This is a genomic window from Paenibacillus sp. CMAA1364 (assembly GCF_054373195.1).
Genome location: NZ_JBITNB010000030.1, coordinates 1 through 41495 on the forward strand (window position 1 = coordinate 1; position 41495 = coordinate 41495).

Below are 41495 nucleotides of genomic sequence, written 5' to 3' on the forward strand. Positions count from 1 at the left end.
AGAAAAGGTCTTCCTTTTTCTATTTATCTATTTACACATAATATTTTACGCTCTCCATCATGTATGATGATTATCATCATCAGTGTTTGTTGAAGTTAATTTATAGTGTGTTAGTTAGCCTTTGCATACATAGTTGATTAGTAGAATAGATCATCTGCACTATGTATTAAAATTCAGAATAATCTATTATTAATACATGAATTACAATTAATTTTATAGAAATGTAAGGTTTTTAATCGGCTTTTATTGTATGATGTTATGAAGGATTAAATTAGAATTCAATTGAAACGGTAGACGATAGGAGGAGTACCATGACTGAACTTATGGATAACGCCAACAAAAGCAATTCGAGTAACTTGCTTCGGCGTGACGTACGGTTTCTTGGAAACATTCTGGGCGAGGTATTAGTCCATCAAGGTGGAAATGAACTTCTAGAGATAGTAGAGAAGATTCGTGAAACAAGCAAGTCTTTAAGATCAGAATATGTCTCAGAAGTATATACAGAATTCAAACAAACGATTAGTGAGCTAAAGCCAGAAACAAGACATCAAGTTATTCGTGCTTTTGCAATCTATTTCGAACTTGTTAATATTGCGGAACAGAATCATCGCATTCGTAGAAAACGTGATTATGAGCGTTCGGCGGGTGAGACCATTCAACCGGGATCTATTGAGAGTGCTGTCCAGGAATTGAAGAAACTTGATTATTCATATGAAGAAGTGAAAGAAGTAATTGAAGGTCTTTCACTTGAACTTGTTATGACAGCACATCCAACAGAAGCTATGCGTAGAGCTATTCTAGATATTCATAAGCGCATCTCAGAAGATGTCATGCTTCTAGATAATCCTACACTTACTTTCCGTGAACGTGAGCAACTTCGTGAGAAGCTGTTGAATGAGGTTATTACACTTTGGCAAACGGATGAGTTGAGAGATCGTAAACCAACCGTCATTGATGAAGTTAGAAATGGAATGTATTACTTCCATGAGACACTTTTTCATGTGCTTCCAGATGTGTATCAAGAGCTAGAGCGCTGTCTAAGTAAATACTATCCAGGTCAACTGTGGCATGTACCAACATATCTTAAGTTCGGCTCATGGATTGGTGGAGATCGTGATGGTAATCCTTCGGTTAAATCCAACATTACATGGAAGACACTTACAATGCAACGCAAATTAGCTATTCGTGAGTATGAACGTATTATGACTGAGTTAATGAGGAATTTGAGCTTCAGTACAACGATTGTGTCTGTATCTGATGAACTAGAGGAATCAATACGTCTGGATCAATCTACTATTTCTTTGAGTAAAAAGGCAGTATGGCATAATCAGTATGAACCGTATCGCATTAAGCTTGTCTACATGATGAAGAAAATTAATAATATCATTGATGAGAATAGTGAAGATAAGGATGAATGTTATGCAACACCTGCAGATTTTATTGAAGATCTAAATGTAATTGACCGTAGTCTGCGTCATCATTATGCAGATTATATTGCCGATACGCATATCAAAAAACTGATTAGACAAGTTGAATTATTCGGATTCCATACAGCATCGCTTGATATCCGCCAACATAGTCAAGAACATGAGAATGCAATGTCTGAAGTATTGGCTAATATGAATATTGTCAGTAATTATGCCGAGTTATCTGAAGAGGAGAAGATTACTCTTCTTAACAATATATTAAATGATCCAAGACCAATTACTTCTGATTATCACACGTACAGCGAGAATACGAAGGAATGTTTGGATGTATATCGCGTAGTGTATAAGGCACAACAGGAATTTGGTAAGGATTGTATTTCGAAATATTTGATCAGTATGGCTGAAGGAGCTAGTGATATCTTAGAGGTCATGGTCTTCGCTAAAGAAGTTGGATTATTCCGTCGAAATGAAGATCAATCCATTACCTGTACGCTACAAGCGGTTCCTTTATTTGAGACCATCGACGATCTATTTGCAGCACCAGAGATTATGAAGCAAATGTTTACATTACCTATTTATCGTGAAGCTGTCTCAGCGATGGGTGATCTACAAGAGATTATGTTAGGATACTCAGACAGTAACAAAGATGGTGGAGCGGTTACTGCCAACTGGGAGTTGCGCGTAGCCATGAAGAAGATCACGGCGACAGCGGATGACTTTAATGTGAAGCTGAAGTTCTTCCATGGACGTGGTGGAGCACTAGGACGTGGTGGAATGTCACTCAATCGGAGTATTCTAGCACAACCGGCCTCTACTGTGGGTGGTGGAATCAAAATTACGGAGCAAGGTGAGGTTATTTCCTCAAGATATTCCCTGCAAGGTATTGCTTATCGTAGCTTAGAGCAGGCGACATCGGCTTTAATTACAGTTGCAATTCATGCTCGTTGTCCGCAGGCTGATCTAATTGAACAACAAGAAGATGAGTGGGACTTGATTGCTAAAGGTATTTCTGAAGTATCCCTTAAGAAATATCAAGATCTGATCTTCCGTGACCCAGACTTCTTAACCTTCTTCAAAGAATCAACACCGCTCTCTGAAGTGGGTGAGTTGAATATCGGTTCTCGACCTGCTAAACGTAAGAACAGTGACCGTTTCGAAGACTTGCGCGCCATTCCTTGGGTGTTTGCATGGACACAGAGTCGTTACTTACTACCAGCTTGGTACGCAGCAGGTACAGGTTTGCAAAGCTATTATCAGAACAAAGAAGAGAATCTTCAAGTTCTACAAGAGATGTATTCTAAATTCCCATTCTTCACATCTCTCATTGATACGTTACAGATGGCTATGTCCAAAGCAGATCTGTTGATCGCTAAAGAATATGCGGATATGACGAAAGAAGTCTCCTACCGTGAGCGTATCTTCGGTCTCATTGAAGAAGAATATAAGTTAACGACAGATCTTATTCTGAAGATTACTGGGCAAAAGGAATTGCTGGATAATGTGCCTGTAATTCAAGAATCAATCCGACTGCGTAATCCATACGTGGATCCACTAAGCTATCTACAAGTTCAACTTATTAGTGAACTACGTCAATGTCGTGAGAATGATGAAGATAATCCTGAGTTACTTCGTGAAGTTCTCCTAACCATTAACGGAATTGCGGCAGGTCTTCGAAATACGGGTTGATCGTATACGAGCAAAAAAAATTAAATAACCAATAAAAGTCGAGTATCCTTTCGGAGAGCTCGGCTTTTATTTATGGCATTATAGTAAATATATTTATGCGGAACTTCCGTATCTTCTAGCTGAATATGGTATTGTTAATGGAAGCGGTATTGCTTTTTGAACAAACATGAATTAAAATTCTAGTGTTGTTCTGGGAACCTATTAATACCCATCAGCAAGTCTGGGGGAATCAAGTTGGATCAATTAGAGAATAGATTAACGAAGCTTGCCATTAAAGGTGATCAGCAGGCTTTTGCCGAAATTGTTGAGTTATATAAAGATAAAATATATTTTTTAGGCTATAGAATGTTGAACAATCGTCAAGAGGCAGAGGACGTCGTTCAGGAGACCTTTTTGCGTGTTTTTAAAAGTCTAGATCGATATGATCCTAATCAGAAGTTCTCTACATGGATTTATCGCATTGCTACGAACCTATCTATTGACCGTTTGAGGAAAAGAAAACCTACATATTCGCTAGACGCTGATATGAATGACCAAGAAGGGCTAGATGGTTACTCTATACTCCCTGGAGATGATCGTACACCAGAAAGTGAAGTGTTGCTCTCGGAGACGAAACAGATTGTTTATAAGGCTATTGAAAGCCTACCTGTAAAGTATAAGTCTGTTATGATTCTAAGATATCTTCAAGAGATGTCTCTTCAAGAAATCAGTGATGTATTAGATATGCCGGTTACGACGATCAAGACTCGTGTCCATCGGGGAAGAGAATTTTTGCGAAAGAGCTTAGAACATAAATTATGATTTCGTGTATTTATGAAACATCTTAGGAATTGATACGTATGTAAGTTATCAAGCTTAGAAAACACAAGTTGTGATCATAAATAAGATACTAAATGATGGATTGAAAGGACTGGCTCATATGGAATGCAAGATAGCCGTCTCCTTAATACACGATTACCTAGATGACGACTTGGCCAAGGAGCAGGGTAAGATGTTGAAATCACACTTACTCTCTTGTGATCATTGTCGCATGCGCTTTAATGAACTTGAACAGACAGATATGATGTTGTATTCTCTTCCACACCATATTCCTGCTGCATCGAATGAACTAACGGAGCGCATTCTGAATACTCTTCCTAGAACTAAGGAACCGCAGATATGGGTTAAATGGATGAAGAGACATCCAGCAGTAACAGCTGCTGCATTATTTTTCGTTGTAATGTTACTTAGCGTGATTAATGTCTTTAACCAGAATAGTCAATTGGTGGTACAAGGAAATAACTTAGATCAGGTTATTATTGAAGGTAATACGGTTATTGTACCCGAAGGGAAAGTAATTGCAGGGGACTTAACGATAGAGAATGGGCAAGCTGAGGTGTTTGGTAAGGTCGATGGTAATTTAACGGTAATTGATGGATCGTTATATACAGCCTCTACAGCTCAAATATCAGGCCAGGTGAAGAGTGTTGATCGCGCACTAGACTGGATTTGGTACAAAATCTCCAACGCCTTCTCAGATGTGTCTTATCGATAAATTTCTTTGTAGAAGTTGATTCAAAATTGTGAACACCAAGAAGGTCATATGAAGGATATAAGGATAAAGTATAAGATTAATTATATACTTTATCCTTATATTTTTGCCCAAATGTTATAAATTGAATTGAAACATGGCATAGTTAGCAATACTAGGAGTAGGTTGTTAGTAGGATGGAGTTGCTCCAACGTATATAAATGAGTTAATCTAGAGTAAACTGGATATTTTAGTCGAATTTTGCAACCTTTACTTGCAAGAAGAGGTAGTTCGTTATAACCTTAGGTTTAGGGACAATATATAGATATAGAAACGTCTTATTGAAGGAATAAACGGGGGCCTTAGAATGAGTTATTTCACTGACATCACTTGGAAAGATTCTGTGAAGGATATTATTGATATCGCTATCGTATCATACGTTATTTATCATGCTATTTTACTAGTTAGAGGAACAAGAGCGATTCAATTATTAAAAGGAATTCTTGTATTAGTCATTATTTGGGCGCTTAGTACTTGGTTCGATCTTTATACATTGAAATGGCTCATGAATCAGATGTTTACATTTGGTGTTCTGGCTATATTTATTATCTTCCAACCAGAATTGCGACGAGGTCTTGAGCAATTAGGGAGAGGTAAATTTATAGGAAGATCGGCCGATGAAGATGAAGAATTCACGAAGTTAATAGGTGAAATTATTAAAGCTGTTAATTATTTATCACGTAGAAAAATTGGCGCATTAATTGTTTTTGAACGTGAGACAGGTCTTAATGAATATACTGAATCAGGGATACCCATGAATTCTAAAATCAGTTCAGAACTGATTATTAATGTGTTCACACCCAACACGCCATTACATGATGGTGCAGTTATTATACAATCTAACCAGATCGCTGCAGCTGCATGTTACTTGCCGCTTTCGGAGAATCCATTTATTAGTAAGGAATTAGGAACACGTCATCGTGCTGCCATAGGCATTAGTGAAGTGGGAGATGCGATGTCTGTAATTGTGTCAGAGGAGACAGGACAGATCTCGTTAGCTATGGATGGTCAAGTCGTGAGAGATATTAAAGAGGAATCTTTGATATCCAAGTTATACGAAGAATTACGTCCGAACTCGAATCATAAAGAGAAACGCCCTGCATTCTGGAAACGGAAAGGGGATGATTTGAATGGATAGGTGGATTAAGAATAATACAGTTGTAAAAATTTTAGCCATTGCAGTTAGCATTTTATTATGGGGGATGGTACATACCGATGATGTCACTCCTACACCCACCTCAACGATAGATACGACGTTTATTGAGAATGTTAAAGTGCAACCTTTTGGATTAGATGACTCCCTATATGTATTAAATACCTTGGATACAGATCGTGTCAGAATCGAAGTGAAGGGGAAACGCTCTGCGATTACGTCTATATTTAATGATGATTATAAAGTAACTTTGGATCTTAGTGATATTATTGAAGGCACGTTCACTGTACCGTTATCCTATGAGCTGCCATCTGGAGTAGAACTTGTTTCCATGAGCCCCAATAAGGTTACCGTTACGATTGAGAAAAAATCAGAAGTTTCTTTTCCAGTGAGTATCGTGACGAGTGGTAGCTTATTGGAAGGATATGTTGTCGGTGCAATTCTAAGTGATCCTAATAAAGTAAAAGTGACTTTGCCGAATAGTGATATGCAAAGAGTATCTAAAGTACAGGGTATCGTTAAACTTGATGCTAATAAAGAAACAATCAAAGTGAAAAAGGTGAAGTTAGTCGCAATAGATAGTGATGGTCAGGAAATCAAAGACGCTGTTATAGTACCTGCAGAAGTAGCGGTTGAAATTCCACTTATTTCACCATCCAAGTCTGTCTCTTTGAAGGTTCAGTACACAGGTAATCTTCCTGATGGGTTAGAATTAACCAATACGAATTCGAATGTGAGTGAAGTGACTTTATTCGGTTCGAGAGAAGTGTTATCACAGATAGAATTATTGAATTCTCCTGCAGTCGATCTCAGTAAGATTACTACAGAGGGTAAGTCTACGTTGAATGTGACCTTAATACCACCGGAAGGGGTAGACAAAATCGAGCCTAGTGTCATTCAGGTTCAGGTTGAAACACAAGCAGTAGTTAATATAGAGTCGCTTGGCGAGATAACGATCAATGATATTCCTATCATTATTGAAGGCATCAGTACGGATACTCAGGTGGCCTTCGTGAAGCCAGAGGGAAAGTCATTAAGTCTAACTTTAACGGGCACGAATACAGCACTTAATAATCTGAAAAAGACAGATATTAAGATAACGGCAAATGTCAGCCAACTTAAGTTAGGCACTCATGAAATACCAGTCGAAGTCAATCTCCCGACGTCTATTTCACTTAACAGTGATAAGTCTCTTGTGGTGATAGTAGAAGTGAAGGATAAAGATAAAGTAGTACCACCAGTTACAAACGATAAAGATAAGCCGGTTATTGAAGAGCCGACGGATAAGAATGGTACAACAGAACCGGTGGTTAGTAAGCCTAACGATAAGATAAAGCCCGAATTTAATACAGCAGTTGATGTAGACCGTAAGGAGCCTTCGACATAGATCGTTCTACAAATGATTCTATGACATATTGTTGGGTTAATAGGAATAAGCAACTTAGAATTAGAAGAGTTGATATACAAAGGAGAAAATTATGGGGAAATATTTCGGAACAGATGGTGTGCGTGGTATAGCGAACATAGAATTAACAGCTGAATTAGCTTACAGTATAGGTCGTTGTGGAGGATATGTACTTACGAATGATATAGATAAGCCCACTGTCGTTATCGGGATGGATACACGTGTATCCGGCCATATGTTAGAGTCCGCACTAGTAGCAGGTCTACTGTCTATTGGAGCACATGTTATTCGTATTGGTATTGTGAGTACTCCAGCGGTTGCATATATCACTAGACTATTAGAAGCCGATGCAGGTGTCATGATCTCTGCTTCGCATAATCCTGTTGAAGATAACGGTATAAAGTTCTTTGGTCGTGATGGATTTAAATTATCCGATGAAACAGAACTCAAAATTGAAACGCTGATGGATACGAAAGTAGACAGTTTACCACGTCCTATTGGTATAGAACTAGGAAATGTCATTGTGGATAACGAAGCGAAATTTAAGTATTTAGAGTTCTTGAAGACGACAGTAACACATTCTTTTGCAGGGTTAAAAATTGTACTGGATTGTGCTAACGGTTCTGCATACGAACTAGCTCCACAGTTATTCCGTGATCTTGGAGCACAAGTGATAACAATTGGTGCCGAGCCGAATGGACTGAACATTAATGATCATTGTGGTTCGACACATCCTGAATTATTAAAGAAGATTGTGTTGGAGCATCAAGCAGATATAGGATTAGCCTTTGATGGTGATGCTGACCGATTAATTGCTATTGATGAGACAGGTGCAGAAGTAGATGGAGACTTTATCCTCTGCATATGTGCTGAAGCAATGAACCGCAATGGTAAATTAAATAATAACACGGTGGTTTCAACGGTTATGAGTAATATCGGTTTCTATAAAGCATGTGAGAAGCTTCAATTAAATACATTCAAGACTGCTGTTGGAGATCGTTATGTTATGGAGGAAATGAGAAGAGGGGGATATAACCTCGGCGGAGAACAATCCGGTCATGTCATCTTCTTGGATTATAACACGACGGGTGATGGCATACTTACAGGAATTCAATTGGTAGACATATTGCAACAAAGCGGCAAGAAACTTAGTGAAGCCAAATCGATGATGAAACAATATCCTCAGGTTCTAGTGAATGTCCGTGTAGAAGACAAAACGAATTATGAAGGTAACGTAGCTATACAAGAAGCCATCACAAACGTAGAGGAATTGTTAGGCGATAATGGTCGCGTTCTTGTCCGCGCATCTGGTACAGAATCATTAATACGTGTAATGGCTGAAGGGCCAGATAAAGATACTCTTGATACTTATGTAAATGGAATTGTCGAGGTAGTTAAGCGAGAATTAGTATAAGTGAGCGTATGCAAGATCTATTGTGGAAGATCACTGAAACCATTTGCAATGGTTCCAGTGGTCTTCTTTGTCCATCATAATGATTTGGACATTGCCAAATGAATCCAACGTGCATATAATAAAAAAGTAATATTCCAATAAAGAGAGTGAGGATAGAGCATATAGTAATAAAAGCGCCAGAACTTGACTAGCGCGGGATGTGTGATATTTGAATCATACATGAACGGCAGATCAAGTTGACGAGGTGGAGGTGTTCGAAATGTTCGGCGGGGGCCTCCCGGTGATGCACCAGAGCCGTGAATCATTAACGGAAAATGAGTGGGCGACTGTTCATACAACGTTGTGATGGGTGCAATGTAGTACATTAAATGTATAAGTGTGCGAGAATGTAAGAGCGGTATTGAACTGGAATGCACATTTATGGTTGCACTTTGTATAATTGAATACATGGATAATGATGTTTGTGCATTCTTGAACATGCCGCACAGAAGACTCGTACACTTTTATTCTAATATTAATAGAAGTGAACGGGGGATTTAGAGATGTGTGGTATTGTCGGATATATTGGTAACAAGAATACGCAGTCGGTTCTAGTCGAAGGGTTAAAGAAGTTAGAATATCGAGGTTATGACTCGGCAGGTATTGCTGTGTTTACAGATAAAGGTCTTGAAGTTGTGAAAGCCCAAGGACGACTAATGAATTTAGAAGCTAAACTTGCGAATGAGCCACTAGTTGGAGGAGCGGGAATTGGTCATACACGTTGGGCAACGCATGGTAAACCATCTGATGCTAATTCACATCCCCATACAGACGGATCGTCGAAGTTCTCAGTTGTTCATAATGGTATTGTAGAGAACTATTTGGATTTAAAAGATGAGTTGATGGTACAAGGACATCATTTCGTCTCAGAGACAGATACGGAGATTATTGCACATCTTATTGCCCGTGAATATGCTGGAGATATTGTAAAGGCAGTTCAACAAGCAATCACCCATATGCGTGGTGCATTCGCATTAGGGGTATTAACGGAGTACGAGCCTAATAAAATCGTTGCGGTTCGACAAGCCAGCCCTCTCATTATAGGTATTGGAGAAGGTGAGAACTTTATCGGGTCAGATATTCCCGCGATTCTTCAATATACACGTCAAGTATATATCCTTAATGATGGGGAAATGGCTGTATTGACTCCAGATTTCGTCGAATTAATGACAATCGAAGGGAATTATATTTCTCGGGAAATGATTCATGTCGATTGGGATGCGGTAACTGCAGAAAAGGGTGGATACGAGCACTTCATGTTAAAAGAGATCCACGAGCAACCTAGAGCTTATCGGGATACCATGCGTGGTCGGTTTGATGAACTAGGTGAGAAGGTTGTCTTTCCGGAATTGAAACTAACGTATGAACAAATAATCAATATTCGTAATATTCAGATTATTGCTTGTGGAACGGCATATCATGCGGGTCTAGTAGGGCGCAATGTCATTGAGCAACTGGTACGAATTCCTGTGGAGACAGATGTGGCCTCGGAATATCGCTATCGTTCACCTATCGTATCATCCGATACGTTAGTCATTGTGGTTAGTCAATCTGGGGAAACGGCAGATACGTTAGCAGCATTACGTGAAGCAAAAGCGAACGGAGCCCATGTCTTAGCGATCACGAACGTTGTTGGCAGCTCCATTGCTCGTGATGCAGATGATGTTATCGTCACACTAGCGGGTCCAGAGATTGCTGTTGCTTCGACCAAAGCATACACTTCCCAATTGATAGCATTTTATTTATTTGGATTGTATCTGGCCCAAATGAGAGGTACACAAACACTCGAAGCTAGGATAGAAATGATCCAAGCTATGCAAGCCCTACCGGAACAGTTGGAAAGCATGTTAGAAGATACAGATGCTATCAAATCGTATGCGGAACAAATAGCTGCACATGAGCATTTATTCTTCATCGGTAGAGGAATAGATTATGCCGTGGCACAAGAAGGTTCTCTAAAGTTGAAAGAGATCTCCTACATCCATTCTGAAGCTTACCCAGCAGGTGAATTGAAACATGGAACATTGGCATTGATCGAAGAGGGAATACCCGTAATTGCTTTGGTAACCCAAGACAATGTTCTAGAAAAGACAGTCAGTAATATCAAAGAAGTCAGTGCGCGTGGTGCAGACATTATGGCGATTACGTTCGAGGAACACGCTCAGACGCTGCTTAAATCCGCAGATCAAGTCTTCGCAATCCCGAAGACATTACCGCTACTAACCCCAGCGCTATCGGTACTACCGCTACAATTACTTGCGTACTATGCTTCACTTGCGCGGGGTAACGATGTGGATAAACCACGGAATTTGGCGAAGAGTGTGACGGTGGAGTAGAGGGCTTTGTAAGCTAACAACTAAGGTGATCGGGGATTAATCATCCGATTACCTTAGTGTTTTTTATTTGTAGATATATAAGGCAGGGGGATGCGAGATAATTATCAGAGGTATAGCAGAAATATAGCAAGAGATTAGCAAGAGAAGAAGCGGCAGAATACTGAAGAAAGGGCCGTTCTGTTTATGTTACAATCTAAAAGGAATACTGATCATAATATACTTTAAAAAGTGAGGAAATACGATGATTGCAAAAACAGAAGAAGATTTTAATGGTTTGAAGGAAATTGGCAAAATTGTTGCCTTCATTAGAGATGAATTGGTACAAAGATCAATTCCTGGTATAACGACTAAAGAACTTGATGATATAGCAGGAGTATTTTTTGAGAAAGCTGGTGCAGTTTCAGCCCCAAAAGGTGAATATGATTTTCCTGGCTATACTTGCATTAGTGTTAATGAAGAAGTGGCACATGGTATTCCCGGTCAACGGGTTATTCATGAGGGGGATTTAGTGAATATAGATGTTTCTGGTTCCAAAAATGGGTATTTTGCAGATACAGGAATATCCTTTGTAGTAGGCGAAGGAGAAGAAGTATTAACGAAAATATGCGACGTTGCTAAAAAGGCCTTTGAAGCAGGGCTTAAGAATGCAAAACCTGGTTCAAAGAAAAGTAGAATTGGAAAGATAGTATTCCAAACAGCCAGAGCGAATGGATTTACGGTTATTAAAAATCTTACAGGACATGGTATTGGACGTACGATACACGAAGAACCTAACCATATTTATAATTATAATGATACATGGGATGATGAATTATTAAAGGAGGGGATGGTTATTGCATTCGAACCATTTATCTCGACTTTAGAAGAAGAAGTATTCCAAAAGGAAGACGGCTGGACCTATGTGACAGAGAAAAGTTTTGTAGCCCAATACGAACATACCATTATTCTTACGAAGGATGGACCGATTATTACTACATTATAAGGGCACAAATAATGATGAAATCACCTTAATAGGGTATGCAGAAAGGGAATTGTATCTTGATCAAACATAAGATTTTTACCACGAGTTTCGCAAGTGTATATCCTCACTATGTTACCAAGGCAGAGAGAAAAGGACGTACAAAGTCGGAAGTAGATCAAATTATCCGTTGGCAAACAGGGTACAGTCCAGAAGAGTTAGAAGCACAATTGGAAAAAAAGAGCGATTTTGAGACTTTCTTTGCAGAAGCTCCCCAACTGAATCCTTTACGGAATTTGATCAAAGGTGTCGTCTGTGGCGTCCGAGTGGAAAATGTCGAAGAACCAACGATGCGGGAAATTCGCTTTTTGGATAAATTGATTGATGAATTAGCAAAGGGTAGAGCCATGGAGAAGATCTTGCGGTCTGATCCAGATAGAAAATGAAATCAATCTAAACCTAGCACGAAGGTGAGATGGACTAAACATCCAACGTCCTTCGTGCTTTTGTGTTCACCAAATAAGACTAGAGTTTACGCCCTCGCTCAAACCTTACAACAACTGTAAGTGTTAATTGTTATGGTTCTTTTGTAAGGTATATGTATAGAAAAAATGCGAGGGAGAATTGGATATGAAAATTTCAGACAAGCTGCTTCAAGTTCAGAATGTGTAAAAGACATATGGTAAGGGTCAAAGTGAAACCACTGCATTGAAGGGGATTACTTTTGATGTTCTTCCAGGAGAGTTCCTTGGTATTATGGGCGCAAGTGGATCGGGCAAGACCACAATGCTTAATTGTATTGCAACAATGTTGAAGCCGACCGCTGGACAAATCCTTTTAGAGGGTAACAATATATCTTCATTTAAAGGATCCCAATTAGCTAAATATAGAGGAAGTAGAATGGGGTACTTATTTCAACAATTTGAGTTGATAGATAACTTAACGGCTAGAGAAAATATTGTTCTTCCGTTATTGATACATGGAGACAATCCAAATGGACAAGAAGATCGAGTTCACAAGTTAGCGAAACAATTTGATATTGAGGAGGTATTGCATAAGTTCCCTTCTCAAATGTCAGGGGGGCAGAAGCAGAGAGTTGCCGCGGCAAGAGCATTGATATCTAGTCCAAGTATTGTATTAGCAGATGAGCCCACGGGTGCCCTTGATACAAAGAACGCAAAAACCTTAATGGAAAAACTATATTCCAACATACAGACCGATGGTGCCACTATCCTAATGGTCACTCATGATGCGAATGCAGCAAGCTTTTGCTCAAGAATCTTATTTATTCAAGATGGTGTGATTTTTCATGAACTTCGAAGAAAGGTACCTGCCGAAACACAGCATGCATTTTACGAACGTATATTGACTGTTTTGGCACAATTGGGAGGGGGAAGTAGTCATGTTCTTTGACTTTCTCAAGCGAAATAGTCGTAAGACCCGTAAGGAAAATGGGGTATATTTCGCTTCACTTATCATTTCGATTGTTGCCTTCTATGTTATTCTTTCACTTGGTGAACAAGATATTATGGTGTATCTAAGAACAGTTGAGAGTGACGCGGTAGAGAGGCTTTTGTTAATGATTCCGATGCTTTATGCGGTTTCGCTGTTCTTCGTATTTTTCTTAGTCTATTTTGCCAATCGATACCAATTACAACAACGTAGTCATGAATTCGGTATGTATTTAATGATGGGGATGAGGCAAAGGAAGTTGTTTGCTATGATCATGGGAGAGACATTATGGAATGGTGTAGTGGCTGTGTGAATTGGCGTTCCTGTGTCATTATTCTTAACGGAGTTAATTAGTCTAGCAACTTCAAGGTTTGTTGGCATGGGCGTGATTGGTCATGAATTTCGTATCTCCTGGGTTGGATTGGGATTAACGGTATTAGGTTTTATTGCGGTTCAACTACTGGCGGTATTTATTCTTAGCTTGAGAATGAGCAGGAAGGAACCTGTGGATCTGCTAAATGATCAGAAGGAAAAATCGCAACGGAACCTTTCACCTCTGTGGAGCATGGTTAGCTTACTGACTGGCGTAGTATTAATCATTGGATCAATCTTTCTATGTATCGCTTATGTATTAGCCGTATTATATTTGCGCACGCTTAATTATAGGATATTTGGATTGATAATGATTGTAGGAATCAGTGGGACGTTCATACTGTTTCGAGGATTGGGAAGTTTATAGGGGCATGGGTACAACGGAAAGGTAGTTCTTCTAAAGGGTTGTTCGTATTTACCGGAAGACAACTTCAAGAGAATGTGCTTCATCAATGGAGTTCTCTTGCTATATCCTCGATGCTAATTCTAATGGCTATGGTTTGTTTTGCCTTTGGAACTTCAAATGCTCTGAATAATAATGTCGTCTCTAGCAAAACGGTTGACTTTACTTTTAGAGGGGCGGAAAAGGATGTTGTTTCTGTGTTGTCCTCTGATTTATTGGCACCTTACGTACAAGATTATTATGCAATGAGACTAGGACATATTCAACCTTCCGAGACAGAAGATACCGCTTCAGCAACTTTCTCATGGGCAGGATTAGTAGATTCCATTTCCAAAGAAAAAGAATCAGACGAGAAAGATAACTTAGTAAGGTATTTATCTTCAAATACGCCATACTTCATTGCTCTTTCTAGTTATAATACATTGCTTCAATCCGTTAATAAAGCTCCTATTGTATTGGGACAGGATCAAGTTGCACTGTATTCTGATGAAGAGTTCTCATTCGCTCATGATATATTAAGGATGATACTACCGTCTAATCCGACGGTGAGTATGGGGGAACAGAAATATAAATTGGTTTCAAAATTATTTACAAGTAACCTCGTTGCAGATCGAGCTATCACGCTATCCTATGCATTGATTGTACCTGATGATATGTATGATACCTTCGCTGGAAGCTCATCGGATTCATCTCTGTGGAATATGGTTCTAGATTCTGATTTTGTTGAGGAAAAAGGTCTAATGCAAGCGATGTATGAAATAGACAAGTTGCTGGAACCATCTCATGTGAACTATGAGAGTTATCTTTCTAGCATGGGAAGAAAGTTGTTTTTTACAGTGGCAGGTAGCTATACCACCTTTTATCTAGGTATAATGTTTCTAATCATAGCAAATACAGTATTAGGCTTGAAGTTCCTTATGCAGCAAAGAAGTACGAGGAATAGATATTCCACATTAGCTATGCTAGGAGCAAGTGTTGAATCGCTTTGTTCATCAGCAAGGATACAAATTTGGTTATATTTCGGTTTAGTTATTGTGGTCGCATTCGTCAGCTCTATATTTGGGATTTGGTCTATGTTGAATTCTTTCCCATCCATGACAATAAGCTTTAAAAATAGTATGGTGGTAGCAAGTGTACTTATTGCATTTATCGCTTTCGAATGGTGTTATATATGGGTGATTCAGCGAAAGAGTGATCAAGAAATAAGGAAATTAATAGAGATAGAGTAGGTGCTGAAGTCATGGAAAAGATCGTCATTGTGGAAGATGACTACTTGGATTCCAAATTTGCCGTGGACTAAAAGCTAGAGGGATCGGGCCTATATTAGTATTGACTTCGCGCAATCAACTTCGTGATGAGTTACATGCATTGGAGTTAGGTGCGGATGATTATTTAACGAAGCCTTGTCATCCTAAACGGCTTATCGCTAGAATCCAAAAGTTGCATCAACTCTATGCTAATATGCATGTTCTTCTTGATGCTGGTGATTTTCAATTAGATGAGCATGCCAATATATTGTATATTGGTAAGAATTCCATTTCATTGTCGGAGAATGAAGGAATGATTATGAAGACTCTGGTAAAGGCTTATCCCTCCGTAGTAACCAAAGAAGAGTTGTTCGACTTGTTATGGGGAAGCAATTATGTGGATGAGAACATACTACAAGTGAATATGACTAGATTACGTAAGACCCTTGATGAAGTTGGATTGTCCAATCAGATCAAGACGGTCAGAGGGACGGGATATCAATTAATAAGGGTTGACTACCCATGAGACTAAGGGACTGGATAAATACGTTAAAGATATCAGATCATTGGATATTACTATTATGTATGAATGCTGCCTTTTTTACTTTTCTAGCTTGGGTGGCGGATTCTGAAATATTTAAGCTATTAGTTGGTGTTATGATTGTTTTTTCTGTAGCAAGTATTATGATGGGCATATTATTAGATGGGAAAGGAAAAAAGAAGAAAGACAAAGCATTTTATGACTTTCTAAGAGAACCATCACGAGAACATGAATATGTATGGATAAATATGATTGGTGAAATACATACAGGAAAGGTGAATGAACTAGCTAATAAATTAAGGATGCTGAATGATCAGTTGGATGAGGTTAAATTACAGACACGAGATTATACAGAATTTATTGATCGTTGGGTTCATGAGATAAAGACACCGATCTCTTTATTAACCTTAGTTGTGCAGAATCGTAGAGAAGAAATGTCAGAATTAGTGTATCAAAGACTTGAGCATGCCAGAATTAATATTAATGATAATGTAGAACAGATATTATTCTATGCACGATTGCAGGCCGCACATATTGATTATTGTCTGGAGAGAATATCGCTCGATATTTGCTGTGAAGATGTCTTGCTAGAACTCCAAGCTTTATTGGATGAACAAGAAGTTCAAATGGTTGATCAGATGGAAGATATTCCGATAGTGTCAGATACAAGGGCACTCCAATTTATTTTATCGCAAGTATTGGTTAATGCAGTTAAATACAAGAATGAAGAAGTGCAGAGTTTTATTTGGTTAAAATCAGGTTTGGACAGTTTAAAGAATCGTTATTATCTAACGATAGCTGATAATGGCATTGGCGTGTTGGATTGTGATCTGCCTTTTATATTTGATAAGGGATTTACAGGGGATAACTCGAATAGAAAGCAGTCTACTGGCATGGGATTGTATCTTGTAAAGAAATTATGCGAAGAATTGTAGATCGACATTGAAGTGGAGTCTGAATATGAGAAGGGGTTCTCCATTCAGATGTCGTTTCCGATAATTGGGGAGTGAAGAAGTACTTTAATTTAGACATTATAAACTTAGGAATCTTTTTAAATTGTTAAAATTGAAAATTGGATTGGGGGGGATAAATTTATTGCATTACAACCTATGAACCAAGACGAGTTCAAACAATATATCAGTTATGCAATTGAAGACTATGCAAAAGACAAGATCGCTTCCGGAAATTGGAGTGAAGGTGAAGCGATTGACTTATCGAGGGAATCATTTGAACGACTACTGCCAAAGGATGAGAAGACTGAGAATAATCATTTATTCTCTATTTTTCACAACGATATTTTAGTTGGATGATCTGGATCTCACAAAATACGCCTACAAATCGTAATGAAGGTTTTATATATGATTTTGTGATTTTTGAACACTTTCAAGGCCAGGGATATGGCAAGAAGGCAATGAAAGAAGCTGAAATTATTGCTAAAGAGTTAGGTATGAATAAAATGGGTCTAAACGTTTTTGGTCATAACAAAATTGCACGTGGATTATATGAAAAAATGGGTTATGAAATTACGAATATAACAATGGCTAAAACAATTTGATAATGTAATAACAAAGTGCAAGTGCTCAATTAGTTTTGAGCCTGGGCTTATTTACTAGAAGAGAATATAAACGTATTTGCTGTTGATGTGGAGGATACTTATTCAACTAATGGACCAGATTGTGGAGTAACTTCGTTATTAGCAGTCAGATATGCTCTCTTCGATGTTCTAATGGAAATGAGAGCCCTTATATCGTGATATTAGTGTTGTTTAAGTTTGTAACGGAAGTGGGAGCGCTTATTTCTACTATTTAGGGTGACGATCATTAGTTTCAGCCCAATAGTGTCACCCAGTTCCGTTAGAACTCTACCTGCCTCAATGTCAAGTAAATAGGGTCTTTTGCTTCCGTTAGAATAGGGATCACCACAACGGGCGCGATTATTGAAGGTTAAAGCTAGATAATGATCGATCCTTTTTATAAAACTAAAACTTGACTCTTCTTATTTACCGCCAAACAAAGTTGTTCCCCAAGGCAAATTACTTGTTCCCTTGGTAAAATAGTTATACCCTAACACGAAGATAATATGGACTAATTGTCCGTTTACCTTCGTGTTTTTCTGTTTACTTAGATAGAACTGACTATTTCTTCTCAGTTTTTTGTCGTTGATGACGGGTGACTTTGCTTCTATTACCGCATATTTTCATCGAACACCATTTTCGTCTTCCGTGTGTATCTATAAATAATAAGACGCAGTCTGGATTGGCACATCGCTGAATATTTCTTAATTGATTAGAAGATAAAAGTTTTAGAGCATCTAATGCAATGATTGAACCGAGGGCATGTACAGCGTCCCCAACTGGAATAGGAATTAATTTATCTTCTTGTAACTGATAAGTAAAAGGAGCTTGCGTTATTAATAATTCCAAACGAGATATCCAATCTGAAGGCACTGCCCCTCCATCTGCCATTTTTTTATAACCTTCTCGTAGGAATGAACGCATTTCATGTAAAAGCGGTAATACATCATGAGCCCATTGTTCTATATCTTTATTAAATTGTTTCTCAACTATAATGCTATCTTTAGCTAAAGTATGAAACCATGCTATAACATGCTCTGGTTTTGTTAATAAATCATGTCGGGAACCGTGTCGTACAACTTCAGTGTTAACTAGATCTATTGAAATATTGCCTGATATGAGTGGGAACTTTATTTCATTTGTCACGTAAATCATCCGCCTTCCTGATTAACCTATTGTATCATGTTTGACAGGTTAATAATAATTGAGTATATTATTAACCATTAGATATAGCATATAGGGGTTAATTTGAAAGGGGTTATGTTATGACAAGATCTTTTCTAGGTCCAAAGGTAGTGATGGTAACATTTTTAACGTTAATGGGCGCATTTGGATTAAATTTAACAGCTGGGCAATTTTTTGCTCCATTAAATGAAGCCTATGGATGGGATTTAACCATTCTGAGCTTAGCAGTATCTCTTAATATGATTACTTGGGGGATTTTCCAGCCGGTTATGGGAAAACTGATTGATCGGTTTGGACCAAAAACAGTAATAGCGAGTAGTGCTGCTTTAATGGGGGGCGCATTTATTCTTTCAGCAACGATAACGCAATTATGGCAGTTTTTTCTTTACTATGGAGTACTCACTGCTATTGGTTTTGCTGGTTGTGGTTCCATGGCAAACTCCGTTCTAGTATCCAGATGGTATGTGAAGCAACGGGCTAAAATGTTATCTAGAAGTTCTATGGGGATGAACATCGGTCAGCTTATATTACTTCCATTAACCGGTGCTTTAATTGCTAGTTCAAGCTTTCGAACTGCATTTGTAACGCTAGGATTAATCATGCTCGTAGTTGTGGTTCCATTCGTGTTAATTGTAGTGAAGAATAATCCGACAGATATCGATCAAATGCCAGACGGGGATTCTTTGTCTTCATTTGCAGTAGCAAAGAGTGTATCATTGTCAGAAGCATTAAAATGTCATGAGTTTTGGGTGGCTACTCTAGGATTTGCTACATGTGGTTTTACTTTATACTTAGTAACTATGCATCTTCCGAATTTTGCAGTTGATTTAGATGGTGGGAAATCACTTGGTGGTCAATTGTTGGGTATTGCAGCTTTGGCAAGTGCTTGTTCGATGTGGATTACTGGACAATTAACACGGGCCATGGGAAAAAAAAATCTGCTTGTTATATTGTACATAGTTAGGTTACTTGCTTTTATATGGATTGCGGTGTCACCAGGTATTTGGCAATTATATATATTTGCTGTCGTGTATGGGATCTCTTCGATGCCGATCATTCCACTTGTAACGGGTATTATTGGTGATAAATTTGGAAAAAACGCCATGGGGAGTATTCTTGGATTTAGTTGGTTCATCCATCAAGTATTTGCAGCGTTAGGTGTATTTCTTGGTGGTTATCTTCGGACAATGACGGGCAACTATGGACTTGCATTTTGGTTGGGAGCAGCATTATTAGTATTTGGAGTAGTTCTTACAACATTAATTAAGGAGTGAAGAAGTGAATACCTTTTATGCATTGTTAACTCATGTGAATAAAGTGGTTTATGAACCCAATCAATTCACTTTGAATTCGATTCAAGAAGAAAAGCAAAATTCAAATTATGGAGCGGGCACATTTCAATTATTCTTTAGAACCGTTCGATTTAGAGTCGCACATATAACTCACACTAAAGTAGGGTAGTTTATTTTCCCGAAGGAAGTCCTCCTCAAACAGAATATTCTTAAATCTGCTTCTACAAAGGGGGAAATGGCAATAAGAGTTTATCCGAGTTGGGATATTCCGAATAGCAAAGAAGCGATAAAAACGCAAAATTGGCAGTTGCCCTATTTTGTAGATTTGAGTAACACGAATAGATTATCCACAAAGAGAATACTAGAATTGTATGCTCAGTAATATTTGCTTCAAAGTAAAGGATGGTACTAATTTGGAAAACGTATCAGATGTAGATCAATTGGAATCAATACAATCGTTACAATCGACAATTAGTAAACTTACGAACGCCTCATCTCAAATGACTCAGAAAGGCGTCAATACTACCTTAGTAAGAAAACGACTCCAAGCTGTTTCCATTGGATTAGCCATGCTAGAATATGTTTGGAATCTACAACCCCACCAATATACCAGCGAAGAATTAGTAGAAGCCCGGAAGGTCATTGTAGGTTTATTCCCATCCATGGAGAACATTTATGCTAAGTTAAAGGTAGGTACTCCTCAAGGAACGCTTTTAGAAAGAAGAATGAAAGCCTTGGAACTAGCTATTCAAGCGATAGATAATGCTGCTGAAGAATAACTTGATTAACTAAAGCGAGAAGCGGGTAACTTTTGTTGAAGAATATAGATAGCATTCATGAATGCGAAGGTAATCAGGACTAATCATCCGATTCCCTTCGTGTTTTTGTGTTCGTCGTAGGTGCTCATTTTTTCTCGCTGGCATAGGGTCGGGTATGGTTTTATTGTGTTTTGCTATATTAGGGTTGATTCGCTACCTATTGACATAAAGATGAATGCCACTCCGTTTCACCTACAAGCATAATTCTGGTTACAAAAGGATAAATTCAATTCTTCATCAAATGAAAAATCATCAACATCTTCCCAATGTGTGCAAACGGGGCACTTCTTGACGGTGGAGCTATAGAATAAATCGAAGAACCCTTCATCAAACCCTTGATTATGTTGATTATTCCCAGCTTGGTGCTTGGCAAAAATATTCTCGACGAGTTGTGTGAATTGTTCCTGATCCAGTGTGTTATAAAAACTAATGATGTCTTTATAATGATTATGAGAAATTATATTCTCATTCGTCGTATCCCATGTCAAATTACGATATAGAAAGTATTCATGACCCATTTCATCGAGTAAATCATCATAAATCAATGTCGTTAGTTCATTTCCGATAGAACATAGTAATTCATCCCAAGCAATGATAACGGCATAATAAACTTCATTATTGTGCAACAAGCAATCATGTACTTCCTGATACAATCGAAGAAACCTTTCGTAAAATTTTAAAATCTTCCCCCTGTAATACAAACCTTCCGAATCCCCAAAGTATATTGACTTATAATCCTCAATCACCAAGGTGATCTATTGCCTCTTCGGGTATACATTCATCTGAACAATACATGAAGTCATCCGTAATAGAATAGAGTGGTTCCTCGGAAAAGGGTTTATTACAATGATAACAACTCTACAAGTGAATCCTTCCTTTCTAAATATGGTGTGTGTACTAGCAACATACACAGGTATCTTGTGTTTCTCTTTTCGTGGCCATACTTCTTCCTTTAGACACAAATGTCACGATCGAGGGGCAGTCATACGTATAGAACAGATAGGTATGGTGAAAAGTAGATAAGGAGATGAATGGGAAGGGAGTGAGAAGCAATAGATATCACACTGGAAGCGAATGAGGTTATTCAACGAATTCGACAACTTCAAGTAAATGGTGATGCATTGGGTAAGAAGCAGGTAAAGCAAACGGACCCTGAATTAATGCGAAATGCATTGTTCTATTATCCAAGCTGGGACCATGCGTTAAAAAATGCCGAGACATTAGGTTAATAGAAGATTACATTAAAAAGCCGAGCAGAGTGCTGGAACATCATCTAGCATTCGCTCGGTTCTTTGTGTTCTTAACAATTAAACTCAGGTTGTGTCTAATCAAATGGCGTATCACTTCATCCCCAAATAAATCAGTACTGCCTCTCGAAGAAATGTTGTACCACCTCTGACGTGCTTATCATAATAAGCGGTAAAACGTTCATCGGAAACATACATGTCCACTAGACCAGCATGTGCCTCTTTGGAGTAACTAGACCATGAATACATTAGCCACTCTTTATGTTTGGCAGCGACTTCTTGTGCTAGGTCAGATGCAGTATCTCCTATTGCATAAGACTTCTCAAGTAGTGACAGTATTTCTTTTTCCAATGTAGTCATAGCAAGATAATCTTCTTGAGACAACCCTCGTAGTTTGGCATGACTTGCGTTTATCGTATCATCGCCATACTTTTCTCGGATTTCTTCTCCATATTGTTGCTCATTGTCATGAATCATCGTTTCCTTGAATCCTTCAAACTTTTCTTTGTCATTCATTTGTATTCCTTCTTCCTTGTTGGTGAGCGTCTTCTCGACTGTTGCTATGATGGTATCGAGACGGTCACGTTTCTTCTTTAAATCGTTGTAATGTTTCTGTAGAGCAACAGTTGGATTAAAGGATGGCTGATGTACGATCTTCTTAATCTCCTCCAGACTAATCTCCATTTCACGGTAGAATAATATTTGTTGAAGCAGGTCGACCTCATGCTGTCCATAAATTCGATAACCGGAAGAATTCATTCTGGATGGTTTAAGTAGTCCGATTTGATCATAATAGCGAAGTGTCCTTCCACTTACGCCAGATAGCTGCGCTAATGTATTCACTGTATACTCCATCATTAAGCCTCCTAACAATAATGATCATATACCTTTACGTAGTGTGAACCTCAATAGGGTAATATATAATTATTTTATGAACTCATTCAAAGCATCTTTTGAATCGATGGTAACACTATGTTAGTATAAATCATAGTTTAGAATACGAACGAATATTCGCAGTAATGGAGATGAAAATTATGAGTAGAAGAATTATTTTGAACCTAGCAATGAGCCTAGATGGGTATATAGCAGATGAAGATGGTGGCTATGATTGGATTGGAGGAGACGGGAAAACCGAACTGGATACTGCCGGAGAATTTAGTTTTCCTACATTTCTGGAAGGCGTAGATACAATCGTTATGGGGCGGAAATCGTTTGAGGATTGTCCAATGGATATGTTTGCTTCGCAGACAATTATCGTGGCCACATCTCTGGTAAAGGCGAATTACGACAATGTGCTGTTTGTAAATACGGACATCGTTGCTATCATCCAAAACCTCCAACTGGAAGAGGGGAAGGATATCTGGTTGTTTGGGGGGAGTATGTTAACAGACGCCTTCATGAAGGCTGATGTTGTGGATGAATACATAGTGGGTATTGTGCCGATGATTCTTGGGCGGGGTATCCGTCTATTCCAAAATAACAATCCGACGATACCTTTACAACTGAACGATTATACAGTGAGGGAAGGTCTGCCGATCTTGAGATACACCAGAAGATAATGCGAGAGGTCCATGCGAGCATTGTATATTTAGATTAACATTATGTATGATATACATATACCACTTTGTAAGGTTGAATGGTATGAGTACACATCGCATAGGAGTAACCATATGAGAGAATATCCGAATGAAGTAGCGAAATCGTTTTACTATAAGCCATCCGAATGGGAAACAGAAGGTAGACTTTGGCCCATTCGATCGGGAATGACATATCCTAAATGGAATTATAATGTTGGGCCCAAACAAATAGAATGCTATAGTTTACATTTTGTTAGGAAAGGTAGCGTACAATTCGATTATGAGGACCAACAGGTGGTACTAACGTCAGGTGATATATTTTGTTTATATCCAGCACGAATATATGCATATCGTATTGTGGAGGATGATGAGCCACTAGAGATGAATTGGTTGGCGATCGACGGACCAGAGGTTGCTCTAATCTTAGAAAGTTCTGGGTTCCGCGTAGATCGTCCTTACATAAAAGATAGTTGGTCAACAGATCTTAAGGAGATGCTTAATCGAGTGATGGATCTGATGAAGCCAAACGTTCATTCCGGAATGGACGTTTGGCTTGAAATGCAGAGTCTATTATATGGCATCTTTTCTAATATGGTTGATGTGAAGCAACCAAGTGATCTAAGACAGCGGGATTGGCTACAACAAAGTATAGATTACATTAAGCTCCATGCAACGAATGGCATTTCTGTTCAAGAAGTAGCAGAGATTATAGGTATTCATCGTGCCTATTTCTCCAGTGAGTTTAAGAGGAAAATAGGAATTTCACCCATAGCTTATATTACGAAGCAAAAGATGGACAGAGCGAACTTGTTACTACTTGAAACAAATAACTCAATCACCGAAATTGCTTATTCGTTAGGCTATCCCAACGTTTTCTCTTTCACACGAGCGTTTAAAAGTAATTTTTCGATTTGTCCGTCAGAATTTCGTAAGCGGACAATTTGTGACAAGATTTAGTCTTCATAACTTCTTTACATGAAGTAAACAAGTTCTTCATATCGGTAATCTATAGTATAGATATGGAGGCGAGAACAATGAAGAAATTATGGGTTGGATTAGCTGGGTTACTGTTATTTATGGGTACCTTTACTGCCGGTATTTATGCATCAAAAGCGAATAATGATGTGAATGGTAATGACAATGAGAGTTTCTATGAACAAATGCTACCTTATGCGAAGCAAATGCATCCTGATGCTACGGATCAGCAAATTGAGAATATGTACAATAGCTGTCATTCTAATAAACGTATGGGTGATTGGAATATGATGAACTAGTAAATAACCAGTGAAAAAGTATACCTCACGATTACACTCGTGAGGTATACTTTTTATGTATGATCGATTGTACAATGAAGGAAGTCGGAATGTGTTGAGCAATCTTTCACATAATGAAAGGATGATACGGTTGGAGGGCATAAAGATCCTAATTGTCGATGATGAAACCAACATAGTGCAAGTAATCAAGGCGTACTTACAGAAGAGTGATTACATTGTGTATGAGGCAAATACAGGACAAGGAGCATTGCAAGTATTTGATAATCTTCATCCGGACCTATTGATATTAGATTTAATGTTACCAGACATCTCCGGTGAAGAAGTATGTAGAATGATTCGTAGAACATCTAACGTTCCGATCCTAATGTTAACGGCTAAAAGCAATGAGGATGACATGATCAATGGTTTGTTAATCGGAGCTGACGATTATATTACGAAACCCTTTAGTCCAAGAGAACTGATGGCACGGGTGATTAGTCTATTAAGAAGATCTCAACGTTCAACTATAGCGGATGAGGTAAGTGATCTTACATTTGCAGATAATCTATTATCCATTAATAAAGAATGCCATGAAGTGAGAGTACGGGGAGAACTTATTTCCCTTACACCGATTGAATTTAAATTGCTAGATGTGTTGACGAAGCATCCAAAGAGAGCTTTTAGTCGGTTTGAAATTGTGAACTTAATTCAAGGGGATACATTTGAAGGTTTTGAACGAACCATTGATGTTCACATCAAGAATATTCGGCAGAAGATCGGTGACAATCCTAGAAATCCTACTTTTATTGGTACTGTATTTGGTGTCGGCTATAAATTCCAGGTGAGCCCAGATGAATAAGGGAGGATTACGGAAAAGGTTGCTAGTCTCTCACCTAGGCGTGGCGGTCAGTTCATTGTTAGCGATCATGTTGCTAGTTAATATCGTAACAACAATCTCATTTGGTAAGTATACCGATAATCAGGAGCAAACTGAGGCGAATAGAATATTAGAGGACTTACAAGAGTCGTATAATTCTAGTCAGGCTAATTGGAACAAGGATGCACTGATGGGGGTTGCTCACCAGGCAATGATGCGTGATTATGTCGTTAAGATTTATAATGATCAGCGGCAATTGCTGTGGAGTACGAATGACATGGGCATGGGAATGCATTCGTCAGGTATGATGAAGGAGAAGGACAAGGTATCGAAGAACAGAACAACGATTCAAAAGGATATTACGATAGAGGGACGAACAATTGGAATTGTGGAAATACAGGGAATAGAGACTGCTTTTGAATCACAAAATCAACAGTTTCTAAGGATGTTCAATTCGCTACTTTGGCTTGCATTTCTTTTGGTGATTGTGGTTGTATATGTATTTAGTATTTTCATAGCGAACGGGATGAGTAGACCCCTTGTTAGAATCAAACAGACTGCAACTCAAATGATGAAGGGAGATCTATCTTCTCGTGTGATATTGTCAGATCGTAACACAGAGATCGAAGAGGTTGGGCTTGCACTGAATCATCTTGCAGATACGTTGGTTCAAGAAGATAAACTCAGAAAGCACTTGACGGCAGATATTGCTCATGAATTACGTACACCATTAGCTACACTACAAAGTTATATAGAAGCTATTCAAGATGGTGTATGGGAAGCGACCCCGGACAATCTGCAGATATGTCATGATCAAGTGATCCGATTAGTGCAACTGATTCGCGATCTTGAGAATCTATCAACGGTAGAGAATCCCATGTTACAATTACAGAAGCAAAGAGTCTGTCTGAATGAAGTATTACAAGATGCCATGAACACAAGTTCTGGCTATTATAGTTACAAGAATATTTCAATAGAAGCTCATGCAGATCAAGCAGTTTATATAAGTGGTGATTATGCACGGTTGGTCCAAGTCTTCACGAACATACTGAATAATGCTTACAAATATACGAATGAAGGCAGTATTCGAGTGAAGATAACAGAAGAACAACTTGGAGCGGAGATTACGATCGAGGATACAGGAATAGGGATGAATGCAGAGGAACTGCCGTATATTCTTGAACGCTTCTATCGTGGGGAGAAATCAAGAAATCGAAAGACAGGTGGGTCTGGCATTGGCCTTGCGATCGTGAAGGCTATTGTAGATGCACATGGCGGGACAGTTACGTATCAAAGTGCGATTGACAAAGGAACAACATGTACTGTATATTTTCACGAATGATCGAGGAAAAAGGGAGCAAACCATGAACAATTATAAATTAACCATACAATATGATGGCGGGCGTTATAAAGGCTGGCAGCGCTTAGGAGATAGTGACAATACCATTCAAGGGAAAATCGAAAAGGCGATATCCGTAATGGTAGAACAACCGATCGAGATCATCGGATCGAGTAGAACGGATGCTGGGGTACATGCACTGGCTCAAGTAGCTAACTTTAAGATCCATGAAGATCTGCCAGAGTCTAAGATTATAAATTTTCTCAATCATTATTTGCCGCCAGATATTAGTATCATAGAGGTTGCACGTGTGGATGATCGTTTCCACGCTCGTTATCTTGCCAAAGATAAAATATACCTGTATAAGATCTGGAACGAAGAGTACAGCAACCCCTTCATGCGAAAGTATAGTATGCATGTTGCCAAGAAACTGAATATCGAAAAAATGGAAAAGGCTTGTCCGTATTTTATTGGGGAACATGACTTCACGGCGTACTCCAATGCCAAGTCGAATAAAAAGGATATGGTACGTACCATTTATTCGTTAGCTATTGAAGAAGAAGAGGGTTTCATCCAATTTCGAGTGTCTGGTAATGGGTTCCTCTATAATATGGTTCGTAAAATGATTGGAACGTTGATTGAGATCGGATTAGGTGAAATAGAAGCAGAAGAACTACCGAAGATATTAAGTTCCAAAGAACGAATTCAGACCGGTGGTATGGCTGACGCTTGCGGGCTTTACCTGGAGAAGATTAACTATTGATAATAGCACGAATTTTTTTTGAAAGATTGACTTATAATTAAAACCGTAGTATATTCTATGTAACCGGTTACTTGAAAGATGGAGTGAGGAAATGTCATCAATTAGAGATGTTGCTAAGTTAGCAGGAGTATCTGTTGCCACAGTGTCTCGAGTATTGAATAATAAAGGTTATGTAAGCGACAATACTAGAGAGATTGTAGAGAAATGTATCAAAGATTTGAATTACACGCCAAATGAAATTGCAAGAACACTATTTAATAAACAATCCAAGACTATCGGTTTAATCGTTCCAGATATTATGAATCCTTATTTCCCTGAATTAGCTAGAGCTGTGGAAGATACGGCTACAGAATTGGGGTATAATGTCATTCTGTGTAACTCGGATGGCGACATAGAGAAGGAACAAAGATACTTGGATGTATTATTACAAAAGTATGTAAACGGCATTATTGTATCTTCTAATACATTAAGTGCTTCTCAGATTGAAAAGCTGAATATTCCGATAGTCAGCATTGACCGAGAGATCAGTAAAGGTCTACCGACCATTGTAGTTGAGAATCATAAAGGTGCGATGATGGCTACACAATTCTTGGAGAGTAAAGGATGCACGAGAATTGGTCATATCAGAGGCCCGCATAAAATTGTCAACGCCGAAGAACGTTATGAGGGGTATAAAGAAGTTGTAGGCAAGAGATCGTGGTTCAAAGATAGTTACATTGTAAATGGTCGCTATGATATGGAATCATCCATCGAGGCAACGTTAGAGCTATTACGTTTACACCCCGAAATTGATGGTGTTTTTGCGGCAAATGATGTGATGGCTATAGGGGCCGTTAAGGCTGCTTACCAACTTGGAAAAAGGATCCCGGAAGATATCTCAATCATTGGATTTGACGGCATCAGTTTATCCAAAGCCACGACACCAGAGCTAACAACCATTGTACAACCCATCTATGAAATGGGCGAAAAGGCAGCAACGATGTTGGTTCAGTTAATGGAGCAACAACCCATAGAAGAAACTTTTTGCAGATTGGAAGTTATGTTAGTGGAAAGACACTCTACGTAATATAGAAACGAGCCAAGCCGTTGTTGGAACAAGACTTGCGCTCGGGAGTCACATAGAAGCTTATGTGATCTATTATATTCAATGTGGAACCGGTTACCGAAATGGCGATTCAAGATATTTTAATGATTTATGCTCAAGAAAATAGTATAAATGTGCTGCGTACAGCGAATAATCATGTGATAAGAATATTTAATCAATCTAAACAAGAGTTCATAGTTCATATGACTGTGATTTCATTAAACCATTATAGGGAGGAAATATATTATGAATACAAGACCTATTATTATTGATACAGATCCGGGAATAGATGATGCAGTGGCCCTTGCAATCGCATTATTTAGTGAAGAACTGGATGTTCGTTTAATTACAACTATTGGAGGGAACGTTGGGCTGGATAAAGTAACGGCTAATGCGTTAAGACTTCTACACTTTTTCGGAAAAGATGTACCCGTTGCCCTTGGAGCCGATAGACCATTAATCAAAGAACCTATTGATGCAAGTAATATACATGGTTCCTCTGGTATGGATGGTTATGACTTTGAAGAGCCGACGAAGGATCTTGTCATTAAAGAAAATGCTGTGAATGCCATGTATCGTGTGATCATGGAGAGTAAAGAGCCGATCACTATTGTTCCTATTGGCCCATTAACCAATATTGCACTTTTAGTAAAGGTGTATCCAGAAGTGAAAGAAAAGATTGCTGAAATAGTATTGATGGGTGGATCTGCTTCAAGAGGTAACTCCGGCGTGATGTCGGAATTCAATATCCATGCCGATCCAGAAGCTGCGAAGATTGTATTTGATAGTAAGGTTCCTATTGTTATGGTTGGACTTGATGTAGGTCTGAATGCGCTAGTCTACCCTGAAGATAGTGAGCAACTTAAGACAATGAACGAGACTGGGAAAATGATTTATCAATTATTCCAAAAGTATCGTGGCGGCAGTATGAAAAAAGGTCTGAAAATGTACGATAGTTGTGCAATTGCCTACTTGTTACAGCCTGAAATGTTTGAAGTCGTAGAGACATTCGTGGATGTAGAATTAACAGGAGCCTTAACAACGGGTTGTACAGTAGTAGATTTAAAAGGATATTTGGGTAAAGAGAATAATGCGAAAGTATGTATGGAAATCGATGCGGATATGTTCAAGAAATGGTTGCTCGATGGCTTGAAGAAATGTAATTAATTCTATTAACGGGAAGGAAGTAAATTCATGGATTCTAATATAATGATGTATATTTCTGCAATCCTTGCTGTAGTGATCGTTATTTATATGTTAATCAAGAAAATGGATATCAAAATGACCCTTTTCTTAATGGGTATTATACTCATATTGATTAGTATGGCTATGGGCAAAGAGATTGCAGTCAAAGATTTCGTATCCACAGGATCTTCATGGTTAGATCCACTACAAGTGATAGCGATACAATTCAAGCAAACATTCGGCGCAGCAGGATTTATTGTACTGATGTTAGGTGGATACACCGCCTACATGTCTTCCATTGGTGCCAATGATGTAACGGTAAATGCTTTAACCAAACCTATCTCTAAGATTAAATCCGTATATGTCTTAGCACCCATTGTATTTCTACTAGGGAACTTACTATCCCTTGTTATCCCAAGTGCTTCGAATCTTGCGATCATATTACTGGCAACCTTATATCCAGTGTTGAGAAAGACAGGGATGTCTGCTCTAACGGCGGGTGCAGTTATCGCTACTTCAGCAACTATTGTTCCTACACCACTAGGTAGTGATAATGTTGCCATAGCGGAGGAATTAGCCAAACATTCCCTATTTGCTAACATGAGTGTTACGGAATATGTGTTTAATTATCATGCATTAGTATCTATACCAACGTTGATATTTATCGCAGTAGTACATTATTTCTGGCAAAAGAGAATGGACAAGAAAGCACAGTTACATTTGAATAGTGCAGTGGATGAAGATGTTGAATTGCATGAGGTACCTGTCATTACTGGGGGATACCTATACAAAACAGTATATGCACTTCTTCCGATATTCCCAATTATTCTCTTATTAGGTGCGTATGCCTTCCAGCTTCTCACTGGAACGGAAGTAACGATAAGTGTTGAGATCGCAACGATATTCTCCTTAATTCTAGCTATAGTATGTGAGTTAATTAGACATAGAGGGAATAGAAAAGTGTTGGAGAATACGGAGACCTTCTTTAAAGGTATGGGAGGCGCTATTCCCATCGTTGCATTACTAGTTGCTGCATCCGTCTTTGTAACAGGATTGAAATCCATTGGCTTGGTGGATGAGCTTCAACAAACCATGCAGAACATTCAAGGTAACGGCCTAGATTTCCTTCTACCTCTAGTGTTAGTTGGATTAACAGCTCTGATCGTTATATTAAGTGGAAGTGGTACTGCACTAATCTTTGCAATGGTACCTCTAATTGTTCCGTTAGCTGATGCAGCTGGCATTAGTCCAATCGCACTTTCTGTTCCAATGGGCTTAGCGGGTAACCTATTCCGCGCGGTATCTCCAGTGGCTGCTGTTATATTAATTGTATCGGGAACCATTAAAGCAGATCCGATTAATATTGTGAAAAGAACGTCCGTGCCTATGATTGCTGGTGTCGTGTTTATGTTTGTGTTATCCATGATTATATTCTTGTAGAATAGGAATCGAATATATAAGACGAAGACTCTCAACCTCTATGGTTGGGAGTCTTTTAATATGATACATTTAGGGCTAAGGAATGGAGTTGGATGACTTGCAACAACTAGCTAGGAAGATTAGTGCATACCAAGAAATAACCGTATACGAAGCTGCGGAGTTATATGGGGAGAAGGGTGTATTTCGATTTCTACAGTTCTCAGAAGACGCGGTTCAAGGTGCTATAGATTTGAAAGATAAGAGCCGTATTGTATTAGAATACCCAAGAGCCATTATTCATTTAATGGAGTCGAATAATCCCAAGTTTGAGAATATGTTTATGATTGGGCATGGCGTAGGATCTATTGCTAGTCATTATAAGGAAAAGTCGGTTACAGTGGCAGAGATTGATGAGTCGGTAGTGGCGCTTAGTAGACAATACTTTGATTATCAACAGGATAATGTAACGATTGGCGATGGCCGTGAAATTCTTAATCATGAGGAATCCGATTCATTTGATTATATTATCTTGGATGCATTTACTACTGAAGGAACGCCATATCATCTAACAACAATGGAGTTCTTTGAGATGACACAACGCAAACTTAAAGCGGATGGGTCCATCATTCTAAATCTAACGGGTCGTATAAAGAATGATAAATTAATCGAGGCTATATATACAACACTAAAAGAAACTTATTCGCATACGAAGGCATTTGTACTACCTGGTGAGGATAACTTGGACATTTGCAATATTATTGTAGTTGGAGGCAACACAAAGATCCGTTATGAACCACCAGCCATGGTGGGATTTATTGAACTTGAATTAGGAGGAGGTCATATGATCATGGATAGAGTACCGATCTATCGTTTCAGTGAATCACCCCTGTGGGATCTGCAGAGAGACTATTATGAAGAGAGGGGAGTTCATGCGTGGCAGAGCGAGGAAGTACCGTTGTACATCACGAATAATCCGACCATCGCGAAGGCCTATGCGGAAATGATATTCGGTGTTCTTCAAGATCGAGCTAGACTAGGTCATACCACGGAGACAGTCATGATACTTGAACTTGGAGCGGGTTCAGGACGTTTAGCGTTCCATGTACTTAAGGAATTATGTGAACTAAGGGACTTTGCAAATATGGAGCATCCACCTTTTTGTTATTGCATAAGTGACTTCGCACGTAAAAATATAATGTATTGGCAACAGCATCCCAGTCTATCGTCTTTTGTACAGCAAAGCATATTGGATTTTGCTCATTTCGATGCTATGCATGATGCAGAATTACATTTAACGGAGTCCAAGATTAGTGTGAGAGTAAGCGAATTGGAGCAACCACTAATAATAGTAGCGAATTACTTCTTTGATAGTATCCCGCAAGAATTGATCTATGTGGGTGAGGATGGGATTTATGAATGTAGAGTTTCTTTACATGAAACACAGGAGGCTTCTCAACTGGATGTAGCCAATCGGATTGACAGAGTCACGCCAGAATATCATTATCACAGAGTTCCCGAGTATGAAGAAGAGTCCTATCCATACTATGAGCTTATCAAGCAATATAGCGAGAAGTTGGAGGATTCACACATTCTTATTCCTGAAATTGGAATGGCTTGTTTAGAAAGACTTCGTGAACTCTCTAAGGATGGATTTGTATTGCTCACAGCAGATAAAGGCGATCATCGATTGGTGAATTGGGAGTTCGCTGAACCACCTAGCATTATCCATCATGGAAGCTTTTCATTAACAGCTAATTATCATGCCATACAAACCCATTTTGAGGCTCAGGGAGCACATTCAATATTCACCAAGCATCACTATAAGAATTTAAATGTGGGTTGTATTCTGATGATCCCAGATCCGATAAGTTATTATAATACGCGTCTCGCGTATCGGAGATTCATAGACCAATTCGGACCAGACGATTTCTTTACGATGAAGGAATGGTTCGATGAGTATGTGGATCAAATGGATCTACGTCATATTCTTTCCTTTTGGCGACTAGGTAGTTATGACGCTCAATTATTCTTACAAAGTGCTAAGCGAATGCTAGAAGTTCTCCCCATGAGTGCTGATGAAGAGATAGAGGATCTCCATATAGGGATCGAATGCATGTGGGAAGGTTACTATCCATTAGGAGAGAAGAGCGATGTAGCTCTGAACTCGGGGATGGTGTTATTCGAAATGGAATGTTATGAAGATGCTCTGAAATGCTACGAACGATCATTGAATCTCGATGATGCCAACAGTGCGACGCTGTATCAAATGGCCATCTGCTCCTCCGAATTGGACAAGGATGATCAAGCCCGTCACTATGCTCAAAGAGCAGTAGCCATTGAACCCGCTCATGAAGGTGCGTTGTCGCTGTTGTCTGTTTTATAAGCCAAATGTAACGTTAATTAGCACGATTTCTGCGCGACTACCTAGGCGAATGGGAGGACCCCAAAAGCCGAATCCTGAGGTTACGATCGAGTGAAGTTGTTCCTTCTGAAGATATCCCCAATCGTTCTCGAATAAGAGTCGCGTAATCAGGTGTGCTGGAGCGATCTGTCCGCGATGGGTATGCCCTGAGACGATAAGATCAATTCCTTGCTGCTGTGCGATATCTAAGTCTTTTGGTTGATGATCTAACAGAATCACAGGTTTCGATAGATCTACATCTTTCATAATATCAAAAAGTTCGATTCTTGCAGCGTCACTGTGGTCTTTTCTACCAATAAGTGTGAGCCGATCGTCGATCGTTATCGATTCGTCATATAACACGTGAACATCGCTTTGTTCTAGGATATCAATCAGTTCAGCTATCGTACCTTTGTATTTGTCATGATTACCTAAGGAGGCATAGACCCCGTAAGTAGCTTCTATCTTAGTTAGAATAGGTCCAATTCCTTGGTTGATATACTGCTCGACTTGATCGTCGAATACATCTCCTGGAAACAATACAATATCTGGATCTAACGCATTAATCTCCTCTACCATTCGAATGGCATGATTCTTCCCAGAGAGAACACTGAAATGCATATCGGAAGCCATCACAATCTTCAATGGTACCGATGACGGATCACTTTTGGAAATATTAATATCATAGGTACGGACAACAGGGCTGTAAGCATTAAATGTTCCATATGAAATTAAGGAGATCAGCAGAATCAAAGTGATGAATCCAGACCATTTCTGAATATGATGCCTAGGGAGCACGGTCAGTTGTAATAGCCAAACCGTGAGTTGCACTATTGGCAGTAGTAGCAATAGCAAACTGAATAAAGCTAGCCAATATGAGCCGATGACACTGATATACACATTATTAAATACTCTTGCCAGAATAAATGAGATGGAAAGAAAAATAAGAGTGAAAATATAGAGTAGCTTGAATTTGAGCGAAAGTGTCGGCTTCATCCATTTCCAACCACTCCACCCAATGTAAAAGACGAGAAAACCATATAACAAGATGAAGACTGACCCAATAAGAATGAACATAATAATCCCCTTTCATTCTCTAGTATACCAAAAAATGCTGTCAATGGAGAGTGTGTTAAAAGCGTAGTGAAGAATATGTAATAACTCGTTCAGTAGACAAATCCTATTGCTTTATGTAGAAGAGCGGGTTATTATATAATCAATTACTTATATAACTGAATGCTTATATAGTATATGGAAGGAGGGATGGATATGCTTGTTGAGATTGCGGATGACATGAAATTGTTAGGCGATAAAACGCGTCTGGTGATACTGTCCCTATTGAAAGAACGGGAGTGGTGTGTTTGCGAATTTGTTGAAATTTTTGATATCTCACAGCCAGCGATTAGCCAACATTTAAGAAAGTTAAAAGACCAAGGCCTAGTTAAGGAGGATAAACGGGGACAGTGGGTGTATTATTCATTAAGTGTGAATAACAAGCCCTATATCCGTGCTGTTCTCGAACATATGCCTGATTCAAGAACGATATTAGCACTATTAAATAAAGGATTAATTAACTCAAATTGTGAATAAATGGAGGTTTGATGCGTGGAGTCAGTGTTTCTAGCAAGTATTATTTTTATAGTAACATTAGTATTTGTAATTTGGCAGCCTAGGAACTTATCTATTGGATGGTCCGCTTGTGGTGGAGCGGTACTAGCATTACTTCTAGGAGTGGTAAGCTTTAATGATGTAGTAGACGTAACCTTGATCGTATGGAATGCTACTTTGGCCTTTGTTGCTATCATCCTAATTTCTCTAATATTAGACCGAATTGGGTTATTCGAATGGGCTGCATTACATATGGCGAGAGCTGCACGTGGGAATGGGGTTAGAATGTTCGTCTATGTGACGATTCTTGGAGCGATTGTCGCTGCATTCTTTGCTAATGACGGTGCAGCCTTAATTCTGACTCCCATTGTGCTTGCGATGGTGCGTGCTCTGAAATTTGATGAGAAAAAGGTATTCCCATTTATTATCGCCAGCGGGTTTATTGCAGATACGACTTCATTACCACTTGTAGTCAGTAATTTGGTCAATATCGTGTCAGCTGATTTTTTCGATATTACCTTTATGGAATATGCAGGTGTTATGATCGTGCCGACGATTTTCTCTTTGGTCGCCAGTATTCTGGTTCTTTATTTCTTCTTCCGTAAAAGTATTCCAAAGCATTTCGATGCTACGCAACTTAAAAAACCAGCAAATGCCATTAGAGACGTAAGGATGTTTCGATTGTCATGGATTGTTCTAGCTGTACTCCTTATCGGGTATTTTGCTAGTGGGTTGTTGCATATTCCAGTTTCATTTATTGCAGGAATCATTGCGATCTTCTTTTTGCTGATGGCAAGAAGAAGCCCCTATGTACAGACAAAGGAAGTCATTAAAGGTGCTCCATGGGCCATTGTTTTCTTCTCCATAGGGATGTACGTTGTGGTGTATGGATTGCGAAATGCCGGACTTACCGATTTATTAGCTGAGGTAATACAGGTTGTAGCGGACCAAGGTTTATTCGTAGCTACAATAGGGATGGGATTCATTGCAGCATTTATCTCATCAATCATGAATAACATGCCTACGGTGTTAATTGATGCTCTTGCGATTGATGCAACGAATACGACTGGTGTGATTAGGGAAGCCCTGATCTATGCGAATGTCATCGGTTCCGATTTAGGTCCAAAGATTACCCCAATAGGTTCATTGGCAACCTTGTTATGGTTGCATGTACTCGCATCCAAGAATGTGAAGATATCCTGGGGCACGTATTTTAAGACGGGAATCATATTGACGATTCCTACGCTATTCATCACCCTATTGGGTCTATATCTGTGGTTAATTGTTGTTTGATTTAAATGGTAGGGAATTCCTATCAGTTGTCATTTGAATGGAATTATTCATAAATGCATCAAAAAAGAGCGATTTCCATGGTTATTTCACAATGGAGATCGCTCTTACTTACTTACTTACTGGTTAGGTTAAATAAATAATCTAGGTAATTATTGTGAATGGACGGATAGAATAATGAATGCGCTATAGAACATAGCATAGAAGAATCCAACGGATACGAAGATAAGGAATATTTGACTTTCACGTTTACTTTTTGGGGTGATCATATCGAGTCAGCTCCTTTGTATTAAAGATGTATTTGTGAACGTTATGTGACTTTATCTAATTATTGAACATTCTGTGACATAAAACCAATACATATTTGAGATCAATTGAAAGCGTTACCATGCTTGTCCCCTCAAAATGGATATAGATCACGGGGTAATCTATCCAATCACATCATCTCTGCTTCGCATTTAATATAAGCAGGAGGTGAGAGAATGAGAAAGTTAGTAACGATTAAAAAAGCCAATGCACGGTTTAAAAAGACGAGAGTTGTCGCTAATAGAGCAAAGGCAACTCAGAATCTAGGTGATGGGTTTTATCGATACGTCTACTATAGAACGATTACACCCAACACATTCTTCACGTTTACGTTTAGTGGAGGACGTCAGAAACCGGTAAGTGGTGGATGGTGGATTGACAGAAACAATTCCATCCCTGCCTACGCCACGGCTAATTACTCATTAAATGATAACCAATGGGTTGTTGTCGTATATAACCCAAGTACCTTCACAAGACAGATTGCATTTACGTTTATAGCTAAAACCTAGAATCGAACAGGCATTTAATAAGGAATAAGGAAGCAGCGAACTCGGTGAAGAGGTGCGCTGCTTCCTTTTCTTGTTGATCCATGAATATAGAATCCATAGCCCATGAACATTTAGCTTAAGTTGAATACTATAATTTATCGCATATAGGAAAGGTGATGGGTCGTGGCTACTTTTAGAGAGGCGCATAACATGAAGACACGTATGGCTAAAGGCATGTTAGCAAGATCAGATGTTCATGGGATTGGTGTAGGTTATAAAGATCCGAGGAATAAGAAGAAAGGTGCCGCAGTGATTATTTATACAAATACAACATCGTCTACATCGTTTGGAGCTTCAACGAGCCTGAAGATGAACGCGAAGAGCAGAGCAACTACGGTACCTATCCGCGTGGTTAGGACAGGGAAGTTGTGCGCCTGTGTAGATTATAAAAAAAGGATTCGACCAATTCCGGCTGGTTATAGTATAGGTACCGAAGTAGGTTCAGGCACGTTAGGACTGATCGTTGCAAACCTTTCGAATGCTAATCAGCGATATATACTTAGCAATAATCATGTTCTGAACCCCACCAACACTAGGGCGAATACGGTAACATTACAACCTGGAGGAGCAGATAGTATACAGTCGGGTAGAAATCGTGTAGGTCGTCTATATGAATATGTTCCATTGAAAAGAAAAGGGAAGAACTTCGTCGATGTAGCCTTATCCAAACCGATTAGAAACAGCTTATTAAGTCCGTGCTATGCAACCGTGGGCGTAATACCTGGGTATGTGACCACTTATCGTGTTGGTGAACGGTTTAAGAAGGTTGGACGTACTACGGGATTGGTGAAAGGTACTGTGGATTCCGTGAATACAGATATACAAGTTGATTATGGTGAAGGGTTAGGTATTCTTAACTTTGTGAATCAGACCGTTGTGAAAGGTCCCAAACCTGTATCCTTACCAGGTGACTCCGGATCTGTATGGTTAAGAGAGCGAGATCATTATGCAGCAGCAGTTAACTTCGCTGGTACATCGGATGGTCGTATTTCGATCGCCTTCCCTGTGAACTGGGCTATGCGTATATTCAGAACAGGTGTTGCACAGAAGAATAAGGCTGGTAAGGTTAAAAAGGTAAATATAGATCTATCTCCGAAATCTTATGTTCGTCAGCTAACAGCGAAGGAGCTTATTGCATTAAAGGTCACGAGGATTAGAAGAAAGAGGTAAAAGCGAAGCGTTAACCCACAAGTTTATGTTTTGTCCCCAGATTCCAACCCTATCCATATCATTCAGAAGGAATCTGGGTACAACAGTGATCCTATAGTTGGACAGATCGTGTGCGAGAACCTATACTTATAAGATTGTGATGTTACATCATTAAAGGGAGCTAGGGATGAAGAATCTACTTGTCACGGGGTATCGGGCACATGAACTGAACATCTACGATCAGAAGCATAAAGGTATTCCCTACATACAAAAGGCCATCACTAGGAAGTTAATCCCTCTGATTGAAGATGGGTTGGAGTGGGTAATCACGCCAGGTCAATACGGGGTGGATCTATGGACATGTGAGGCAGCTATTTCCCTGAAAGAACAATATCCACAACTGAAATGTTCCATTATAACGGCATTCTTGAATCAGGAGGAGAAATGGAAGGATGATAAGAAAGACTACTATCATCAGATCCTAAGAAATGTTGACTACTATAATGCCGTGAGTAATCAGCCATACAGTGGAATATGGCAGTTCACTGCGAGAGATGACTTACTATTTAGAAAAACAGACGGAATATTACTTGTGTATGATGAAGATGCAGGAGAGGGTAGTCCGAAGTTTTTTAAAGACAAAGCATTAAAGAAACAACAACAAGATGGCTACATATATATCAATATCAACTCGGATGATATCCAGAGTGGGATCGATGAATATGATTAATTATTGATTTAAGTCTGAACAACGATCTATTTGCGGTATAATAGAGATGAAGATTATAAATTGCTTGACCCTACAGGGACTTGAAAGGATGAAGATATGCTAACTATAACAAACCACACTGTAAAATTGATTAAGGATCCGTTCAATATTTTGACCGGACAACGCTATGAATTTATGCTGGAACTCGATGTGCCAGAGGATGATGAACTGTATTTTGAAGATGGATTAAATGTAAGAGTTATTTATGCAGTTGATGAAGACAAAAAGAATATTGTGAAATATGAGTTATTAGAAAGAACCTCCGAGCGTTATGTGGAGTTTGATTTAGAAGATGATGAGATTGAAGCTGTGGATACATTTTGTAAAGAACACCTACCTGCATAAAATAGGATGTTAAGAACGATGAATGCGTGGGCAATACTACACACTTACCTTGCAGGAGGAGGATATGCATGAATCGGAATAGTCAGTCTGTACCCTATGGTTATGAACAACCAGAGGAGAAACGAAAAGGCACACTTATTTATTATGATACGTTTGAGACAACAACTGATGTGGAATTAGATTTGGCCGTGGAGAGCATGGCACATTATTCCTTTCAAAAGCTAGTATTATATCCTTTACACGAAGAAACGTTTAGACGAATGGTAAATATCCCGATTCGTACCTATCATAAGCGTGAAAAGGAACTGTTTGAATGGAAGAATGAGCACGACTATGCAAATGTTGTCGTTGAAAGATGGGAAAGTAAGCGGAAGAAGTACACACCGATGGACGTTGCCCTTAGGTTAATTGCGGAGAAATATAAGGATCCATATTTTCTGTACATAACACCAGAGATGGCTAATTTGTTCGCTTCGTTCTCTTCTTTTGAAGAATGGATCGTAAAGATTCGACTTTTATTAACTGCAGAACCTAAGGATTTGCATCCCATGCTTGAGAAATATCAACATCGCTGGGCTGTGAATAACTTTTCCAATAAGGAAAAAGAGTGATGAATGAGTATGTTACCCACACAAATGTTAGTAACTATCAACAATTTGTTCATAACTCTGGTGATAATGTGAGTAAATAAATAAAAGTGTTTATAAAACTCTATAAATTGTGCATAACTTTATTGAAAATGTTATTTTTTAGTGTTTATTTTAAAAAAGTCGTCTAGTGAAATGAAGTGCTCCCCGTCAAGTGGACAGTGTAAAAAACAAAAACAATAGATTTATTTTCCTCAGCCCGTTTTAATAGGGGCTGGGGTTTTCTTCGTCACACTGCTCTTCGGTATTCGTTAGGCGACAAGCCATCCAAGCATTCTGTATAGCGGTAGTTGTTGTAATAGCGGATATATTCGCTAACGTCTTTGAAGACGTCTTCAAAGGTCTGAAACTTAGTAAGATAATAGCTTTCAGATTTGTAAGTACCCCAAAAACGTTCAATAGGTTGGTTGTCCAAGCATCGGCTCACACGAGACATGCTTTTCATAAATCCGTATTTTAGATGGAGTCGATTATACTCATGAGACGTGTACTGGAAGCCTCTGTCGCTTTGGAGGAGTGGGGTTACTCTTGGATTCTTCTCGTAAGCTTTCTTCAGCGTATCCATCACGAGTTTATTGTTGTTGGAATGGCTTAATACCCATGAAACAATGGAGTTATCGTATATATCGATAATAGCGCTTAAATAGGCTTTTCGACCATTTCCATACTTTAGTTCGGTTACATCTGTAGACCACTTTGAATTAGGGGTATTGGTATCAAAGTTACGTCTCATTATGTTTTCTGCGACATGGATCTCAGAGGCTTTCACGTAATGTGGCCGTTTCCTACGGATGACTGCTTTGAGTCCAAGGGCACG

39 protein-coding genes and 2 pseudogenes are annotated in these 41495 nt (G+C 38.9%); 36 read left to right on the forward strand and 5 right to left on the reverse strand.

The genetic code is table 11. The annotated features are described in order from the left end of the window. The first annotated feature begins 311 nt into the window (after window positions 1-311). From ppc to ACH8E3_RS14595, 16 genes and pseudogenes are all read left to right on the forward strand, one after another. Window positions 312-3113, forward strand: coding sequence for a phosphoenolpyruvate carboxylase (gene ppc, locus ACH8E3_RS14520; protein ID WP_458633366.1), 2802 nt, complete (start codon window positions 312-314; stop codon window positions 3111-3113). Window positions 3114-3347: 234 nt separating this feature from the next. Continuing rightward, window positions 3348-3914 carry an RNA polymerase sigma factor SigW gene (gene sigW / locus ACH8E3_RS14525; RefSeq protein WP_458633367.1) on the forward strand — a complete coding sequence of 189 codons (567 nt, stop codon included), beginning with the start codon at window positions 3348-3350 and terminating at the stop codon, window positions 3912-3914. Between the two features lie 118 nt (window positions 3915-4032). Next, entirely contained in the window at window positions 4033-4647 is a 615-nt protein-coding gene (locus ACH8E3_RS14530; RefSeq protein WP_458633368.1) for a zf-HC2 domain-containing protein, read from the forward strand. A gap of 343 nt (window positions 4648-4990) precedes the next feature. Next, window positions 4991-5821: a diadenylate cyclase CdaA gene (cdaA, locus tag ACH8E3_RS14535; RefSeq protein ID WP_458633369.1), complete on the forward strand. Its 831-nt coding sequence runs from the start codon at window positions 4991-4993 to the stop codon at window positions 5819-5821. Further along, entirely contained in the window at window positions 5814-7223 is a 1410-nt protein-coding gene (locus ACH8E3_RS14540; RefSeq protein WP_458633370.1) for a CdaR family protein, read from the forward strand. Before cdaA ends, ACH8E3_RS14540 begins: the two co-directional genes overlap by 8 nt. A 91-nt stretch (window positions 7224-7314) precedes the next feature. Beyond that, a complete protein-coding gene (gene glmM, locus ACH8E3_RS14545) occupies window positions 7315-8655 on the forward strand; it encodes a phosphoglucosamine mutase (protein ID WP_458633371.1) in 1341 nt (446 codons plus the stop codon). Window positions 8656-9197: 542 nt separating this feature from the next. Then, window positions 9198-11030: a glutamine--fructose-6-phosphate transaminase (isomerizing) gene (gene glmS / locus ACH8E3_RS14550; RefSeq protein WP_458633372.1), complete on the forward strand. Its 1833-nt coding sequence runs from the start codon at window positions 9198-9200 to the stop codon at window positions 11028-11030. Window positions 11031-11271: 241 nt separating this feature from the next. After that, entirely contained in the window at window positions 11272-12012 is a 741-nt protein-coding gene (map, locus tag ACH8E3_RS14555) for a type I methionyl aminopeptidase (RefSeq protein WP_458633373.1), read from the forward strand. Between the two features lie 56 nt (window positions 12013-12068). Beyond that, window positions 12069-12434: a DUF2200 domain-containing protein gene (locus tag ACH8E3_RS14560; RefSeq protein ID WP_458633374.1), complete on the forward strand. Its 366-nt coding sequence runs from the start codon at window positions 12069-12071 to the stop codon at window positions 12432-12434. Window positions 12435-12696: 262 nt separating this feature from the next. Beyond that, window positions 12697-13401, forward strand: coding sequence for an ABC transporter ATP-binding protein (locus tag ACH8E3_RS14565; protein WP_458633375.1), 705 nt, complete (start codon window positions 12697-12699; stop codon window positions 13399-13401). Further along, a complete protein-coding gene (locus ACH8E3_RS14570) occupies window positions 13391-13753 on the forward strand; it encodes an FtsX-like permease family protein (protein ID WP_458633376.1) in 363 nt (120 codons plus the stop codon). Before ACH8E3_RS14565 ends, ACH8E3_RS14570 begins: the two co-directional genes overlap by 11 nt. A gap of 12 nt (window positions 13754-13765) precedes the next feature. Further along, on the forward strand, window positions 13766-14179 hold the full coding sequence (locus tag ACH8E3_RS14575) for a hypothetical protein (RefSeq protein ID WP_458633377.1): 414 nt from the start codon (window positions 13766-13768) through the stop codon (window positions 14177-14179). Between the two features lie 38 nt (window positions 14180-14217). Then, window positions 14218-15444: a hypothetical protein gene (locus tag ACH8E3_RS14580; protein ID WP_458633378.1), complete on the forward strand. Its 1227-nt coding sequence runs from the start codon at window positions 14218-14220 to the stop codon at window positions 15442-15444. Window positions 15445-15499: 55 nt separating this feature from the next. After that, window positions 15500-15988, forward strand: a complete 489-nt coding sequence (locus ACH8E3_RS14585; RefSeq protein ID WP_458633402.1) for a response regulator transcription factor — start codon at window positions 15500-15502, stop codon at window positions 15986-15988. Beyond that, window positions 15985-16938: a sensor histidine kinase gene (locus ACH8E3_RS14590; protein ID WP_458633379.1), complete on the forward strand. Its 954-nt coding sequence runs from the start codon at window positions 15985-15987 to the stop codon at window positions 16936-16938. The genes ACH8E3_RS14585 and ACH8E3_RS14590 overlap by 4 nt, the downstream gene beginning before the upstream one ends. Before the next feature lie 174 nt (window positions 16939-17112). Beyond that, window positions 17113-17558, forward strand: a pseudogene (locus tag ACH8E3_RS14595) (GNAT family N-acetyltransferase). Between the two features lie 579 nt (window positions 17559-18137). Here ACH8E3_RS14595 and ACH8E3_RS14600 read toward each other — a convergent pair. Continuing rightward, on the reverse strand, window positions 18138-18722 hold the full coding sequence (locus tag ACH8E3_RS14600; RefSeq protein WP_458633380.1) for a CGNR zinc finger domain-containing protein: 585 nt from the start codon (window positions 18720-18722) through the stop codon (window positions 18138-18140). 119 nt (window positions 18723-18841) lie between these two features. Between ACH8E3_RS14600 and ACH8E3_RS14605 the strand changes: the two genes are divergently transcribed. From ACH8E3_RS14605 to ACH8E3_RS14615, 3 genes and pseudogenes are all read left to right on the forward strand, one after another. After that, window positions 18842-20035, forward strand: coding sequence for an MFS transporter (locus ACH8E3_RS14605; protein ID WP_458633381.1), 1194 nt, complete (start codon window positions 18842-18844; stop codon window positions 20033-20035). A gap of 4 nt (window positions 20036-20039) precedes the next feature. Then, a pseudogene (locus ACH8E3_RS14610) lies at window positions 20040-20435 on the forward strand (MepB family protein). 31 nt (window positions 20436-20466) lie between these two features. Next, window positions 20467-20832 (forward strand): hypothetical protein, encoded by a 366-nt coding sequence (locus tag ACH8E3_RS14615; RefSeq protein ID WP_458633382.1) that lies wholly within the window; start codon window positions 20467-20469, stop codon window positions 20830-20832. A 227-nt stretch (window positions 20833-21059) separates the two neighbouring features. Here the strand turns inward: ACH8E3_RS14615 and ACH8E3_RS14620 are convergent, their stop codons facing one another. Both ACH8E3_RS14620 and ACH8E3_RS14625 read right to left on the reverse strand, forming a co-directional pair. Next, complete coding sequence (locus ACH8E3_RS14620; protein ID WP_458633383.1) at window positions 21060-21500, reverse strand: hypothetical protein; 441 nt, start codon at window positions 21498-21500, stop codon at window positions 21060-21062. Between the two features lie 711 nt (window positions 21501-22211). After that, the gene (locus tag ACH8E3_RS14625; RefSeq protein WP_458633403.1) at window positions 22212-22973 is read right to left on the reverse strand and encodes a MerR family transcriptional regulator; all 762 of its coding nucleotides are present in this window, start codon (window positions 22971-22973) and stop codon (window positions 22212-22214) included. A 179-nt stretch (window positions 22974-23152) separates the two neighbouring features. On the opposite strand from ACH8E3_RS14625, the gene ACH8E3_RS14630 reads away from it, so the two are divergent. The 10 genes from ACH8E3_RS14630 (at window position 23153) to ACH8E3_RS14675 (ending at window position 33998) form a co-directional block, all read left to right on the forward strand. Continuing rightward, a complete protein-coding gene (locus ACH8E3_RS14630; RefSeq protein WP_458633384.1) occupies window positions 23153-23677 on the forward strand; it encodes a dihydrofolate reductase family protein in 525 nt (174 codons plus the stop codon). Between the two features lie 111 nt (window positions 23678-23788). Continuing rightward, on the forward strand, window positions 23789-24652 hold the full coding sequence (locus ACH8E3_RS14635; RefSeq protein WP_458633385.1) for an AraC family transcriptional regulator: 864 nt from the start codon (window positions 23789-23791) through the stop codon (window positions 24650-24652). A 77-nt stretch (window positions 24653-24729) separates the two neighbouring features. Further along, a complete protein-coding gene (locus tag ACH8E3_RS14640) occupies window positions 24730-24969 on the forward strand; it encodes an FAD/FMN-containing dehydrogenase (protein WP_458633386.1) in 240 nt (79 codons plus the stop codon). A gap of 121 nt (window positions 24970-25090) precedes the next feature. Continuing rightward, the gene (locus ACH8E3_RS14645) at window positions 25091-25807 is read left to right on the forward strand and encodes a response regulator transcription factor (protein WP_458633404.1); all 717 of its coding nucleotides are present in this window, start codon (window positions 25091-25093) and stop codon (window positions 25805-25807) included. Then, window positions 25800-27167 (forward strand): sensor histidine kinase, encoded by a 1368-nt coding sequence (locus ACH8E3_RS14650; RefSeq protein ID WP_458633387.1) that lies wholly within the window; start codon window positions 25800-25802, stop codon window positions 27165-27167. Before ACH8E3_RS14645 ends, ACH8E3_RS14650 begins: the two co-directional genes overlap by 8 nt. 22 nt (window positions 27168-27189) lie before the next feature. After that, entirely contained in the window at window positions 27190-27927 is a 738-nt protein-coding gene (truA, locus tag ACH8E3_RS14655; protein WP_458633388.1) for a tRNA pseudouridine(38-40) synthase TruA, read from the forward strand. 91 nt (window positions 27928-28018) lie between these two features. Next, window positions 28019-28993 carry a LacI family DNA-binding transcriptional regulator gene (locus ACH8E3_RS14660; RefSeq protein ID WP_458633389.1) on the forward strand — a complete coding sequence of 325 codons (975 nt, stop codon included), beginning with the start codon at window positions 28019-28021 and terminating at the stop codon, window positions 28991-28993. Window positions 28994-29257: 264 nt separating this feature from the next. Beyond that, complete coding sequence (gene rihC, locus ACH8E3_RS14665) at window positions 29258-30178, forward strand: ribonucleoside hydrolase RihC (RefSeq protein WP_458633390.1); 921 nt, start codon at window positions 29258-29260, stop codon at window positions 30176-30178. Between the two features lie 27 nt (window positions 30179-30205). Beyond that, a complete protein-coding gene (dcuC, locus tag ACH8E3_RS14670; RefSeq protein WP_458633391.1) occupies window positions 30206-31636 on the forward strand; it encodes a C4-dicarboxylate transporter DcuC in 1431 nt (476 codons plus the stop codon). Window positions 31637-31733: 97 nt separating this feature from the next. Then, window positions 31734-33998, forward strand: a complete 2265-nt coding sequence (locus tag ACH8E3_RS14675; protein WP_458633392.1) for an SAM-dependent methyltransferase — start codon at window positions 31734-31736, stop codon at window positions 33996-33998. Here the strand turns inward: ACH8E3_RS14675 and ACH8E3_RS14680 are convergent. Continuing rightward, window positions 33993-35093 carry a metallophosphoesterase gene (locus tag ACH8E3_RS14680; protein WP_458633393.1) on the reverse strand — a complete coding sequence of 367 codons (1101 nt, stop codon included), beginning with the start codon at window positions 35091-35093 and terminating at the stop codon, window positions 33993-33995. The two genes, ACH8E3_RS14675 and ACH8E3_RS14680, sit on opposite strands and share 6 nt — an antisense overlap. 186 nt (window positions 35094-35279) lie before the next feature. Between ACH8E3_RS14680 and ACH8E3_RS14685 the strand changes: the two genes are divergently transcribed. From ACH8E3_RS14685 to ACH8E3_RS14715, 7 genes are all read left to right on the forward strand, one after another. Continuing rightward, window positions 35280-35606 carry an ArsR/SmtB family transcription factor gene (locus ACH8E3_RS14685; protein WP_458633394.1) on the forward strand — a complete coding sequence of 109 codons (327 nt, stop codon included), beginning with the start codon at window positions 35280-35282 and terminating at the stop codon, window positions 35604-35606. A 15-nt stretch (window positions 35607-35621) separates the two neighbouring features. Then, a complete protein-coding gene (locus ACH8E3_RS14690) occupies window positions 35622-36917 on the forward strand; it encodes an arsenic transporter (RefSeq protein WP_458633395.1) in 1296 nt (431 codons plus the stop codon). A 479-nt stretch (window positions 36918-37396) separates the two neighbouring features. Next, window positions 37397-37729 carry a hypothetical protein gene (locus ACH8E3_RS14695; protein ID WP_458633396.1) on the forward strand — a complete coding sequence of 111 codons (333 nt, stop codon included), beginning with the start codon at window positions 37397-37399 and terminating at the stop codon, window positions 37727-37729. 189 nt (window positions 37730-37918) lie between these two features. Further along, entirely contained in the window at window positions 37919-38938 is a 1020-nt protein-coding gene (locus ACH8E3_RS14700; protein ID WP_458633397.1) for a hypothetical protein, read from the forward strand. 166 nt (window positions 38939-39104) lie between these two features. Then, window positions 39105-39647 (forward strand): DUF1273 domain-containing protein, encoded by a 543-nt coding sequence (locus tag ACH8E3_RS14705; protein ID WP_458633398.1) that lies wholly within the window; start codon window positions 39105-39107, stop codon window positions 39645-39647. A gap of 96 nt (window positions 39648-39743) precedes the next feature. Continuing rightward, window positions 39744-40031 (forward strand): DUF6509 family protein, encoded by a 288-nt coding sequence (locus tag ACH8E3_RS14710; RefSeq protein WP_458633399.1) that lies wholly within the window; start codon window positions 39744-39746, stop codon window positions 40029-40031. Between the two features lie 68 nt (window positions 40032-40099). Further along, the gene (locus ACH8E3_RS14715; protein WP_458633400.1) at window positions 40100-40642 is read left to right on the forward strand and encodes a hypothetical protein; all 543 of its coding nucleotides are present in this window, start codon (window positions 40100-40102) and stop codon (window positions 40640-40642) included. A 265-nt stretch (window positions 40643-40907) separates the two neighbouring features. Here the strand turns inward: ACH8E3_RS14715 and ACH8E3_RS14720 are convergent. Further along, window positions 40908-41495: IS3 family transposase (locus tag ACH8E3_RS14720; protein ID WP_458633401.1), on the reverse strand; the 588-nt coding region annotated here is incomplete at its 5' end.

What these genes read in the sequence shown, in the direction of transcription:
- ppc (WP_458633366.1), top strand. Translation starts at nt 312, where the DNA reads ATGACTGAACTTATGGATAACGCCAACAAAAGCAATTCGAGTAACTTG.
- ACH8E3_RS14530 (WP_458633368.1), top strand. Translation starts at nt 4,033, where the DNA reads ATGGAATGCAAGATAGCCGTCTCCTTAATACACGATTACCTAGATGAC.
- cdaA (WP_458633369.1), top strand. Translation starts at nt 4,991, where the DNA reads ATGAGTTATTTCACTGACATCACTTGGAAAGATTCTGTGAAGGATATT.
- ACH8E3_RS14540 (WP_458633370.1), top strand. Translation starts at nt 5,814, where the DNA reads ATGGATAGGTGGATTAAGAATAATACAGTTGTAAAAATTTTAGCCATT.
- glmM (WP_458633371.1), top strand. Translation starts at nt 7,315, where the DNA reads ATGGGGAAATATTTCGGAACAGATGGTGTGCGTGGTATAGCGAACATA.
- glmS (WP_458633372.1), top strand. Translation starts at nt 9,198, where the DNA reads ATGTGTGGTATTGTCGGATATATTGGTAACAAGAATACGCAGTCGGTT.
- map (WP_458633373.1), top strand. Translation starts at nt 11,272, where the DNA reads ATGATTGCAAAAACAGAAGAAGATTTTAATGGTTTGAAGGAAATTGGC.
- ACH8E3_RS14570 (WP_458633376.1), top strand. Translation starts at nt 13,391, where the DNA reads ATGTTCTTTGACTTTCTCAAGCGAAATAGTCGTAAGACCCGTAAGGAA.
- ACH8E3_RS14590 (WP_458633379.1), top strand. Translation starts at nt 15,985, where the DNA reads ATGAGACTAAGGGACTGGATAAATACGTTAAAGATATCAGATCATTGG.
- ACH8E3_RS14605 (WP_458633381.1), top strand. Translation starts at nt 18,842, where the DNA reads ATGACAAGATCTTTTCTAGGTCCAAAGGTAGTGATGGTAACATTTTTA.
- ACH8E3_RS14625 (WP_458633403.1), bottom strand. Translation starts at nt 22,973, where the DNA reads ATGGAGTATACAGTGAATACATTAGCGCAGCTATCTGGCGTAAGTGGA.
- ACH8E3_RS14630 (WP_458633384.1), top strand. Translation starts at nt 23,153, where the DNA reads ATGAGTAGAAGAATTATTTTGAACCTAGCAATGAGCCTAGATGGGTAT.
- ACH8E3_RS14635 (WP_458633385.1), top strand. Translation starts at nt 23,789, where the DNA reads ATGAGAGAATATCCGAATGAAGTAGCGAAATCGTTTTACTATAAGCCA.
- ACH8E3_RS14640 (WP_458633386.1), top strand. Translation starts at nt 24,730, where the DNA reads ATGAAGAAATTATGGGTTGGATTAGCTGGGTTACTGTTATTTATGGGT.
- ACH8E3_RS14645 (WP_458633404.1), top strand. Translation starts at nt 25,091, where the DNA reads ATGATACGGTTGGAGGGCATAAAGATCCTAATTGTCGATGATGAAACC.
- ACH8E3_RS14650 (WP_458633387.1), top strand. Translation starts at nt 25,800, where the DNA reads ATGAATAAGGGAGGATTACGGAAAAGGTTGCTAGTCTCTCACCTAGGC.
- truA (WP_458633388.1), top strand. Translation starts at nt 27,190, where the DNA reads ATGAACAATTATAAATTAACCATACAATATGATGGCGGGCGTTATAAA.
- ACH8E3_RS14660 (WP_458633389.1), top strand. Translation starts at nt 28,019, where the DNA reads ATGTCATCAATTAGAGATGTTGCTAAGTTAGCAGGAGTATCTGTTGCC.
- rihC (WP_458633390.1), top strand. Translation starts at nt 29,258, where the DNA reads ATGAATACAAGACCTATTATTATTGATACAGATCCGGGAATAGATGAT.
- dcuC (WP_458633391.1), top strand. Translation starts at nt 30,206, where the DNA reads ATGGATTCTAATATAATGATGTATATTTCTGCAATCCTTGCTGTAGTG.
- ACH8E3_RS14680 (WP_458633393.1), bottom strand. Translation starts at nt 35,093, where the DNA reads ATGTTCATTCTTATTGGGTCAGTCTTCATCTTGTTATATGGTTTTCTC.
- ACH8E3_RS14685 (WP_458633394.1), top strand. Translation starts at nt 35,280, where the DNA reads ATGGATATGCTTGTTGAGATTGCGGATGACATGAAATTGTTAGGCGAT.
- ACH8E3_RS14695 (WP_458633396.1), top strand. Translation starts at nt 37,397, where the DNA reads ATGAGAAAGTTAGTAACGATTAAAAAAGCCAATGCACGGTTTAAAAAG.
- ACH8E3_RS14700 (WP_458633397.1), top strand. Translation starts at nt 37,919, where the DNA reads ATGAAGACACGTATGGCTAAAGGCATGTTAGCAAGATCAGATGTTCAT.
- ACH8E3_RS14705 (WP_458633398.1), top strand. Translation starts at nt 39,105, where the DNA reads ATGAAGAATCTACTTGTCACGGGGTATCGGGCACATGAACTGAACATC.
- ACH8E3_RS14710 (WP_458633399.1), top strand. Translation starts at nt 39,744, where the DNA reads ATGCTAACTATAACAAACCACACTGTAAAATTGATTAAGGATCCGTTC.
- ACH8E3_RS14715 (WP_458633400.1), top strand. Translation starts at nt 40,100, where the DNA reads ATGAATCGGAATAGTCAGTCTGTACCCTATGGTTATGAACAACCAGAG.